The 57,671-nt window shown below is 61.7% G+C and carries 42 protein-coding genes and 1 riboswitch (2 of these 43 running past the window's edge); of the genes, 23 read left to right on the top strand and 19 right to left on the bottom strand.

Annotation, left to right across the window (positions count from 1 at the left end):
• The 3 genes in view from gcvP to gcvT are tightly spaced (at most 60 nt apart) and all read right to left on the bottom strand, a layout consistent with a single transcriptional unit that may run on beyond the window.
• On the bottom strand, window positions 1-744 hold the beginning of the coding sequence (gene gcvP / locus AB7783_RS13515) for an aminomethyl-transferring glycine dehydrogenase (RefSeq protein WP_441277911.1). Its footprint begins 2,121 nt before the window's first position; the window shows 744 of its 2,865 coding nt (coding positions 1-744); it begins with the start codon at window positions 742-744; the stop codon falls past the left edge of the window.
• Window positions 745-804: 60 nt separating this feature from the next.
• On the bottom strand, window positions 805-1,170 hold the full coding sequence (gene gcvH / locus AB7783_RS13510; protein ID WP_441277910.1) for a glycine cleavage system protein GcvH: 366 nt from the start codon (window positions 1,168-1,170) through the stop codon (window positions 805-807).
• 11 nt (window positions 1,171-1,181) lie between these two features.
• Window positions 1,182-2,330, bottom strand: coding sequence for a glycine cleavage system aminomethyltransferase GcvT (gene gcvT / locus AB7783_RS13505; protein WP_441279696.1), 1,149 nt, complete (start codon window positions 2,328-2,330; stop codon window positions 1,182-1,184).
• A gap of 155 nt (window positions 2,331-2,485) precedes the next feature.
• Window positions 2,486-2,579, bottom strand: a riboswitch (glycine riboswitch).
• Between the two features lie 272 nt (window positions 2,580-2,851).
• Here gcvT and alaS point away from each other — a divergent pair.
• Together alaS and ybaL are read left to right on the top strand one after the other, a co-directional pair.
• Entirely contained in the window at window positions 2,852-5,530 is a 2,679-nt protein-coding gene (alaS, locus tag AB7783_RS13500; RefSeq protein WP_441277909.1) for an alanine--tRNA ligase, read from the top strand.
• A gap of 258 nt (window positions 5,531-5,788) precedes the next feature.
• Window positions 5,789-7,480: a YbaL family putative K(+) efflux transporter gene (ybaL, locus tag AB7783_RS13495; protein WP_441277908.1), complete on the top strand. Its 1,692-nt coding sequence runs from the start codon at window positions 5,789-5,791 to the stop codon at window positions 7,478-7,480.
• Window positions 7,481-7,502: 22 nt separating this feature from the next.
• On the opposite strand, the gene AB7783_RS13490 is transcribed toward ybaL, so the two are convergent.
• The 5 genes from AB7783_RS13490 to AB7783_RS13470 all read right to left on the bottom strand — a co-directional run bounded on the left by AB7783_RS13490 (window position 7,503) and on the right by AB7783_RS13470 (window position 14,227).
• Window positions 7,503-8,207 (bottom strand): SDR family oxidoreductase, encoded by a 705-nt coding sequence (locus tag AB7783_RS13490; protein ID WP_441277907.1) that lies wholly within the window; start codon window positions 8,205-8,207, stop codon window positions 7,503-7,505.
• 140 nt (window positions 8,208-8,347) lie between these two features.
• Window positions 8,348-8,875 carry a DUF3455 domain-containing protein gene (locus AB7783_RS13485; protein WP_441277906.1) on the bottom strand — a complete coding sequence of 176 codons (528 nt, stop codon included), beginning with the start codon at window positions 8,873-8,875 and terminating at the stop codon, window positions 8,348-8,350.
• 45 nt (window positions 8,876-8,920) lie between these two features.
• Window positions 8,921-10,987 (bottom strand): prolyl oligopeptidase family serine peptidase, encoded by a 2,067-nt coding sequence (locus AB7783_RS13480; protein WP_441277905.1) that lies wholly within the window; start codon window positions 10,985-10,987, stop codon window positions 8,921-8,923.
• A 94-nt stretch (window positions 10,988-11,081) separates the two neighbouring features.
• Window positions 11,082-12,296, bottom strand: a complete 1,215-nt coding sequence (locus AB7783_RS13475; RefSeq protein ID WP_093756512.1) for an NADP-dependent isocitrate dehydrogenase — start codon at window positions 12,294-12,296, stop codon at window positions 11,082-11,084.
• A gap of 206 nt (window positions 12,297-12,502) precedes the next feature.
• A complete protein-coding gene (locus AB7783_RS13470) occupies window positions 12,503-14,227 on the bottom strand; it encodes a carbamoyltransferase C-terminal domain-containing protein (RefSeq protein ID WP_441277904.1) in 1,725 nt (574 codons plus the stop codon).
• Between the two features lie 312 nt (window positions 14,228-14,539).
• On the opposite strand from AB7783_RS13470, the gene AB7783_RS13465 reads away from it, so the two are divergent.
• Window positions 14,540-15,754 (top strand): TrmJ/YjtD family RNA methyltransferase, encoded by a 1,215-nt coding sequence (locus AB7783_RS13465; RefSeq protein ID WP_441277903.1) that lies wholly within the window; start codon window positions 14,540-14,542, stop codon window positions 15,752-15,754.
• Between the two features lie 218 nt (window positions 15,755-15,972).
• A complete protein-coding gene (locus AB7783_RS13460; protein WP_441277902.1) occupies window positions 15,973-16,791 on the top strand; it encodes an isocitrate lyase/PEP mutase family protein in 819 nt (272 codons plus the stop codon).
• Window positions 16,792-16,912: 121 nt separating this feature from the next.
• Here the strand turns inward: AB7783_RS13460 and AB7783_RS13455 are convergent, their stop codons facing one another.
• From AB7783_RS13455 to AB7783_RS13440, 4 genes are all read right to left on the bottom strand, one after another.
• On the bottom strand, window positions 16,913-21,241 hold the full coding sequence (locus AB7783_RS13455) for a hypothetical protein (protein WP_441277901.1): 4,329 nt from the start codon (window positions 21,239-21,241) through the stop codon (window positions 16,913-16,915).
• 119 nt (window positions 21,242-21,360) lie between these two features.
• Complete coding sequence (locus tag AB7783_RS13450) at window positions 21,361-22,062, bottom strand: hypothetical protein (RefSeq protein ID WP_441277900.1); 702 nt, start codon at window positions 22,060-22,062, stop codon at window positions 21,361-21,363.
• Window positions 22,063-22,227: 165 nt separating this feature from the next.
• Window positions 22,228-23,418, bottom strand: a complete 1,191-nt coding sequence (locus AB7783_RS13445; RefSeq protein WP_441277899.1) for a tetratricopeptide repeat protein — start codon at window positions 23,416-23,418, stop codon at window positions 22,228-22,230.
• A 291-nt stretch (window positions 23,419-23,709) separates the two neighbouring features.
• Window positions 23,710-25,611 carry a sigma 54-interacting transcriptional regulator gene (locus AB7783_RS13440; protein ID WP_441277898.1) on the bottom strand — a complete coding sequence of 634 codons (1,902 nt, stop codon included), beginning with the start codon at window positions 25,609-25,611 and terminating at the stop codon, window positions 23,710-23,712.
• Between the two features lie 166 nt (window positions 25,612-25,777).
• On the opposite strand from AB7783_RS13440, the gene AB7783_RS13435 reads away from it, so the two are divergent.
• The 6 genes from AB7783_RS13435 to AB7783_RS13410 all read left to right on the top strand — a co-directional run bounded on the left by AB7783_RS13435 (window position 25,778) and on the right by AB7783_RS13410 (window position 35,115).
• On the top strand, window positions 25,778-27,163 hold the full coding sequence (locus tag AB7783_RS13435; RefSeq protein ID WP_441277897.1) for a CmpA/NrtA family ABC transporter substrate-binding protein: 1,386 nt from the start codon (window positions 25,778-25,780) through the stop codon (window positions 27,161-27,163).
• A 155-nt stretch (window positions 27,164-27,318) separates the two neighbouring features.
• Window positions 27,319-28,158 (top strand): nitrate ABC transporter permease, encoded by an 840-nt coding sequence (gene ntrB, locus AB7783_RS13430; RefSeq protein WP_441277896.1) that lies wholly within the window; start codon window positions 27,319-27,321, stop codon window positions 28,156-28,158.
• A gap of 5 nt (window positions 28,159-28,163) precedes the next feature.
• Complete coding sequence (locus AB7783_RS13425; RefSeq protein WP_441277895.1) at window positions 28,164-29,054, top strand: ABC transporter ATP-binding protein; 891 nt, start codon at window positions 28,164-28,166, stop codon at window positions 29,052-29,054.
• Between the two features lie 39 nt (window positions 29,055-29,093).
• Window positions 29,094-29,582: a cyanase gene (gene cynS, locus AB7783_RS13420; protein WP_092146678.1), complete on the top strand. Its 489-nt coding sequence runs from the start codon at window positions 29,094-29,096 to the stop codon at window positions 29,580-29,582.
• A 606-nt stretch (window positions 29,583-30,188) separates the two neighbouring features.
• Entirely contained in the window at window positions 30,189-34,124 is a 3,936-nt protein-coding gene (locus tag AB7783_RS13415) for a tetratricopeptide repeat protein (protein WP_441277894.1), read from the top strand.
• Window positions 34,125-34,236: 112 nt separating this feature from the next.
• Entirely contained in the window at window positions 34,237-35,115 is an 879-nt protein-coding gene (locus tag AB7783_RS13410; protein ID WP_441277893.1) for a helix-turn-helix domain-containing protein, read from the top strand.
• A gap of 171 nt (window positions 35,116-35,286) precedes the next feature.
• Here the strand turns inward: AB7783_RS13410 and AB7783_RS13405 are convergent, their stop codons facing one another.
• Window positions 35,287-35,952: a hypothetical protein gene (locus AB7783_RS13405; RefSeq protein ID WP_441277892.1), complete on the bottom strand. Its 666-nt coding sequence runs from the start codon at window positions 35,950-35,952 to the stop codon at window positions 35,287-35,289.
• A 219-nt stretch (window positions 35,953-36,171) separates the two neighbouring features.
• Here AB7783_RS13405 and AB7783_RS13400 point away from each other — a divergent pair, with 219 nt between their 5' ends.
• Window positions 36,172-37,236: an alpha/beta fold hydrolase gene (locus AB7783_RS13400; protein WP_441277891.1), complete on the top strand. Its 1,065-nt coding sequence runs from the start codon at window positions 36,172-36,174 to the stop codon at window positions 37,234-37,236.
• A 33-nt stretch (window positions 37,237-37,269) separates the two neighbouring features.
• On the opposite strand, the gene AB7783_RS13395 is transcribed toward AB7783_RS13400, so the two are convergent.
• Window positions 37,270-39,288, bottom strand: coding sequence for a phospholipase D-like domain-containing protein (locus AB7783_RS13395; protein ID WP_441277890.1), 2,019 nt, complete (start codon window positions 39,286-39,288; stop codon window positions 37,270-37,272).
• A gap of 271 nt (window positions 39,289-39,559) precedes the next feature.
• On the opposite strand from AB7783_RS13395, the gene AB7783_RS13390 reads away from it, so the two are divergent.
• Entirely contained in the window at window positions 39,560-40,582 is a 1,023-nt protein-coding gene (locus tag AB7783_RS13390; RefSeq protein WP_441277889.1) for an LLM class flavin-dependent oxidoreductase, read from the top strand.
• A gap of 195 nt (window positions 40,583-40,777) precedes the next feature.
• Here AB7783_RS13390 and AB7783_RS13385 read toward each other — a convergent pair whose 3' ends face one another.
• From AB7783_RS13385 to AB7783_RS13375, 3 genes are all read right to left on the bottom strand, one after another.
• Window positions 40,778-41,737: an extracellular solute-binding protein gene (locus AB7783_RS13385; protein ID WP_441277888.1), complete on the bottom strand. Its 960-nt coding sequence runs from the start codon at window positions 41,735-41,737 to the stop codon at window positions 40,778-40,780.
• Window positions 41,738-41,824: 87 nt separating this feature from the next.
• Window positions 41,825-44,047 (bottom strand): TonB-dependent siderophore receptor, encoded by a 2,223-nt coding sequence (locus tag AB7783_RS13380; RefSeq protein ID WP_441279695.1) that lies wholly within the window; start codon window positions 44,045-44,047, stop codon window positions 41,825-41,827.
• A gap of 502 nt (window positions 44,048-44,549) precedes the next feature.
• Window positions 44,550-44,873: a DUF1476 domain-containing protein gene (locus AB7783_RS13375; RefSeq protein ID WP_093756490.1), complete on the bottom strand. Its 324-nt coding sequence runs from the start codon at window positions 44,871-44,873 to the stop codon at window positions 44,550-44,552.
• A 347-nt stretch (window positions 44,874-45,220) separates the two neighbouring features.
• On the opposite strand from AB7783_RS13375, the gene purC reads away from it, so the two are divergent.
• The 7 genes from purC (at window position 45,221) to AB7783_RS13340 (ending at window position 52,516) form a co-directional block, all read left to right on the top strand.
• Window positions 45,221-45,988 carry a phosphoribosylaminoimidazolesuccinocarboxamide synthase gene (gene purC / locus AB7783_RS13370; RefSeq protein ID WP_170849540.1) on the top strand — a complete coding sequence of 256 codons (768 nt, stop codon included), beginning with the start codon at window positions 45,221-45,223 and terminating at the stop codon, window positions 45,986-45,988.
• Between the two features lie 10 nt (window positions 45,989-45,998).
• Window positions 45,999-46,238 (top strand): phosphoribosylformylglycinamidine synthase subunit PurS, encoded by a 240-nt coding sequence (gene purS / locus AB7783_RS13365; RefSeq protein WP_089265033.1) that lies wholly within the window; start codon window positions 45,999-46,001, stop codon window positions 46,236-46,238.
• A gap of 14 nt (window positions 46,239-46,252) precedes the next feature.
• Complete coding sequence (gene purQ, locus AB7783_RS13360) at window positions 46,253-46,954, top strand: phosphoribosylformylglycinamidine synthase subunit PurQ (protein ID WP_309948809.1); 702 nt, start codon at window positions 46,253-46,255, stop codon at window positions 46,952-46,954.
• Between the two features lie 8 nt (window positions 46,955-46,962).
• Window positions 46,963-47,922 carry a tripartite tricarboxylate transporter substrate-binding protein gene (locus AB7783_RS13355; protein ID WP_441279694.1) on the top strand — a complete coding sequence of 320 codons (960 nt, stop codon included), beginning with the start codon at window positions 46,963-46,965 and terminating at the stop codon, window positions 47,920-47,922.
• A gap of 346 nt (window positions 47,923-48,268) precedes the next feature.
• A complete protein-coding gene (locus tag AB7783_RS13350; protein ID WP_441279693.1) occupies window positions 48,269-49,288 on the top strand; it encodes a patatin-like phospholipase family protein in 1,020 nt (339 codons plus the stop codon).
• Window positions 49,289-49,292: 4 nt separating this feature from the next.
• On the top strand, window positions 49,293-50,747 hold the full coding sequence (locus AB7783_RS13345; protein ID WP_441277887.1) for a GntP family permease: 1,455 nt from the start codon (window positions 49,293-49,295) through the stop codon (window positions 50,745-50,747).
• A gap of 224 nt (window positions 50,748-50,971) precedes the next feature.
• Window positions 50,972-52,516 (top strand): L,D-transpeptidase, encoded by a 1,545-nt coding sequence (locus tag AB7783_RS13340; RefSeq protein WP_441277886.1) that lies wholly within the window; start codon window positions 50,972-50,974, stop codon window positions 52,514-52,516.
• 110 nt (window positions 52,517-52,626) lie between these two features.
• Here AB7783_RS13340 and AB7783_RS13335 read toward each other — a convergent pair whose 3' ends face one another.
• The gene (locus tag AB7783_RS13335) at window positions 52,627-53,523 is read right to left on the bottom strand and encodes a LysR substrate-binding domain-containing protein (protein ID WP_320444895.1); all 897 of its coding nucleotides are present in this window, start codon (window positions 53,521-53,523) and stop codon (window positions 52,627-52,629) included.
• Window positions 53,524-53,668: 145 nt separating this feature from the next.
• On the opposite strand from AB7783_RS13335, the gene AB7783_RS13330 reads away from it, so the two are divergent.
• The 4 genes from AB7783_RS13330 to catC all read left to right on the top strand — a co-directional run bounded on the left by AB7783_RS13330 (window position 53,669) and on the right by catC (window position 57,525).
• Window positions 53,669-54,667: a Bug family tripartite tricarboxylate transporter substrate binding protein gene (locus AB7783_RS13330; RefSeq protein WP_441277885.1), complete on the top strand. Its 999-nt coding sequence runs from the start codon at window positions 53,669-53,671 to the stop codon at window positions 54,665-54,667.
• A 91-nt stretch (window positions 54,668-54,758) separates the two neighbouring features.
• On the top strand, window positions 54,759-55,964 hold the full coding sequence (locus tag AB7783_RS13325; protein WP_441277884.1) for an ABC transporter substrate-binding protein: 1,206 nt from the start codon (window positions 54,759-54,761) through the stop codon (window positions 55,962-55,964).
• A gap of 91 nt (window positions 55,965-56,055) precedes the next feature.
• Window positions 56,056-57,231 carry a muconate/chloromuconate family cycloisomerase gene (locus tag AB7783_RS13320; RefSeq protein ID WP_441277883.1) on the top strand — a complete coding sequence of 392 codons (1,176 nt, stop codon included), beginning with the start codon at window positions 56,056-56,058 and terminating at the stop codon, window positions 57,229-57,231.
• 3 nt (window positions 57,232-57,234) lie between these two features.
• Window positions 57,235-57,525: a muconolactone Delta-isomerase gene (gene catC / locus AB7783_RS13315; protein WP_093756482.1), complete on the top strand. Its 291-nt coding sequence runs from the start codon at window positions 57,235-57,237 to the stop codon at window positions 57,523-57,525.
• A 67-nt stretch (window positions 57,526-57,592) separates the two neighbouring features.
• Here the strand turns inward: catC and AB7783_RS13310 are convergent, their stop codons facing one another.
• Window positions 57,593-57,671: the 3' portion of a serine hydrolase domain-containing protein gene (locus AB7783_RS13310; protein ID WP_441277882.1), read on the bottom strand. Its footprint extends 1,118 nt past the window's final position; 79 of the gene's 1,197 nt are visible here — the last part of the coding sequence; its start codon lies beyond the right edge, outside the window; the stop codon is at window positions 57,593-57,595.

Genomic DNA, 57,671 nt, shown 5'->3' with positions numbered 1-57,671 from the left:
TAGGTCGGCGGCGACGACCGCGAGCGCGCCCTTCGCTTTGAGCGCGGCGATAGCCGGCTTGAAGTCGCGCACGGTGCCGGTCGTGCCGGGATATTGCAGGATCGCGCCGAACACATCGGCTTTGTCGAGGTCAGTGAGCGGATTGCCGATCTGAAGCTTCCAGCCGAGCGGCTCGGCGCGGGTGCGCAGCACCGCGAGGGTCTGCGGATGAACTTCATGATCGACGAAGAAGGTTTTGGTCTGAACGTTTGAGGCGCGCTCGGCCAGTGCCATGGCTTCCGCAGCGGCGGTCGCTTCATCGAGTAGCGACGCATTGGCGACGTCGAGGCCGGTGAGATCGCAGATCATGGTCTGGAAATTGAACAGCGCCTCGAGTCGGCCCTGACTGATCTCCGGCTGATACGGCGTATAGGCCGTGTACCAGGCCGGGTTCTCCAGAATGTTGCGCTGGATCACCGTCGGCAGAACCGTGCCGGAATAGCCCTGGCCGATCAGCGACCTGAATACCGCGTTCTTGGCCGCCATCTCGGTCATATGCGCCAGCGCTTCGGTTTCGCTGAGCGCGCGGCCGAGATCGAGCGGCGTCTTCTGGCGAATCGAGGCAGGGAGCGTTTCGCCCATCAGTGCGGACAGGCTTTTCGCGCCGACCGTTTCAAGCATCACACGAATATCGGCTTGCGAAGGGCCGATATGGCGGCGGACGAAATCGGTGGCGACGTCGCCGGAAGATTTGTTCAGGGTCATCTGTTGTTCCTCGAACGAATTTCAGAAGTCGTCATGCCCGGCATTCGCCGGGCATGACGACTAGGCGGTGTGGGCTTTGTAGGCGTCGGCATCCATCAGGCCTTCGAGCTCGCTCTTGTCGGCGAGTTTGAGCTTGAAGAACCACGCCTTGCTGTCGGCATCGGAATTCACCAGCGCGGGCTCGGCGGCGAGCGCGTCGTTGATCGCGACAACCTCGCCGGTGATCGGCGCATAGACGTCGGAGGCGGCCTTGACCGATTCGACCACGGCGGCGGCTTCGGCCTTCTTCAGCGCGCGGCCCACTTTGGGCAGTTCGACGAACACGACGTCGCCGAGCTGTGACTGCGCGTAGTCGGTGATGCCGACGGTGACGACGTCGCCGTCAATCTGCAGCCATTCGTGGTCTTCGGTGTACAGGGTAGTCATGGGTCAGTTCCTCAACGCTTGTAGCTGTGGGGGACGAAGGGCATGGGTGACACTTTCATCGGCATGCGCTGGCCGCGAAGCTCGGCATAGACGGTGGTGCCGTCGGCTGCCTGCGCGCTGGGCAGATAGCCCATTGCAATTGGCGCGCCGAGACTGGGGCCGAAACCGCCCGAGGTGACGCTGCCGATCGATTCGGTGGAGGTCGTGTCTGCAAACAGCAGCACACCTTCGCGCACCGGCGCGCGGCCTTCCGGCAGCAGACCGATGCGCTTGCGCGGCGCGCCGCCATCGAACTGCGCCAGGACCTGGTCGCTGCCGAGAAAACCGCCGGCGCGGGCGCCGCCGGTGCGGCGGCTCTTCTGGATCGACCAGTTCAGCCCGCCTTCGATGGGCGTGGTCGTCGTGTCGATGTCATGGCCGTAGAGGCACAGCCCAGCTTCAAGACGCAGGCTGTCGCGGGCGCCGAGGCCGATCGGCAGCACGTCGGGATGATCGAGCAAGGCGGAGGTAAGGGCTTCGGCCCGATCGTTCGGGATCGAGATCTCGTAGCCGTCTTCGCCCGTATAACCGGAGCGTGAGACGAAGCAGGCAATGCCGTTCACCTGATGCGGGCCCGCATCCATAAACTTCATCGCCGGTGCCTCAGGGCAGAACTTTGCCAGCACGTCCGCCGCCTTCGGTCCCTGCAGCGCGATCAGCGCACGGTCGGGCAGGGTCTCGATGATGCAGGCGTCCGACAGATGCGCGCGCAGATGCGCCTCGTCCTCGTCCTTGCAGGCAGCGTTGACGACGAGAAACAAATGATCGCCGAAATTCGCCACCATCAGGTCGTCGAGAATGCCACCGGCGTCATTGGTGAATTGGGCGTAGCGCTGGCGGCCAGGTGCCAGCGCCAGAATGTCCATAGGCACAAGCTTTTCGAGCGCCAAAGCGGCGTCTTCGAGTTTGCCGGACTTTGCCCGCAAGGTGAGCTGGCCCATATGGGAGACGTCGAATACGCCGGCCGCCGCGCGGGTGTGGAGATGTTCCTTCAGCACGCCGGTGGCGTATTGCACTGGCATGTCATAGCCGGCGAAGGGCACCATCTTGCCGCCACGGGCGACGTGGAGGGCGTGCAGCGGCGTTTGTTTCAAAATTGAGGGTTTATCGGTCGCTAGCATATCGACAGCAGACATGTGACGGGTCCTCGCGGTTCCCCGGGACCATTCCCGGAGTGCCTGTACGAGCCCCATCTGTCGCTGTGCCTGAGAGTATTATCCCGTCGGCGGACGCCATCGGCCCATTCGGGCTCAAAGGCATCTCTTTCCAGATGCTAACCTGTCACGCGGTCCTTTTGCCTGAGAGTTTCCGGGGCGGTTGCTCCTTCGGCGCCGGCCCAAACGGGGCCGGTCTCTCCCGACGTGACGTCTTTCAACGCCGGCACAAGAGCATGCGTTCCCTGAATCTGTCAACGCGGTTCCGGCACCTATCAACGGCCCTGTGCTGCTGCGGCAAGCCCCTGATCCGCTTGAATGATCCCTTGTCATCCCCTTGCACAGTTTCTGGACAGGCCTAGTGCCGCCGGTCTAAAAGCAACCGGTTGTGGCATTGGCCGGCGGCAAATCTTCAAACAATTTGGCCGTGGGCGATTTTTAGGCGCCAAGTCTTGAACGTAACAAGTCTTGGGCGCAATGGGACTGATATGAGCGGCGTTAACGAGATCAGGTCGGCATTTCTGAATTACTTCGCGACGAATGGTCACGACATCGTGTCGTCGTCGCCGCTGGTGCCGCGCAACGACCCCACGCTGATGTTCACCAATGCCGGCATGGTGCAGTTCAAGAACGTTTTTACCGGCGTGGAGAAGCGGCCTTACCAGCGCGCCACGACCTCGCAGAAATGCGTCCGCGCAGGCGGCAAGCATAACGACCTCGACAATGTCGGCTATACCGCGCGCCATCACACCTTCTTTGAGATGCTCGGCAACTTCTCGTTTGGCGACTATTTCAAGGAACGTGCGATCGAGCTCGCCTGGAACCTGATCACCAAGGAGTACGGCTTCGCCAAGGACCGCCTGCTGGTCACCGTCTATTCCGAGGACGATGAAGCCTTCGCGCTGTGGAAGAAGATCGGCCTGCCGGACTCCAAGATCATCCGCATCCCGACCTCGGACAATTTCTGGCAGATGGGCGATACGGGCCCCTGCGGTCCGTGCTCGGAAATCTTCTTCGACCATGGCGACAAGATTCCCGGCGGCCCTCCCGGCTCGCCCGATGAAGACGGCGACCGTTTCATCGAGATCTGGAATCTGGTGTTCATGCAGTTCGACCAGCTTGCGCCGGGCAACCGCATCTCGCTGCCGAAGCCGTCCATCGACACCGGCATGGGCCTCGAGCGCATCGCTGCGGTGCTGCAGGGCAAGCACGACAATTACGACATCGACCTGTTCGTCGCGCTGATCCGTGCCATCGCCGATTTGACGGGGGCCGATCCGCAGGGCCCGATGAAGGCCTCGCTCCGCGTTATCGCCGACCATCTGCGCGCATCCTCGTTCCTGATCGCCGATGGCGTGCTGCCGTCGAATGAAGGCCGCGGCTATGTGCTGCGCCGGATCATGCGCCGCGCCATGCGTCACGGCCAGTTGCTCGGCGCCAAGGAGCCGCTGATGTGGCGCCTGGTTTGGGCGCTGGTGCGCGAGATGGGCCAGGCCTATCCGGAGCTGGTGCGCGCCGAGAGCCTGATCGAGGAAACGCTGCGCCTCGAAGAGACGCGCTTCCGCAAAACGCTGGATCGTGGTCTCGGCATTCTCGATGACAAGAGCGCGTCGCTGAAGAAGGGCGACATGTTCGACGGCGAGACCGCCTTCACGCTGTACGACACCTATGGCTTCCCGCTCGATCTGACCCAGGACGCACTGCGCAACCGCGGCATCTCGGTCGATATCGCGTCCTTCACCGATGCGATGGAGAAGCAGAAACAGAAGGCCCGCGCGTCGCGCTTTTCCTCCGGCGAGACCGCGACCGAAGCGATCTGGTTCGAGTTGCGTGAAAAACTCGGTGCGACGGAATTTCTCGGCTACGAGACCGAGTCTGCGGAAGGCGTCGTACAGACGATAGTGCAGGGCGGCCCCGAGGTGACCGAGATAAAGCCCGGTAAGGGCGGCCAAGTGATCTTCAACCAGACGCCGTTCTATGCGGAGTCCGGCGGCCAAGTCGGTGATACCGGGTTACTCATGCGCGCATCAGACGGTGCCATCATTGGTGAAGTTCGTGAGACTCAAAAGAAGGCCGGCGATCTCTTCGTTCATCACGTCCATATAGAAAACTATGGCCTGAAGGTCGGCGACGCAGTTCGTCTGGTTGTGAATTCAACCAGACGGGGTGAAATCCGCCGCAATCATTCTGCGACCCATCTTCTGCATGAAGCGTTGCGTCAAGTGCTCGGCGATCACATCGCTCAGCGCGGCTCGCTGGTGGCGCCTGATCGTCTACGTTTCGACTTTGTGCATCAGAAGCCGATCACGGCGGAAGAGCTCCGCCGTGTCGAAGACATTGCTAATAAAGTCGTGCTCGAAAACGACGAAGTCACCACGCGCCTCATGGCGGTGGATGATGCCCGTGAGGCTGGTGCCCGTGCACTGTTCGGAGAAAAATATGGCGATGAAGTTCGGGTCGTCATAATGGGGCAGGGTGACGGTAACGCGCTCGGCTGGTCGGTCGAACTCTGCGGCGGCACTCATGTGAAGCGGACTGGCGATATCGGCATGATCTCGGTCACCGCAGAAAGTGCGGTGTCGTCCGGCGTGCGCCGTATCGAGGCGCTGACCGGCAATCATGCGCGTCATCACGCCAACGAGACGATGCAGCTCGCCAAGACCGCTGCGAACGAGCTCCGCACGACGCTCGACGACATGCCGGCGCGCATCGCTGCGCTGATGGACGAGCGCAAGAAGCTGGAGCGTGAGCTCTCCGAGGCGAAGAAGACCATCGCCATGGGCGGCGGTACTGCGGCTGGCGCATCGGCTGCGGCCGGCGCAGGCGCGGACGTCAAGACCGTCGGCGACGTCAAGCTGATGGCCAAGAGCGTCTCGGGCATCGAGATGAAGGATCTCAAGAGCCTCGCCGATGCCGGCAAGAAGCAGCTCGGCTCCGGCGTGGTCGCGATCATCAATGTCGGTGAAGACGGCAAGGCCGGCGTCGTGGTCGGTGTGACCGAGGATCTGACCAAGCGCTTCAGCGCCGTCGATCTGGTGAAGCTCGCCTCTGAAGCCTTGGGCGGTAAGGGCGGCGGTGGCCGTCCAGATATGGCGCAAGCCGGCGGTCCGGACGGCGCCAAGGCCGATGCGGCGCTGGCGGCGATCGAAGCGGCGATCGGCAACTAATCCCGTCATTCCGGTCTCGCGAACGCCGCCAGGCGGGCGCGAACCCGGAATCCCGTAGTGTTTTACTATGTCGAAATTCCCCGCCATTCCAACTGGAATGGCTGAGGTTCACGCTCTCAGCTTCGCTGAGATCGCGCTCCGGAATGGCAGTGTGGGTCACACAACCCCATCTCGCGATGACGTGACCGCTCGCGCCTGCGACCATGAGTAGCCCTCGTTAAGGGTGGCATCCCACGCGCCCATGCGGCAAAAAGCGGCATGGAGCATAACACCCCGCTGATTTCCACCGTCGTCGTTGGCCTCGTACTGGCATTCATCCTCGGCCTGATCGCACAGCGTATTCGCGTTTCGCCGTTGGTCGGCTATCTGCTCGCCGGCGTCTTCATGGGCCCATTTACGCCCGGCTATGTGGCGGACCAGAATATCGCCAATGAACTCGCGGAAATCGGCATCATCCTGCTGATGTTTGGCGTAGGCCTGCATTTCTCGCTGAAGGATTTGCTGTCGGTCAAGAATATCGCGATCCCCGGGGCCATCGTGCAGATCGCCGTGGCTACCCTGCTCGGCATCGGTCTCGGCGAGGCGCTCGGCTGGTCGTTCGGTGGCGGCCTTGTGTTCGGCCTCGCGCTGTCGGTGGCTTCGACGGTGGTGCTGCTTCGCGCGCTGCAGGAACGACGCCTGGTGGACAGCGAACGAGGCCGTATCGCCATCGGTTGGCTGATCGTCGAGGATCTCGTAATGGTGCTGACGCTGGTGCTGCTGCCAGCGATCGCAGGGCTGCTCAAGGGCGAGGGCAATGGTGCCAGCATGTCAGCGTTGGCGATGCCGGTGCTGATCACGCTCGGCAAGGTCGCGGGATTCGTCATTTTCATGCTGGTGGTCGGTCGCCGCGTCATTCCGATGCTGCTGCACTATGTGGCGCATACCGGCTCGCGCGAACTGTTTCGTCTCGCGGTGTTCGCGATCTCGCTTGGGGTCGCCTTCGGCGCAGCCCTCATATTCGACGTGTCATTCGCGCTCGGTGCGTTCTTTGCGGGCATGATCCTCAGCGAATCCGAACTCAGCCAGCGCGCTGCCAACGAGACGCTGCCGCTGCGCGACGCGTTTGCGGTGCTGTTCTTCGTCTCGGTCGGCATGCTGGTCGATCCGGCGATCATCCTGCGCGAGCCGCTGCCGCTGCTCGCCACCGTGTTCATCATCCTGTTCGGCAAGTCGGCGGCTGCCTTCGGCATCGTCCGGCTGTTCGGCTATCCGACCTCGACGGCGCTGACGATCTCCGCCTCGCTGGCGCAGATCGGCGAATTCTCCTTCATTCTCGTCAGCCTTGGCGTGGGCCTCGGCCTGCTGCCCGATCGCGGCCGCGATCTCGTGCTCGCCGGCGCGATTATCTCGATCATGCTCAACCCGCTGTTCTTCGCATTGCTCGATCGCCTACTGGCCGACAAGGACGCGAAAGCGGCGGCAGCGAGTGAAGCGGCCGCTGCGGACAGCAAGGAGAAGGCGGTCACGCGCGTCCCGTTGCCGGAGACGCAACTCAAGGATCACGTCGTGCTAGTCGGCCATGGTCGTGTCGGCAGCGTAGTCAGCAGGGCGCTGCGCTTGAACAACACGCCGCTGCTGGTGATCGAGGACACGCCGGGCGTTGTCGAGCGTCTGCAGAAGGAAGGTGTTGAGGTCGTCACCGGCAATGCCGCGGCGCCGGACATGTTGCAGGCTGCAAATGTGATGGGCGCCAGGGGATTGCTCGTCGCCATCCCGGACGCCTTCGAAGGCGGTCAGATCGTCGCCAAGGCCCGTGCGCTCAACCCTACGCTTCCAATCATCGCCCGCGCCCATTCCGAAGAAGAGATCGCGCATCTCAAGCATCACGGCGCCAATGTCGTGATCATGGGCGAGCAGGAAATCGCCAAGGCGATGCTGCTGCAGATCGGCGCGACGGCGGCCGTTTAGTCGCGCCGTTGCGATCAGGTCATCACACCGACCGCGTCATGCCGCCATCGACGCGAATGTTCTGGCCGGTGATATAGCCAGCGCCATCCGATGCGAGGAATGCGACCGTGGCTGCGATCTCGTCGCTCTTGCCATAGCGTTGCATCGGGACGCTCTGGCGCCGCTCTTCGGTGGCGGGCAGGCTGTCGATCCAGCCGGGCAGCACATTGTTCATCCGTACATTGTCGGCGGCAAAACTATCCGCGAACAATTTTGTGTAAGAGGCGAGACCGGCGCGGAACACGGCGGAAGTCGGAAACATCGCTGAGGGCTCGAATGCCCATGCGGTGGAGATATTGATGATCGCACCGGATTTCTGCTTCTGCATGATCGGCGTCACCAGTCGCGTTGGCCGGATCACGTTCATCAGGTAGACATCCATGCCGGTGTGCCACTGCTCGTCGGTGATATCGAGCAGCGGCGCACGCGGGCCATGACCGGCGCTGTTTACCAGTGCGTCGATCCGGCCCCATTTCTCCAGCGTGCCATCCACCAGCCGCTTCAGATCGTCGCTCGACTGGTTGGAGCCGGTGACGCCAATGCCGCCGAGCTCTTGCGCCAACGCTTCACCTTTCCCCGATGAAGACAGGATCGCGACCTTGAAGCCGTCGGCGGCAAGGCGGCGCGCGGATGCGGCGCCCATGCCGCTTCCACCCGCGGTGATGACGGCGACTTTGTTAGATGACATGAGGCGGTCTCCCTGACTGTTTTTCTGGTCGTCTTGCTCTAGCGGCAAATCGTTCGGCGTAAAAACGCAAATCCCGGAGCCTGGCTCTGTGCCTGCTTGGTATTGTCCACGGCGCCGGAGTGTCCACCGGCGAAATGTCCTTAGCCTTTGCGCAGGAACACGTAGTCGGCCGAATAGGGCTCGCTCTGTAAAGTGCCGGCGCCGCTGCAGGTGCCGCCGAGCGTGCCGCCAACGGTGTTGATGCGCTGTACCGTGGTCACGCCGCTCAACATGCCGCTGCCGCGATGCGAGGCGGCTTCGAGGCGAAGCCACGGAATGTCCTTGGCAGTGGTGCCTGGTGCGTTGCCGGTCACCTTACCGACCACCGCGCTGCCATCGCTGTATTCCCAGTTCGGTCCGACATAGTGCCGCCCCACGGTCTTGCCATCGGCCATCAGCGTGGCGATCGGCTCGCGGAACGTCCATGTCAACTTTCCTGAAGCGTCGACCTTGCACTCATAGACCTGCGCGCCTTCAGCATGCAGCTTGGCGATCTGCGTCTCGCCGGGGGCTGCAATCGCATCCGGCACCTGCGCCAAAGCAGAGAATGCGCCCGCGACACTGAGCGAGAGCGTGACAATCGTGGTCAGGGTCGGGCGTTTGAAAACATGTGGCGTATTGCAGGTCATGTGAACCCTCTCTTGCTCGGGTTGGTAGTTGCTCTGTCGTTCGTTTTACGCAGCTCCAATCGTCCGCCGTAGAAACGCAAATCCCAGAGCCTGGCTCTGTGCCTGCTTGGTATTGTCGACGGCGCCGGAGTGTCCGCCCGCCACCGTCTCGTTGAACCAGACGGGATAGCCGAGCTCTTCGAGCTTCGCGGCCATCTTGCGGGCGTGGCCGGGATGGACGCGGTCGTCGGTGCGGTTGGTAGTGATGAAGATCGGCGGATAATTCTGGCCTGCCGCGGCGAGATGATAGGGCGAGTATTTCTGCAGATAGGCCCACTCATCGGGAATTTCCGGATCACCATATTCGGCGATCCAGCTCGCGCCGGCGAGCAGCTTGGTATAGCGCGCCATATCGAGCAGCGGCACGCTGCACCAGATGGCGCCGAACAGTTCCGGATAGCGCGTCAGCATGTTGCCGACCAGCAGGCCACCATTGCTGCCGCCGTGGCACGCAAGCTTTTGCGCCGTCGTGATGCCAGACGCTGCGAGATCGCGCGCCACCGCAGCGAAGTCGTCATGCGCCACATGCTTGGTGATCTTGCGCGAAGCCAGATGCCACGCCGGGCCGAACTCACCACCACCGCGGATATTGGCGATGGCGTAGAGATGACCTTGTTCGAGCCATAGCTTGCCGGCGATGCCCATATAGGCGGGCGTCAGCGATATCTCGAAGCCGCCATAGCCATAGAGAATCGTCGGCCGGGGCGGGGCGCCGGCCGAGAGATTCTTGCCGATCAGGAAGTAGGGGATCCTGGTGCCGTCCGCCGCCACCGCATGGCGCTGCTGCACCTCGATGCCCTCGGGATCGAAATTGGGCGGCGAGTTCTTCAGCGGCTCGGGTGCGCCGTGGCCGGTCCACAGTGCCGTCGTTGTCGGCCGGTCGAAGCCCGTGACGGTGAAGAGCATGTCGGTGCCGAGATCGGGATCGTCCTCGCCGCCGAAATTCTGCGCCGAGATCGTGGCGTTATCGGGCAATCCCGGAAGTGCCGTCTCGCGCCACCCGGCCTCGCTTCGCTGCAGCAATGCGAGACGGCCGCGGACGTTATCGAGGATTTCGAGCACGATGCCGTGCCGGGTCTCCGACCATGACTGCAGCGCGCGGGTCGGTGTCGGCATGAAGACGATCTCGAAATCGCGTGCGCCAGACAGGAAGCGATCGAGGTCGATGACGGCGAGTGCGCCGGTCGGGATCGTCTGGTCGCCGACGGTCCAGTCCTGTTTCGGGCTGATCAGGAGATCGTCCGCTTCTGCCGAGACCGAGACTTCTTCCGGCAGTTCGAGGCGCAGGCGCTTTCCGGCATGCGGGCCATGCTTGCGCTCGACTGATATATGCGAGCGCGTGAAATCCAGCGCGCGCCAGTACATCACGCCTTCATGGCTCGGTCGGCGGTTGACGCCGAACCAGGCGGCCACGTCCTGCTTCTCGACCTCGAAGACGGTTTCAGCCGCAGCCAACGGTGTGCCGCGCGTCCATTTGCGTACGGTGCGGGTATAGCCGGCCTCGGTGCTGTCCTCGGGCGTCTGCGCGCTGCCGAGCAGCAGCGTGTCCTGATCGACCCAGCTCACCTGCGTCTTGGCTTTCGGGATGATGAAGCCGTCGGCAACGAAGCTCTTGCTGGGAATATCGAACTCACGCACTTCGATGGCGTCGGTGCCGTTGAACGACAGGCTGATCAACGCGCGGGTCTTGTCCGGCGAGCGCGCAGCACCTGCGAAGGCCCAGGAGATGCCTTCCGCTTGGTTCAGTGCATCGATGTCGAGCAGCACGTCCCATTCAGGCGTATCGGTCTTGTAGCTCTCCAGCGTCGTGCGGCGCCAAAGCCCGCGCGGGTGAGCGGCGTCTTTCCAGAAATTATAGAGATAGTCGCCAGACTTTCCGACGAAGGGAATGCGATCGTCGGCGTCGAGGATTTTCATGACTGCGTCGAAGTCGCGCTTGTAGCTATCGTGGCAGAGGAAGCCGTCGGTCCGCGCATTCTGTGCCTCGACCCATGCCACGGCTTTCTCGCCCTCGATTTCTTCGAGCCAGACATATGGATCATTGCTGCCGTCGGCGGGATTTGGCGCAGTCATGGGTCACCTCGAAAACGGAACGTCTCAAAAAGAAAGTCCGGGGTGCCTGAGGCAACCCGGACTTTCGGATGGTGCAGTCAGGAGAGGGCGGAAATCAGGCCGCCAGTTCCTTGGTCAGGTTTTCCGCGACCTTGTCGAGGAAGCCCGTGGTCGAGAGCCAGCGCTGATCGGCGCCGACCAGCAGCGCCAGATCCTTGGTCATGTAGCCGGCTTCGACGGTGTCGACGCAGACCTTTTCGAGGGTCTTGGCGAACTTCGCCAGCTCGGCATTGTTGTCGAGCTTGGCGCGGTGGGCGAGACCCTGGGTCCAGGCGAAGATCGACGCGATCGAGTTGGTCGAGGTTTCCTTGCCCTTCTGGTGCTCGCGGTAGTGACGGGTCACGGTGCCGTGGGCAGCTTCGGCTTCCACCACCGAACCGTCCGGCGTCAGCAGCACCGAGGTCATCAGGCCGAGCGAGCCGTAGCCCTGGGCCACGGTGTCGGACTGCACGTCGCCATCGTAGTTCTTACAGGCCCAGACATAGCCACCGGACCACTTCATGGCGGCAGCCACCATGTCGTCGATCAGGCGATGCTCGTAGGTGATCTTCGCGGCTTCGAACTTGGTCTTGAATTCGGCGTCGAAGATTTCCTGGAAGATGTCCTTGAAGCGACCGTCATAGACCTTGAGGATGGTGTTCTTGGTCGACAGATAGACCGGAACGCCGCGCGACAGGCCGTAGTTCAGCGATGCGCGTGCGAAGTCGCGGATCGAGTCGTCGAGGTTGTACATGCTCATGGCGACGCCGGCGCCCGGAGCCTGGAACACTTCGCGCTCGATCACGGTGCCGTCTTCACCGACGAACTTCATCGTCAGCGTGCCCTTGCCCGGGAACTTGATGTCGGTGGCGCGATACTGGTCGCCGAAGGCGTGGCGGCCGATGATGATCGGCTTGGTCCAGCCAGGAACGAGACGCGGCACGTTGTTGCAGATGATCGGCTCGCGGAAGATCACGCCGCCGAGGATGTTGCGGATGGTGCCGTTCGGCGACTTCCACATCTGCTTGAGGCCGAATTCCTTCACGCGCGCTTCATCAGGGGTGATGGTGGCGCATTTCACGCCGACGCCGTATTTCTTGATCGCGTGGGCGGCGTCGATGGTGACCTGATCGTCGGTCTTGTCGCGGTATTCCATCCCGAGGTCGAAATACATCAGGTTGACGTCAAGGAAGGGGTTGATCAGCTTGTCCTTGATGTACTGCCAGATGATCCGGGTCATCTCATCGCCGTCGAGTTCGACGACGGGGTTGGCTACCTTGATTTTTGCCATGGTGGTTCGGGCCTTTAGCGCGTTGCGGGAGGGATGATTTGTAGGGGGGCTATAGCACCGCGCAGGACCCGGCGAAAGCCGGGGCGTCATGCAGTTTCGGCGCAATTTTCAGCCCAAAACGCAGGCTGTTTTTGCTCAAAATGCAGCCTGCGCCGCGGTGCCCGCCGCGGCGTACCAGCTCACCGGCAGGCTGCCGTGCCGTGCCGTTACGCCGCGTCGCGCCGGTACAGGCCGCCGGTGGTCACCAGGAAGTCGATCCGCCGGTCGAGCAGCGCCCGCAGCGCTTCGTCCGGGCTGTTGACGATGGGCTCCTCGTGCACATTGAAGCTGGTATTGACCAGCACCGGCAATCCGCTGGCCCGGGCAAACCCCTCGACAATGTCATAATAGAGCGGGTTGTCCGGACGCGCGATCACCTGCGGCCGCGCCGACCCATCGACATGGACCACGGCGGGGATGCGGTCCCGCCATTCCGGCTTCACATCGCAGGCGATGGTCATGTAGCGGCAGGCGCGCGCATTGACGGGATTGACGTCGAACACGTCCGCGGCACGCTCAGTGGTGATCACGGGGGCGAACGGCATGAATTCGGAACGGCTCAGCCGTTCGTTCAAGAGGTCGTGGGTGCCGCGCCGGGCCGGATTGGCGAGGATGGTCCGGGCGCCGAGCGCGCGGGGGCCATATTCCATCCGGCCATTGTAGATCGCGCCGATCTCGCCCGCCACCAGCCGCGTCACCGCGCCATCGACCGGCACCTCATTGACGCGGTAAATCCCCGGCGTGGCTGCGATGCCGTCGTCCAGCCCGGCCTGAAAATCGCGGCCGAGATAGACATCCCCGAGATCGCGGCGGCGGCCCAGCCATGGCACGAGGCCGTCGCGCTGCATCAGGTAGGACAGCGCACCGCCGATCGGCAGGCCGTCGTCGCCCATCGCCGGGAAAATGAACAGTTCATCGATCGGCAACTGCTCGGCGAGCAGGCGGTTGAGCTTGACGTTGGCGAACACGCCGCCGGACAGGCCGAGATGTCGCGCCGGATGCCGCTGCAACAGGCGCTGCAGCGACAGCAGCATGGTGTCTTCCAGCACCTTCTGGATCGACGCCGCAAAATCCTCCCGGCCGGCCTGTTTGGCCAGCCGGCGCATCAAGGCGTTCATCTGGTGATAGCTGCGAAAGCTGGACTGGATACGTCCGTCCGGGGCGACCGAAAAATACCCGGCGATCGTATCGGCGGCTGTCGGTTTCCCCATGGCCGCGAGCCCGGTCAGCTTGCCCTCGTGCCGGTTGGGCCGAAATCCGAGCGACTTGGTCGCCGCGCTATAGGCGCGGCCCAGGCTGTCGACGGGATTTGGCAGGAACAGACAGGCGTCGTCGCCATAGAGCGTCGTCAGGCGGTGGTCGGCGAAGTGCCGGTAGCTGTAATTGACATTGTCGCCGCCGCCATCGGCCGTCACCAGCAGGGCATCTGGCCACGGGCTGTAGAACAAAGTGGGCAGCGCATGCGCTTCGTGGTGGTTGTAAAAATGGATCGCGGCGTCGTCGCGGAAACCGCCGTCGCGCCGCCACGCCGCGGCATCGAAGACGTCCTCTGCCCGCGGCGCGCGGTAGCGATGCTGCTCGGCTCCGAGCAGCAGGCGGTCCTTGCCGACCCGGCTGCGATACTGCTCGTGCAGCCAGCGGAGGCCACCGAGGCGCGGGAAGTAGGCCTTGGGAAACATCGCGCGGCTGGAGGCGACGACGTCGACATCGCGCCGGGTGGCGCCGGCGATCGACAGCACTTCGTCGATGGCCGCATCAGGATGAACGCTGCCATCGCTCTTGCGCCGGGTCAGTCGCTCCAGCGCGATGGCAGCCTTCAGATCGTAATCTTCGAAAATGGCGACGGCGGCGTCATGGACGCCGGAGTGAACGCTGAGGATAAGCTGAGGCATGAAGGCTGCAAGGTCGTTCCCGGGGGTCGCACATTACCCGCCCCCTGTTACGACCCGCAATTCACGAACGCTTGGCCGGGAACCCGCCTTCATCCGGATTGTCAGGCCGCGTCTGGCATCCGCCGGCAATTCGTCGTAGGGCTGCATCGCAGATAGCTCCGGAGGGCGGGTTATTCGCATCCAGATGCCCGGCTAAGCCCCTTGTATCGCTCGCCAATTGGCGATCTCCGAGGGGCCCCGGATGAGGTGTTGAATCAAAACCTTCACGGGTTGATTCAAGACCTTCAGAGATTGAATCAGAAAGTGAAGTGTATGTCCGGTTCAGGCACCGACTCTACCAAGGCGCATACCGACCTGGTCGGCCCCGTTGTCATCCTCGTCGAACCGCAGCTCGGCGAGAACATCGGCATGTGCGCGCGGGCCATGGGCAATTTCGGCCTGACCCGGCTGCGTATCGTCAACCCGCGTGATGGCTGGCCGAACGTCCATGCCCGCCGGGCAGCCTCCGGCGCCGACCACATCCTCGACAAGGTCGAGCTGTTCGACACCGTCGAGCAGGCGGTCGCCGACTGCACTTTGCTGTTCGCCACCACCGCCCGGGCGCATGACCAGGCCAAGCCGGTGGTCGCCCCCGAGGCCGCCGCCGCCGAGACCATCGCCCATGTGGCCACCGGCGCGACCGCCGGCATCCTGTTCGGCCGCGAGCGCTACGGGCTCCAGAACGAGGAGGTCGCGCTCGCCAACCGGATCATCACCTTCCCGGTCAACCCGGCCTTCGCCTCGCTCAACCTCGCCCAGGCGGTTCTGCTGTGCGGCTATGAATGGTTCAAGCAGGCGACCTCCAACGCGCTGCCCTACGCCATGCCCGAGCGGTCGGAGCCGGCCTCCCAACACCAGATGAGCGCCTTCTTCGACAACCTCGTCGGCGAGCTCGACAAGGTCGAATTCCTGCGCCCGCCGGAAAAGCGCGACACCATGCTGGTCAACCTGCGCAACATCTTCACCCGGATGGAGCCGACCAAGCAGGACATGCACACGCTGCACGGCGTGGTGATGGCCATCGCCGAGGGCCGCAAGGGCCCCGCCAAGGGCGGCGTGCTCGACGGCGAACAGGCGACCCGGCTGCGGGCGCTTTTGGCCGAACACGGGCAGGGCGCGCAGGCGCATGAGAGCGGCACGGTCCGCGGCTTGGCGCGCATGCTCCGCCGCAATCCGACCGATGCCGAGCGGCTGTTGTGGGATCAGCTCCGCGCCGACCGCCGCTTCGCCGGCCAGTTCAAGCGCCAGACCCCGGTGGGCCGCCACATCCCGGATTTCGTCTCCTTCCCGGAGCGGATCGCCATCGAGCTGGTCAATCCCGGCGAGACCGAAGTGATTGTCAGCGACCGCGCGTCCCGGCAGACCTGGCTGCAGGAGCGCGGCTATCGCGTGATCGCGATGCGGGCGGACGATGTCACGCGTGACATCGCGGCCGAGCTGGACCGGCTTGAGGCGTTGCTGGCGAGCGGCATGCCGGGGCAGGGGTGACAGACTGTCATTCCGGGGCGCGTGCCCCTTCGCACGCGAACCCGGAATCTCGATGTCGCCTGGCTCAGTCTGAGACGCCCATGTCGAGATTCCGGGTTCGGTCCCGCCGCCTGCGGCGTCGGTGCCGCCCCGGAATGACAGCGTGATGAAGCGCCGGTCCTGGGCTACGATGGCAGTGACCAGCCGCGATCAACGCGGCACTAAGACCGGGAGGCCCCATGACCATCTCCACCGCCGAGAAGCGCGCCAACTTCCGCAAGCTGCACGAGTCCGGCTGCTTCGTGCTGCCCAATCCCTGGGATGTCGGCAGCGCCCGCTATCTCGCGCATCTCGGCTTCAAGGCGCTGGCCTCGACGTCAGCCGGCTATGCCTGGTCCACCGGCCGTCCCGACAACAAAGTCACCGCAGACGACGTCATCGAACATCTCGCGCTGCTCTCCGCCGCCACCGATCTCCCCGTGAATGCCGATTTCGAGGCCGGCTTCGCCGATGACCCCGCAGGCGTCGCCGCCAATGTCGCCCGCGCGGTCAAAAGTGGAATCGCTGGCCTCTCCATCGAGAACTCCACCGGAAAGTCCGACAAGCCGCTCTATGACGACGCGCTCGCCGTCGAGCGCATCAAGGCCGCCCGCGCCGCCATCGACAGCGTCGATCCCGCGGTGATGCTGGTCGCGCGCTGCGAAGGTTTTCTGCATGGCGAGCGCGACCTCAAGAAGACCACGGCGCGGCTCATAGCCTTTGCGGAGGCCGGCGCCGATTGCCTCTACGCGCCGGGCGTCGCCACAGACGAGGAGATCACCACGCTGGTGAAGGCGATCGGCGGCAAGCCGCTCAATGTCCTGACCGTGCAGCCGACCATGACCGTGGCGCATCTCGCCAGCCTCGGCGTCCGCCGCATCAGCGTCGGCGGCGCGCTGGCGCGCGTGGCCTGGGCGGGATTCATGGGCGCGGCGCAGGAGATCGCCGGGCAGGGGACGTTCACGGCCTTTGCGCAGGGCGCGAAGGGCGGGGAGTTGAATAAGATGTTTGGTAGCTGAGCAAAACTCTCGTCATTTCGGGCGTGCGCGCCGAAATATGGGTATAACGAGGAGTGAGAGGCGGCGCGTAGTGCGCCAGCACAATGCCTCCAGCGAAACGTTTGTGTTGTTGGACCAGGCGTCAAGCGTTCTCTTTCTTGAGGCGAGGCCGAAGGTTAAGTCCTTTAGCCATGAGCTTAACCGTGCCGCCAAGCTCTAAGGAGAGACGTTGAGCCTCCTCGTCAATAACGGCTATTAGCTCCTCAAAGTCGATCATCTTTCCAGTCTTCGGGTGCTGCCATTCTCGTTCTCTTGCAATCGTTATGAGAAGGCAGCCCGCACGGCAGTCATCTGCTGCCATATATTTTGTCAGCAGTTGATCGTGAAGGGTATTGAATAGGTCATTTCCTGACCGTTGATCTCCAAGCTTCAATTCAATCGTTCCTTGCTGATTAGAACCGGTCGATCTGAATCTGATGTCCGTTTCCTTCTCGTCCGCGGTTACCGCCTCTTGGTCGATTGTATAGCTGTGGCTAGCGGTGTCTCGTAAAGCGCGCGCTATCTCTCGCCGCATGACGTGTTCATCGCTGATGCTGGCCCATAGCTCGCGCGGCGAAATATCTTGAAGCAGGAGGTCGTCTATATCACTGAGGCGATCTTTCATAAGCATGAACATCGCGTCGCGCGTCTTTGGAGGTGTCTCGCCGGTCCCATCTAAAGTAACAAACTCAGCTTCAGAGATAACCACGTTGTCTGCCTCTTCAGCGGCTGCTTCTTCGGCCAGAGCTATCGTTCGGCCCTTGATGTGCTCGAAGAGGGGGTCGTGAGCCATTTCGATCTTCGCTGACCATCCATCTGGACCCGTTGTGGCCAACAAGGTGCTGAGGATCGCGTTGCGAGCTTTCTCTGCATTATCTCGTGTGTCTGGTGAATAGGAGCCCTCGTGATGGGCGTCGTCGCCGACTCGAACGTGCTGATAGGAGAGCCGAAGCAGCTGAAGTAAGAGCGGTGGCGTAAAGCCGGGCGCTCGCAGATCGACGGCGACGCCGCCATAGTCACTGTCGAATAGCTTCGCGAACAATTTGACGCCCAACCCATCTTTTGATGCAGTGCTTTCTTTGAGGCCATTATCAAGAGCCTCAACACCGGCGGATGGATTAAGATAGAGCAGAGCTGGTAACCACACGTTTGCGAAAGGAGACGCGACGCCATTGGTCAAGTAATGCTGTGCCGTTCTCTCGATAAACAAGCGATCGTCATCGTTTCCATTTTTGATGAGAATTTCGATTGCCTGACGGAGATTGTGTTCTGGGCGGGATCGGCTCTGTTCCGTATCAGTCTGCGCAATTTCTAGTAGCCAGCTCCGAATTCGAGGAATGAACAGCGTTGATACGATTGCGGAAGCATGGCTCACGTTCTGCAAGAACATCGAATAGGCGTTGGCGCTCGTGAGCTCGTGCAGCGAAAGGCTCAGTTCTTTCCCAAGTACTCGATCAATTGCAGCCGGATGTTCGATGGCGAGGCTTTCAAGCCATGATGGAAAGCCGTTTAGCTCCATTGGAGCGTAGCGACATGCTAGCTCTGCTTCTTGGTCGGTTATTCGTTTAGCCCAGTTAGGATCCTCGGCCTCCGCTGCGATCCCCGCGAGGCCAAACTGCCATTTGACTAGAAAAGTGTCTTGCTCGCCTTCAGGGCGTTCGCTGCGCAGCGTGGGCGCATCCTTGCGCCACGCAGCCATCATCGTTTCACGAAGCCGGTCCGCAACTCCCTTTCCAAATTGCTCCTCGATGAAACGTCGGTTCCATCCTGCGGCACGGCTTTCATCGCCGGATCGCTCGACGGCGTTCCATAGGTTCCAAGCTGTGTGCTCCGCTCGGTTTGCAGCAAATACCGCATCGGGGTCTCTAGCAATTTCCCGCCAGAAGATCACCCAACTGGCATGGGCTTTCGCCGTGCGTCGTTCAATTTGCTTTGTGCGCTTATCGTTAGCCGCCTGCATTCTGCGAAGCTCAGCGCTACCCTCCTGCGGCTTCAAGCGGTCGTTGATGATCTTGGTAAGGGACGGTGCATCTGAGACAAGCGGTTTTAGAGATTCAAGAAGTGCTCGGGGATCTGTCGTGGCGTTGTTGAGTAGGAGCATTTCACTCCACAGCATCATCTCGCGATGTTCAAGCGGCTCGTCCTGTTTGGCTAGCCGCTTTTGAACCCAAGTCGAGTCCTTTTCGTCGCTCAACTGAATGCCGCCGTGGCGTGAAAGATTGTAGACTCGGTTCCACGAGTCACTGGATTGATGCAACTGTGCGAGAAATGCGTCTTCTCCCCAGAAAGCAGACTCGCGGGCATCAGCGGGAAGGTCTGCTAATGCTTGTCGCAGTCCTGCCAAGGATTTTCTCTCGCTGTAGTGGTCATCTGAGAGACGGACCGCTAGCATGCTTGACGTCGTCCATGCCTCGGTCTTGATACCAGCTGCTGCCTGCCGCTGGCAGGCGGCAACGAGCGCAGGAATCAGGTCGGGGCGGTTCGTTCGCAGGTGCGGAAACTTATCGGGTTTCCACGCAATACCTTCAAGAATTAAGTCTGTAATTCCTTGACGCAATTGATCAAGATATTCCGGTAGAAGCTCTGTGAGTTCAATCTCGCTCGGTAGTCTATAAGTTAAGTCCCCGACACCACGTGATTTTTCTTTCACTCGTCGAAGTATTTGCGACAGTCGCTCGACGGGCATATGTGTGGGAAAGAGGCTTGTTATTGCTTGGCGTGCCAAGGTGTCCGGCCATAGAACAGGATCTTTTTCGATCGTGCTCGCGAGTTGGTCGAGGCGCGGGTCCATCAGTTGCAACAGGGCCTCGATCGCGAGGCCACGCTCGCGGTGGGGGCGGTTGCTATCCATTGCGGCTGCGTAAGCAATATCAGAACATTCAATGAGTTTTCCCGCTGCGATAATCTGCAGCAAAAGGTCGCGGACTTCGGGATTTTCGATCCCTCGATCCCAGAGGTGCTTAATGCTGTCTGCAAGCTCTTGGGATGCAAAACGATGTACCTGGATGCGTGGCGTCCGCAAGCCACGCCACCCGCCGCCGCCGTAACGACTGACATACGCGTTCAAAGCCCTGACCCGTTGTGCTGGGCGCAGCGACTGCGGATCCCCATGATCCAGGACGACGGCGGGATCGATTGTAACAATGTCGTCAAAGATAGTGTCCTGTGAAAGCGCGAGCCACGCGGCGATCGGGCGCATTGACGGTCTCACGACTGGGGCACCCTGGGCAGTCTCAGCAAATAACAATCGCTTAATCGATTTGACCGAGACACCTCGCCCGAGCAGCGTATCTAATCGTTTCGCTGCGAGAACTTCGACTACGGATCGATGGTGAAAGCGAACCCGCCCGTAACTAGCAAAGCCGAATAACGGGCGTTCTAGCAACGTAGTCTGTGTTTCCGCGCTCCAATCCTGCAAGACTTTTGATACATCAAGCGCGGCCTCACTCGCCAGAACACTGTCGACGTCAGCGCTGTGTCGCAGTGTAAGTTTGCGGGTCAACATAGCTGCTAGCGCTAGTCGGCTGGCTCCTTCAGTTGCAGCTTCTTGCGAAAGTTCAGTTCTTTCTTTTCGTTCTGTACTTGGCTTCAGTTTCATCGCGATATTGGTCTCGACCTGCTCGCGATGCGATCGGATGCGGTGATGTTCGCGCCAATCGGAGCACAATTCGAGCAAATCTTGTGGTCGTTCAGCGAACTCTTCAGCGTCGCGTTGCCGAATATCGGCGAGAAGAGCTTCGGGATCTAGAACGCCTTGGAGCATCGCGAATGCGTGCATCTGCTCGCGTGACAACGGCATTAATCCAACGTTGCGCCACGCCGTAGGCCCAGCATTGCCTGTAGTCTTGCTCTTGCGGTCCATCAGAATGTCAGCAAAAGCTTCGGCCGTGGGTGCCGCTTCTTCCTTGGGAGGGATTGGTAGATTTCGGACTATTAGCTCTCGATCAATTGGGACTGGGCGAGTTGTGATTATGATTTTCGCCCTGCCGAGCTGGCCTGCGAGTGCCTTATTGAGACGCTTTAGGGCTTGATCAAACTTTCCAAGAGTGAGCTTCAGTTCATCGAAGGAGTCCAAAAAGAAGGTCGCAACCTCGGACTGAGATCGCAGCCATGCGTCGAAACGTTGCTCTTCTTCGCTCCCCAACATTTCGCGGACGGTGCTCAAAGCAAGGGTAGCGAGATCAAGAAAAAAGGCAGGTTCTCCATTGGCCCAGAGTCGCTTTTGCTGCTCTTGGCACTCGTAGGTTTTCCCTACGCCTGCCTCGGAGACAATGAGAATGCGCTCTGACTTAAGAACTTCATCCCAGCCGAAAGCGCCTCTCCAGCCAATTCGGGAGAGCACGCTGGCCTTTTCGATATCAGCGACCTCTTCGTCGGATAAGTCGCGGAATGTGCGATTGAGGGAAGATTGGGAGTGGGATGCGTCGATCATATATTTTGAGCCATCGCTGTAATGCAATAAAGAGTGGATACTCGCGGTAATTGTGTGTCGCAAGTATCTATCCTTTGACGCATATCAACTCGCCGGAGTCGTTTACCGCTCTCCGGTGCCTACCGCCTCCTTCTCGGCCCCCTCGACCGCAGCGCCGCATGGTCCCGCTCCAGCGGCGTATGCGCGTCCTCCAGCAAGGCCATCGCTTCATCGGGGATGCGGTCGATATTGACGCCGCCGCGGCGCATTTCCTTCAGCGCTTTGCGGATCGCGGTGTCGCGGTCGATCCAGTCCTGGCCGGTGCGCGCCGGCGCATCGGGGCGGCGGCGCGGGCGGCGGTTGCCCATGGCTTCCAGCCGCGCCATCTTCACCACCTGCATGGCCTGGATCAGCCGGTCGAGATCGACCGTGGGGCTGTTCCACAGCTCGGTGACACAGCGCTCGGCCAGCGCCTGCAGCTTCTCTCGCAGCACGCGCAGCTTCAGCCGGCGGCCGGCGCGGGCGCCCCGCAACGTATCGCTGGCCACAGGCGCAAACGGGTGACGCTGCCAGCCGCCCTCGCGGGCCCAGCGCCCGACGGTGCTGTGGGTCGCGCCGGTCCTCGCCGCGATCTGCTTGTAGGTCAGCGTCGTCTCCTCGATCAGGCGGCGCGCCGCGGCAACGGTGGCATTGGTGTGCAGCTTCTTGCATCCCTTCGGGCGGCCGCCCGGAACCGGCGGCGGTCCGGGATCGGCATCGACCCGAACGCGCGCCACCGTATCCGCGGAGGAGTCGATGACGCGGATGTTGGAGGGAAACAGAGGATAGGCAGGATAGCGCATGCTGACTCCCTTTAGACCGCGGCCAATCGAGAGTGGAATATATACCCATTGCAGAAGAGCGCAAGCGAGGCGTGGCTGGGTGCCGGACGGGTGCGGCTGGGCTTTGGTGTCATTCCGGGACGCAAAAGCTCCGCTCGGGCTGCGGACGACTGATCGGCACGCGGATCATTTCACGCCATTTTTCGCCATTTCGTCAGCTACACTTGGCTTGATGGCCAGCGCTGACGCCAGATCGGCCTCGCTGCCCGTAACGTCGCCCTTACGTCGTTTAGCGACGCCGCGGCCGTATAGGGACGGTGCCAATTTTGGCTCCTTGCGCAGCGCGGCATCATAGTCGGAGATTGCTGCGTCGAGCGACCCCATTTTCAGATAGGTGAAACCGCGGCTGTCGAGCATACGCGGATTGCCCGGCCCGAGACGCAGTGACTCGTTGCAGTTTTTCAGGGCGTTATCGAGATCGCCGACGACGGCTTGGTAGAAGCAAATGTTATTCGACCAAATGGCATTTTTCGGATTAAGCTTACGCGCCTGACTGAGGTCCTGCAGGGCGCGTTCGTACTGGCCTTTTTTGCCATAGGCGGTTGCGCGCACAGCAAAACTGAAGGCACCTGCCGGTTTTGGATTGAGTTCGATCACCCGATCATAGTCTGCCACCGCGCGGTCTTGGTGGCCCAAGGCTTCATAGGCCGCAGCCCGATTGAATAATACGGCAAAGCACCGTGGATCGAGTTTTTCCGCCTCGTTGAAATCCTCAAGGGCGCGGTGATATTGCTGCTTGCCGAGATAGGCTACGCCCCGGTACGTGAGCGCACGAGCGTTGCGAGGCAGGAGCTGAATAGCTTTATCGAGATCGGCGATCGCACTGGGATATTCCGACAGTCGGGCGTGCATCTCTCCCCGAGCTGTATAGGCAATCCAGGAATCAGGATGCAGCGCAGTCGCATGCTGGAAGTCTTCCAGGGCTCGAGTGAGCTCATTGTGCGCATAGTGAGCAGTGCCTCGCGTGAGGTATAAGGCAGCGTCGTTCGGATTGAGCTTGATAGCATTGTCCAGCAGCTCCAATGCACGCGCATAATTCTCGCCGTACATATGGCTAGCGATCGTTCTGGTGAATTCCCTTCTTTTTTCCGCTTCGGCACCGAGTTTCGAATCCTGGTCAAAAGGCGTCGGAGACGGCATGCCATGGCAGGCTGACACAACAAGGGTCGGCTGTGCATCGGCTGCGCGGGCAGGCTGCATGGACGCGCTTGCGATCATGATTTGCACGAAGAGCACCCACGCCCGCCATACCCGGGAATGCAGTAGATGATTGTTCGACCTGTTCGGGCTGATGTCGTTCTGTTGGCTGAAATTCACGGTATGCCCCAGCGAAAACGAAAAGTAGTATACTACCTGACTTGCTGCGGCACTCAACTGGCTGTGCGGCGGAGCGTGGAGAGTTGAGTAGGTTATTTGCGGGAATGTCGTCATTCCGGGGCGTGGGGGCGTCTTTTGCGCGCGAACCTCAGCCACTCCAATTGGAGTGGCGGGGAATTCCGGTGTGTTTGGCTCTACGGAGACTCCCATGTCGAGATTCCGGGTTCGGTCCCGCCGCCTGCGGCGTCGGTGCCGCCCCGGAATGACAGTTTGTGGAAACGCAGAGCTCTACTAACCAGCCCGCCCGCGCGCACCTTCGATCCCCAGCACCTTCATCCGCGAGGCCAGCGTGGTCGGCTTGATGTCGAGCAGCTCGGCCGCGCCGCCGGGGCCGAACACTTTTCCTGATGTCGCGGCAAGCGCTGCGAGGATGTTGCTGCGTTCGTGATCGCGCAGTTCGGCTGAGGTCATCACCGCCGGCCGGGCGTCGGACTTCACGCGATGGGCGCCTGCGGCATGGTGCGGGCCGGGCGCGTCGGGCAGGTCGATCCGCAAGCGGCCGTTCTGCGCCAGGATCACTGCGCGCTCGATGACGTTCTGCAATTCGCGGACATTGCCGGGCCAGTCGTAGCGCGACAGCCGCCGCGCATCGCCCTCGGACAGGCGCAGATCGGATTTCAGTTTCTCGCTGAGCAGGAAGTGCTGCGCCAGCAGGGGAATGTCCTCGCGGCGGTCGCGCAGCGGCACCGACTCCACGGGAAACACGTTGAGCCGGAAATACAGGTCCTCGCGAAACCGTCCGCGCGCCACTTCCTGTTTCAAATTGCGGTTGGTGGCGGCGATGACGCGGACATCGACGGAGCGGGTGCGCTCCTCGCCGACGCGTTCGAAATTGCCTTCCTGCAATACGCGCAGCAGCTTGCCCTGCAGCTCCAGCGGGATCTCGCCGACCTCGTCGAGAAACAGCGTGCCGCCATCGGCGAGCTCGAACCGTCCGATGCGATCACGCACCGCGCCGGTGAAGGCGCCGCGGACATGGCCGAAGAATTCGCTCTCGAACAATTCGCGCGGGATTGCCGCGCAATTGACGCGGATCAGCGGACGGTCGCGGCGGCCGGAGGCTTCGTGGATCGCGCGCGCGATCAGTTCCTTGCCGGTGCCGGACTCGCCGGTGATCATCACCGCGGCGGTGGTCGGCGCGACCAGCTTGACCTGCCGCAGCGTCTTCTGGATCGCCTCGCTCTGGCCGATGATGCCGCGCGGATTGGTCTCGATGCGGATTTCCTCCTGCAGATAGGCGTTTTCGAGTTCGAGGCGTTCGCGCAGCCGATCGACTTCGGCCAGCGCGGCATGGAGTTTTTCATCGGCCTCGCGGCGCTGGCTGACATCGCGAAACACGATCACCGCGCCAACCACCATGTGGCGGTCGCGGATCGGCGTGGATGTATATTCGACCCAGACCGGCGAGCCGTCCTTGCGCCAGAACACCTCATTGTCGACATTGTGCACGGCGCCGTCGCGAAACGCGGCATAGATCGGGCAGTCGTGATCCGGATAGTGGCTGCCGTCGTGATGGCTGTGATGCACGATCGGGTGGATTTCACGGCCGACGAGTTCATCGGCGGTCCAGCCCAGCATGCGCTCGGCAGCGGGATTGACGAAGGTGGTCTTGCCATCGGCATTGACGCCGTAAATGCCTTCGCCCGCGGCGCGCAGGATCAGCTGGTTCTCGCGCTCGATGTCCTGAAACACGCGCTCGACCCGCTGCCACGCGGCAATGCCGCCGCGCATGTGATCCTCGGCAGCGGCGTCGACATGACGGCGGCGGCGCTGCTCGAGATCGCTCATGGTGAGCAGCAGCAAGGTGCGCTCGCCCTGCGGCACCAGCGATCCCGCATATTCGAGCTGCAACGCTTCGCCGGTGGCGTGGCGCGGCGTCAGCGTGTTGGTCCAGTAGGAGCCCTTGGCCAGCACCGCCTGCGTGAACACGATCAGCGCCGGCAACTGGCCCGCATGCAGCGCGCTGATCTTGATCTGGCGCAGCAGCGCGCGGTCATAGCCGAGCAGGGTGCAGGCCGCCGGATTGGCGTCGATGATCTGGTCGGCATGGGGATCGAGCAGCAGCGTCGGCTCGACCGAATAATCGAAGGCGATGGTCCGCAAATCGGGTGGCTGGGCGGTTGCCAAATCCATCGGCGAAACTCCGAAAAATCGTAATCAGACTACGAATTTTCGTGTAGCACGAATTTTCGTAGTCGCCAAGAATGGGCCGAAATGCCTGCGGCGATTGGACATTCCGGCGCGCGCCGGGCTGGCACACTCCTTGCGTAAATGACCGGAGCGTCACCGAGGAGGTCACATGTCCACATTCGACAATCCGTTCGATCCCGCCCGCCGTTTGCGCGCCGGCGCCTGCAGCTGCGGCCAGCACGCCAGCCAGTCCGAGCATGAAGCCACGCTGCAGCTTCGCTGCGACATTCCCGAGACCGAGGACAAACGCTACGAGGGCGTCGTCGCCTCGGCGGTGATGCGCGCGGTGTTCCCGAAAGACGTCGCACGCCGCGCATTCCTGAAGTCGGTCGGTGCGTCCAGTGCACTGGCGGCGCTGTCGCAGTTCTTTCCGATCAAGACGGCGACCGAGGTGTTCGCGCAGGGCGCCGGCAAACTGGAAAAGACCGATCTCAAGGTCGGCTTCATCCCGATCACCTGCGCGACGCCGATCATCATGGCCGATCCGCTCGGCTTCTATAAGAAGCAGGGGCTCAATGTGGAAGTGGTGAAGACCGCCGGCTGGGCCGTCATTCGCGACAAGACCATCAACAAGGAATACGACGCCGCCCATATGCTGGCGCCGATGCCGATCGCGATCTCGCTGGGCCTCGGCTCGCAGCCGATCCCCTACACCGTGCCGGCGATCGAGAACATCAACGGCCAGGGCATCACGCTGGCCATGAAACACAAGGACAAGCGCGACCCGAAGGACTGGAAAGGCTTCAAGCTCGCCATCCCGTTCGACTATTCGATGCACAATTATCTCTTGCGCTACTATCTCGCCGAACACGGCATCGATCCCGATACCGACGTGCAGCTGCGCTCGGTGCCGCCGCCTGAAATGGTCGCGAACCTGCGCGCCGACAATATCGATGGCTTCCTGGCGCCCGACAATATCTGCCAGCGCGCGATCTATGACGGCGTCGGCTTCATGCATATCCTGTCCAAGGAAATCTGGGATGGGCACCCGTGCTGCAGCTTTGCGGCCTCGAAGGAGTTCATCACCACGTCGCCGAACTCATTCGCCGCGCTGACCCGTGCCATCGTCGACGCCACCGCCTATGCGTCGAAGGCGGAGAATCGCAAGTCGATCGCCGAGGCGATCGCGCCCGCGGCCTATCTCAACGCGCCGCCGGTGGTGTTGGAGCAGGTGCTGACCGGCACCTATGCCGACGGCCTCGGCGGCATCAAGACAGATGCGAAGCGCGTCGATTTCGATCCGTTCCCGTGGCAGTCCTTCGCGGTGTGGATGATGACCCAGATGCAGCGCTGGGGTCAGATCAAGGGCGATGTCGACTACAAGGGCGTCGCCGAACAGATCTACCTCGCCACCGACACCGCCAAGGTGATGAAGGAGATGGGCCTGACCCCGCCAGCGACGAGCTACAAGTCGTTCGCGGTGATGGGCAAGACCTTCGATCCGGAGAAGCCGAAGGAGTATCTGGCGAGTTTTAAGATCAGGAAGGCGACGTAAACAATGGCGCGCGCTGGATTCTTCACCTCCCCCTTGAGGGGGGAGGTCGACGATACGAAGTATCGTCGGGAGGGGGTGAGGGCCGCGCCGCTGTCACCCCACCCCGGCTGCTTCGCAGCCGACCCTCCCCCTCTAGGGGAGGGTGGAGACCACACATGACCTTCTCCCTTCGCTTCCGCGCTGCCGTCGTCTCCATCGCGATCTTCCTCGCCTTCATCGGCGTGTGGCACCTCGCCACGCGGCAGACAGCAACGGTCGGCACCATGTCGCCGGAATACGCCAAGCTGATGGGGCTCACGGCGACCTCAGGCAAATCCGCGATGCCCGGTCCGCTCGATGTCGGCGCCAAACTTTGGGAGCACCTGAAGCGGCCGTTCTATGACAACGGGCCGAACGACAAGGGTCTCGGCATCCAGCTCGCTTATTCGATCGGCCGCGTCGGGCTCGGCTATCTCATCGCGGTCATCGTCGCCATTCCGCTCGGCTTCCTGATCGGCATGTCGCCGCTGATGAACAAGGCGCTCGATCCGTTCATCCAGGTGCTGAAGCCGATCTCGCCGCTCGCCTGGATGCCGCTGGCGCTCTACACCATCAAGGATTCCAGCCTGTCGGCGATCTTCGTGATCTTCATTTGCTCGGTCTGGCCGATGCTGCTCAACACCGCCTTCGGCGTCGCCGCCGTGCGCAAGGAGTGGATCAATGTCGCGCGCACGCTGGAAGTCGGCACCTTCCGCCGCGCCTTCACCGTCATTCTTCCTGCGGCCGCACCGACCATCCTCACCGGCATGCGTATTTCCATCGGCATCGCGTGGCTGGTCATCGTCGCCGCCGAGATGTTGGTCGGCGGAACGGGCATCGGTTACTTCGTCTGGAACGAATGGAATAATTTATCGATCACAAATGTGATTATTGCGATCCTGCTGATCGGGATCGTCGGCATGTTGCTGGATCAGATATTGGCACGCTTCACCCGCATGGTCACGTTTCCGGAGTGAATGCGATGACCACCAAATTCATCTCCATCGAGGGCATCGCCAAGCGCTATCCGGCGTCATCAGGCAACGGCAGCACCACGATCTTCGAGGATCTCTGGCTGTCGATGCCATCTGGCGAATTCGGCTGCATCATCGGCCATTCCGGCTGCGGCAAGACCACGGTGCTGAACATCCTCGCCGGGCTCGATGAGCCCTCCGAAGGGACCGTGATCGTCGACGGCCAGGCGATCTCCGGCACCAGCCTCGACCGCGCGGTGATCTTCCAGAGCCACGCGCTGCTGCCGTGGCTGACGGTCATGGGCAACATCGCCTATGCGGTGTCGTCGAAATGGCGCAAGTGGGACAAAACAAAAGTCCGCGCCCATGCGCAGACCTATATCGACAAGGTCGGCCTCACGGGCAGCGAGCACAAGCGGCCGTCGGAACTATCCGGCGGCATGAAGCAGCGCGTCGGCATTGCGCGCGCGCTGTCGATCACGCCGAAGATCATGCTGATGGACGAGCCGTTCTCGGCGCTCGACGCGCTCACGCGCGGCACGCTGCAGGACGAGGTGCGGCGCGTCACGCTGGAGACCGGCCAGACCACCTTCATGATCACCCATGACGTCGACGAGGCGATGTATCTCGCCGACAAGATTTTCCTGATGACCAACGGCCCCGGCGCCGTGCTGGCGGAGATCGTCGAGAATCCGCTGCCGCGCGATCGCTCGCGCATCGATCTGCACAAGCACCCGCATTATTACGCGCTGCGCAACCACATCATCGATTTCCTGGTGACGCGCAGCAAGACCTTCACCGCCACCACGCCGCACCACGACCCACGCCATGTGCCGGTGGTGCGGCCCGCATTCCCCGAGGCGCCAACGATGCCGTCTCTTCACAGCGCGACGCGCTAGCCGCGTCAACCGAAGCCTCACGACCGAAGGAGAACCATCATGCTGCGATCCGACCTCACCGAAAAGCTGCTCGACATCAAGCGCGAGAAGGAATGGACCTGGAAATATATCTGCGAGCAGATCGGCGGCTATTCCGAAGTGCTGATCGTCGGCGCCATTCTCGGCAACATGAAGCTGACCAAGCCGCAGGCGGCCAATGCCGGCGAGCTGTTCGGCCTCTCGAAGAGCGAGACCGCGATGCTCAACGAGATCCCGATGCGCGCCGAAAACGTGCAGATGCCGCCGCAGGATCCGCTGATCTATCGCTTCTACGAGATGGTGATGGTGAACGGCCCGGCCTGGAAGGCGCTGATCGAGGAGGAATTCGGCGACGGCATCATGTCGGCGATCGATTTCGACATGGTGATGCAGCGCATCGCCAATCCCAAGGGCGACCGCGTGCAGATCACGATGTCCGGCAAGTTCCTGCCCTACAAGTATTACGGCGCGACGGGCAATGTGCCGGAATATGGGTTCAAGGAGGGGTGAGATCACATTCTGCGCGCCGCGCCTCAAACGCGGTGCGCACTTCAATCGCGCTCTCTCGCACGAGTGATCAGCAGGAGGTTGCGAATTCGATTTAGCTGCGCTGCAATCCAACTATCCGTATTGTCTTCGCCGTTCATAAAGAACCGAGTTCCGAACTTGCGGTGCCATTTAACGGCCTCAAGCTCTTCATGAATCCACTTTCGGTCTTCCGACGTGTCTCGAAGCCAATTCATTGGATTGCTCCTTAATCGGACCGACATCTGAGGAGTATGTGTGATTCGTCAGTTTGATATTCGGCAATCAAGCTGCGGTGTAAAAAAAGATGGTAACGTTTCGCCAACGACTTTTGAGTGGAAGGAATAATTGTTTAAATACAGCGTATTAATAAGATTTTGGGGCGGCTAGCCGGGCCGTAAATTGTGCCATCTGACGTTGATTGCAGGTGGGCCGGTGTAGGTTACGTGGGACAGCGCAAGATTGTACTCGTAAATCCACTTAACCTAACTAACCTCAGCGTGGGAATCGCTGGCCGCCTCTCTGTTCGTTGAAACGACAAGGCATGATGCTAGCTGACGGCTCTCATCATTCCACGTTACCGGCGAATAGATGTCCGATTTTACTTCGACCTCAATTCCAATCCCTAAGGATTGGCAGGCCTTCGAACGCGGAATCCGCGTGCTCTTTCAAGCTATCCTAAGTGACCCAAATACCCAAAACAACGGTCGTATCGGCCAACCCCAGCATGGCGTGGATGTCTACGGCAACCGCGGTGGCGGGGGCGGGCCCGCCGTCGGAGTGCAGTGCAAAGGTAAAGATTCGAATTTTGGCGGAGAAGTTACGAAAGCGGAGCTTGAGGAAGAAGTTCGAAAGACCCAAGGTTTCAGGCCCCAGCTAAAGGAGTTCATCCTTGTAACGACCGCGCAAACAGATGCAAAAATCCAAGAAGTCGCGCGCAATCTGGAACAAACGGTGCGTTCTTCGGGCCGCGACCTGTCCATAGCGGTTTGGGGATGGCAACAGCTAGAAAATGAAATTGGGCGCTATCCGGACGCGCTTCGCACCTTCCATCCGGATGCTACGCCTTTCACCGACGAGCTATTGAGAGGCCAAGCGGAAATCATTGACGGCCAAAAAGCGATTCTGAAGGAGCTTCGGCGTCACGTTCCAGAAATGATAAGATCTGCGGAGCAGGGGCAATCTCCTCTGCCCGCAACATCGAATACTAAAATTGCAGCTGACACGTACGTCGGGGGTGATGCGCTTGATAAGCATCTTCATGAGCAGATTAATATCTATCGCGACTATCTTCGGAATGGCCGACCTAACACTGCGCTGGAGTTATTGGAAAAGCTGAAGGAGGCAGCTTTCAACGGCGCCTCTCAGAAAATAAAGTTCAGGATTCTTGGCAATATTGGTGCTGCACTTCATCGACTAGAAAAATATGAAACCGCAGCGAACTATTTTATTGAGGCTTACAGCTACGCCCCCGAGGAGCCTGCTGCCGCCGCGAACAAAATTGCTGCCTTGCTTATTCAAGGTCACGCTGGAGAGGCGCACGATCTAGCAGTAAGCGCATTGGAGGCAGCGCCAACGAATGCCGATCTGAGCTTGCAGCGGCTGCAAGCTAGAGCTTCTGATGAAACGGTGGAGCAAGTCTGGCCGACGTTGCACGCGTCAGTCCGCGATGATCCAAATGTCTTGGCGTTCCGCATTGTGGCGATGCGCGATGCGGGTAATCCGGAATGGCGAAACATGGCTGCCAAAGCGTCGGTGGAGCATCCGAACGACGATCGCTTCGGAGCGTTGGTGGCTGATTCTGTTCTTGAACGTGCGTTGATATCGGATCGTAGCTTGCTTGGAGCAGCGCATGCCGAAATCCCAAGTCAGGTCGAATTGCTTGGCGCAGCTAATGCGCTTTCTGAAATTTGGGAGAAATCGCTCAAGCTAGAGTCACCGCCCGAAGTGTCCATCGCTCACAACGGTGCCCTGTTATGGAAGCTGCTGCGCGAGGGCGAGAAAGCTCGTGCGATGCTAGATTCGGGTTTCGAGGCAGGATTGTGCGCCGAGGAGGCAGTTAAGCTCCGCTTGTCGTTATTTGCGCGTCCAAAGGAGACTACGGCGGCTCTGAAATTTGCAGAACGGCTCTCTGATTCCCCACAATCAAGGATCATTCGCGCCGAACTCTATGTTGAAAAAGAACCGGCGAGGAGCCGCGAATTGCTCTCGGATCGAGAGAGCTATGCGGGGCGCGATGCAATCCCTGCAGCGCAGGTATTTGCGGAAAGTCTGGTTCGCGAACGAAAGTTCGACGAAGCATTGGCGGAGGCCGAGCGTATTCAGGCCGTGCTCCCCCTCGATCCGTACGGTCCGCTAATCGCTTACCGGATCAAGCGGGCTGCGGGCGAGCCGAACGCCGAGCGCGAACTTGATCGAGCTTTGACGAAGCTCGGGGATGACGCAGACTTTCCAACTCGGTTCCTCATATGCGAAGCGCTGGAGGACGCGGGCCGGTTCGATGACGTCGTTGGCGTTCTCGCTGGAAAAATATCGACCGCTTACGACTCTATGAGCTTGCGGTCGTTTGTTGCGGCTGCAGCGAACAGCGATCGCCGCAGTACCCTTCGTGATATTTTGGCAAACCTCCCTGCGGAGTTGCGCGTTGTTCCATTTTATAGAAGCGCACGTATCGCTCTTGCATTCCAGACGGGGGACATTGTAGCCGCGGAGCGAGAAATCCGAGGCTATCTCCGCGACCGTCCTCGAAATCTAAAGATGCAGCTGCAACTCATGCAAACCTTGTTCAGGCAGGAAAAGCTAGAAGCGTTGCGGACTGAGGTAGCTAAACCTGCCACCGAGTTCGACGGTAGTCCGTCCGATTTCATGAAGCTCGCCCAATTCAAGGAGCAATTTGGCGATTGGCGCGAAGCCTACTCACTAGCATATGCAATTCTAGTAAAGCACCCGAGTGACCCACATGTAAGCATGGGATACGTGGCGGTCTTCCTTCGCCCCGGTCATGCGGCTGAGTTGGACATATCGCCAAAGGTTGTGGCGGATAATCTGGCAGTTGCGCTAGAGGGGGAAGATCGCAAACTGCATGTCTTTGTGCTTGAAACCGACCCGGATCTTCGCCCGACCAATCAGTACATTCCGCTTAGCCACAAGCTTGTTTCTGCTGTCATCGGAAAGAGCGTTGACGACGAAGTGTTACTCCCCGATGGCGCCTCTACGAAGATCAAATGGATCAAGCCAAAGGAGCTGCACTCTCTTCACGAGGTGCTAGAGAGTTTTCAGAACACCTTCCCCGAGGCGGAAGGTCTTGAAAGAGTCTCTGTTGATCCGTCGGCCGAAAGTGGCATGAGTGAAATTTCGGCGCGCTTGCAAGCCAGACACGAGGCTGTGCAGACGGTAGTAGATCTGTATGAGCGTGATGTTCTTCCGCTTGCGTTGGCCGCTCGTTCCGTCGGAACGGATGCTGTCGAATTGATGTTAGGTCTTAGTTCTACCGGCAATAATATTCGCGTTTGCCAAGGATTGCATTCCGAACGCGGTGCCGCGATGGCGGCAATTAATATCAATGCAGCGAAAGGCTGCGTTCTCGACCCGGTTAGCTTTCATATTGCGCGCCGGTTAGGTCTATTGGAAGCGGTGCGATCCGTTTGCGGGCCGATCGGTCTCGTAGATCGTACGGTTCGCCGGTATCAGCGCAAGATCTTTGAACTTAACGATAGGATCGCAGAAAGCGATCTTTCTCTCTCGTGGAACGATGGAAAGATTTATAGAACGGAGACTTCAGTCGAACAAAAACGCGAGGCATTAACCGCTCTGAAGGCAGATGCTGATTGGATCCGAGACAACGCCGTTATTGTTCCGGCAGACGGTACTCGCGATCCAAGTGCGGAGTTTAGGCAGCTTATGCAACGATTTGGCAGTGGGTTCAGTGACGAACTCCGCGCAGCTCAGGGGAGAGGCTTGTTGCTCGTCTCGGAAGACTTAGGGCTACGAGCACTAGGCCAGGCAGAGTTTGCCGTGCCATCTACTTGGCTGCAGCCGGTCCTAATGAAGGCAAAGAACAACGGTGCTCTTAGTGAAAGCGAGTATCGCAAGGCCATTGTTGCTATGATTGATGCGCGCTTTACCTTTGTATCAGTGGATGCGGCACTCTTAGTAGGAGCGGTTAGCGGCCATATTGATATCAGTCTGCCAAGGGATTTTCTGAGTTTGGCCTCTCGCTTGGGCGGGGCTTCCGCTGATTTGCCGTCTCACGTTAGCGTTGCTCTGGGCGTTATTGCAGCAATGTGGGTAGATGAGCGTCTTCCCTATACCGCGCGGCTTGCGATCGTCGGGCAGCTCCTTTCTGAGGTAATCAAGAATCGGTCGCATGAAGAGCTGGTTCGAACTCTTATTGAGTTTGTATCTTTCGGGGATCGTCAACTAAATAATCGACACTTTCGGGAGTATATATTCGATTGGGTCCGTGGGCACTTTCTATCGGAAGTAATTCTTAAATCTTCTACTCGTGCGCCCGGCGCGCGTAGATAACAGTTGTGAGACGTTCCGCATCGGTCGGGGCCAAACTTTCTCTTGTCCGATCCACAGCTCTCACAGCAAGACCGATCAAGACACCCCCATTCGCCCATGCGATACCCGCCGCATGAACCAGCCTGTCCCGCATCGCACCCCTGATCTCGTCGCTATCCTTGCCTGGATCGAGCAGCATCTCGACGATCCCTTGAGCGTCGAGACGATCGCCGCGCACGCCAAGCTGTCGCCCTATCATTTCTCGCGGCTGTTCTCGGCGTGGATGGGGCGGGGCGTGATGGCGCATGTGCGCGGGCGCAGGCTGGTCCGCGCGGCGCAGCGGCTGGTGGCCGATCCCGATCTGCGCCTGGTCGATCTCGCATTCGAGTGCGGCTTCGACTCGCAGGAGGCGTTTACCCGCGCCTTTGCCCGCATGTTCGGCGTCGCGCCCGGGCGGTTTCGGCGCGGCTTCAGTGTCACTCCCATCGAAGGACAATATCCGATGACCATGCCCGATGACGTCGCCGTCGCTGTCACCCGCTTGCCCGATCTGGTGGCGCTGGACGCCTTCATCGTCGCAGGTCCTTCGGCGCGGTTCGATGAGGCGAACAAGGCCGAGATTCCGCAACTGTGGTCGAAGCTGATGGGCGCTTTGCCGTTCAAGGGGCAGGCGCCGAGCTGGACCACCTATGGCGTGGTCTGGAATGTCGACCGCGCCGAAGGCAGTTTCGATTACATGGCCGGCGTCGGCGTCAATGATGACGCGGCGCTGCCTTTGGGCTTTGCGGCGAAGCGCATCGCGGCTTCGCGTTATGCGGTGTTTCGCATCGTGCTGAACGGCGGGGCGGTGCATCCGCAGATCAAGCGCGCGATGGCGACCATCTGGGGCGAGCTGGTGCCGGCATCAAGGCTCACGGTCGCCGACCGGCCGGATTTCGAGCGCTATGACAGCGAGTTTGCGCCGACGAAGAAGGGGGCGGTGATCGATTTCTATTTGCCGGTGGAGGTGTGAGGGGCTCCGTCCTCTCCGCGTCATGGCCGGGCGGCGCGAAGCGAGCTTCGCTAGATGACCCGGCCATCCACGTTGCTTTCTGCGCTCGGCGCAAAGATGGATCCCCGGGTCAAGCCCGGGGATGACGTGGAGAGAGTGGTGGCATGACGGAGCCACGCGCATGATGGCGCGCTAATATCGCCTGCTTCCCCTTGGCCGCAGCGCCGGGTGATCCCGCTCCGGCGGCGTATGCGCCGCTTCCAGCAGCGCCATCGCGTCGTCCGGGATCTGTGTCACATCGACGCCGCCGCGGCGCATCTCCTTCAGCGCGGTGCGGATCGCAGCGTCGCGCTCCATCATCTCGCGGCCGGTGCGCGCGGGCATGTCGATGTGGCGACGCGGGCGCCGGCGGCCCATGGCCTCCAGCCGCGCCATCTTCAGCACCTGCAGCGCCTGCATCAGGCGGTCGATGTCGACATCGGGCTGCGCTTCCAGCGCGCGCACGGCGCGCTCCGCCAGCGCGTGGAGCCGCTCGGCAAGTTTGCGCAGCTTGAGCTTCTGCGAGGCGCGGGCGGAGGGCACCGTGTCGGTGGCGCGCGGCGCGAACAGCGGGCGCTGCCAGCCGCCGTCGCGCGTCCAGCGGCAGATCGAGGCGCGGCCGACGCCGGTTTGCTTCGCGATCTCGCCATAGGTCAGCACCGTCGTCTCGATCAGGCGGCGCACCTGCGCGCATTTGGCATCCCCATGCGGGCGCTTTGAGCCGCGCACCCGTGGGCCGCCCACAAAGGCATCCGGCGCCTCGGGCTCATCGGGCGTCACGCGAAGGCGGATGATGGGGCCGAAGAAGGGATGGGTCATGTTAAAGAATATATACCTATAAACAGGATTGCGCAAGCCGGGCGTGCGGCGTCCGATGCATCGCCATCCGTCGCGGCCGATATCGTGGGAGGCGCGCATCCGGTCACTTGGCTGCACCTGTGATTGCGCGATAGGCTGGCACACGTCGATCGTGCCTGGCTCACAAAGAGGGGTCGGCGCGATGCGGAGGAAACCCGGCGGGAACGGCAGGGGGATTTCATGGCAGGTGTCGATTATCTGATCACCGCGCGCGGCATCTCGGGCGCTGCCTTCAACGAGAATGTCGGCACCATCCGCTATCTGCGGGTGCCGACCAATGTGGCGATCCCGACGCCGGCGATGGCGACATCGAGCAAGACCGATCTCGCCAAATGGGTGAAGGAGGTGCGCGACATCGCCGACGGCGATCCCAACCAGAATTCGATCAGCGTGGCCGGCGACATCCTGGTCTTCATCCACGGCTACAACAACGATCTCGACATCATCATGAAGCGCCAGCGTCAGCTCGCGAAGGATCTCAAGGCCGAGGGCTGGAAGGGCCTCGTCATCGGCTTCGACTGGCCGAGCGACAACGAGACGCTGGCCTATTGGCAGGATCGCTCCAAGGGCGCCGAAGTGGCGGTGAAGCTGGTGAGCGATTGCATCACCGTGCTGGCGCAGGGACAGGAGAAGGACTGCGTCACCAATGTCCATCTGCTCGGCCATTCCACCGGCGCCTATGTGGCCATGGAAGCCTTCGTGCAGGCGGAGAAGGACGGCGCGCTGTTCAAGAGCAACTGGCGCGTCAGCCAGGTCGCCTTCATCGCCGGCGACGTGGCGTCGTCGAGCCTCTCGGTGAACGATTCCTGGTCGGGGCCGATGTTCAAGCGCATCCTGCGGCTGACCAACTATTCAAACCCCTATGACAGCGTGCTGGCGGCCTCCAATGCCAAGCGGCTCGGCGTCGCGCCGCGCGCGGGCCGCGTCGGCCTGCCGGCGGATGCGCATTCGAAAGCCACCAATGTCAATTGCGGGGACTATTTCGCCACGCTCGATCCGAAGAAGAGCACGTTCTTCGGCGACTTCACCCATTCCTGGCACATCGGCAACCGCGTCTTCGCGCGCGACCTCGCCATGACCCTCGAAGGCGCCATCGACCGCGACGCGATCCCGACACGCGCACTGGTCGGCGGCGCGCTGATGCTGCAGGACAGACCGCGGCCGAAATTCATGGCGGACTGGGGCATCAAGGCCGCCGCCACCCGCGGCGGCGCGCCGCGCGACGGCACAGGCGTGCTGAGCTAGCGCCGGGCGCGGGGCCCCGGCGTGTTGCCCCGCTCAGCGTTTCGACTTGGCCTTTGACTTTTTGGTCTTGGCTTTGCTGGTCTTGGCTTTCTTCGCCTTGGCCGTCTTGGTCTTTGCTTTTTTGACCTTTGCCTTCGCGACCTTCTTGGATTTGACGGTCTTTGCCTTCTTGGCTGACGCTGCCTTTGCCGTCTTCTTCGTTGTTTTCTTCTTGGCTGTCTTCGTCTTGGCCTTCTTCGCTACAGCCTTCGCTGCCTTTTTCTTCTTCGGCGGACGCACCGGTTCGTCATCGCTATGGGTTGCGGCATTGACGGTCCAGTTGGACGCCGGGATCGTGAAGAACATCTCGCGCCGCCGCGACTTGAAACCATCGGGCTTGAAGTAGCTCGCGGTCCAGCTGTCGTCCGGATCGAGGAACACTTTTTCCGGCTTCTCGCCTTTCTTGCGCTTGCTGGCCACGTCATTGGCGACATCGCGGAAATAGAAATGCCGAAACAGCCGGTCGAACTCGGTCATGTAGATGTCGGCCACGCGGGTCGAGCCGCGGATCAGGATCATGTTTTCGTCGTTGGTGGTCAGCGATCCCTCCGAGAAATTCGCCGAGCCGGTGCAGATCAGGGGATCGTCGCTCAGGGGATCGATGAGCAGATATTTCGTGTGAACGAAGAAGATATTGCCTTCGTCACGGGTGAGCTCTTCCTTCAGAAACCAGCGGTCGAGCGGAAATTCCTTCACCTTGCGCTTGGCGACCAGCTTGCCGTCGACCACCTTGAACTCGGCGCCCAGCACGGCGCCAAAGGAAATCTGCAGGTCGCGGTCGCCCTTGAGTGCCTTGCGCTCGTCGGCGGTGGGCGGCTTTTCCTTGAGCACGAAGCGCAGGAAGTCGCGGTCGCGCGCCAGCGGCTCGATGAAATCGGCGGCGACGTTGAAGGCGGCCGTGAACATGATCGACGAGGTGGCGTCGCTCATCCGGTCGGCATACCAGTTCAGCATCGACGCCGTCTGGCGCGGCGAGAAGATGCAGGTCTGCGATCCCTCCTTCACGAGGGCGGGCGGGTAGGGCGAAATCTCCGCGACGCCTTCCTTCGCCGGCTTGCCGGTCGGGTTGTCGCTCAGGATCGTCCAGTATTTCAGGTATTGTTCGGCGACGTCGCTGTCATGGACGAGGTGGCCGACATTCGACTGGCCGAGGAAACCGGACGGCGTGATGTTGGTCGAGCCGGTCCACACCTCTTGCGGCGCGTCGCCGTCGAGCTTGATGATGAACTTGTTGTGCGGGATCGGCGGCCGCGTGCGCCAGATCACGACCGGCTCGCCGTTATGCTTCGCCTTGACGTCGAGGCCGGCGGCCTTCATCGCCTTGCGGTTCTTGCCCTTCTTGTCGTCATGCACGATCAGCCGGACGTCGAAGCCGTCGTCGATCTTTGCCTTCAACGCCTCGATGATGGGCGCGTAGGTGAATTCGTAGATGCAGGCGCGCAGCGCCTCGCTCTTCTTCGTCGTGTCGATATAGTCCAGGCAGGCCTCCAGCAGGCCGCGCGAGAGCCAGACCGTGTGCTCGTCCTTCGGATTGTCCATCTCCGCTTCGGTCGGTTTGTGGTTCTTGAACTTGCGCGCATAGGCCTGGCTGGCGATGGCGCCGCGGTTGAACCAGATGCCGTGTTGACCGTCGTCCTCCTTCTCCGTCGTGACGGTGAAGGCGAGCTTCTCGGCGTCGCGCAGTTCAGGCGCGGTCGGGTCGCCAAATACGGGGATGACCTCGAAGTGATAGGTCGTGCCGGGTTCCGCGGTGTAGTCACTCCAGAGGAAACTCTGGATCGGAAACTTGTCGGTGAAATACTCTCCGTGCTCGGTGTCGGGCTCTGGCTCGACCTCTTCGAACACTTTCAGCGATCGCAGGAATTCCGGTCTGCCGGCGCCCCTGGCGCGCTGGAATGCAAATCCCAGCAGCCCCTTGCACGCTGCCTCGTCGCAATTGAGGGCGATCATGATGGCGCGCGTGCCCGCGATCGCGCTCGCTTCGAAAGCTCCGGCAGACGTCGTGACGCGCATGGCCCTGTCCCCCCGTTTTTCGATGTGACGCTGATGCTCGCCCAACGCCGTATTTTGGTCAACCTATAGAAGATTTGTGACAAGATGCACGCTTAAGGGGTGCGGGCGAGGGGGCTGTGTGACGTGGTGCCGGGGTGCGCGAAAGTGGACACGGATCTGCAGTCCAACATGGTCGCCTCATCGGAAACGATGCGTTTCCATCGTTTCCCTTTTCTTGCTCCCATTCAGGCCTAAATAGGTGGTCAGCAAACCCACCCCGAGTATCCGTCCCATGAAGAACATCGGCTTTCTCTCCTTCGGCCACTGGACCCCGTCGGCCTCGTCGCAGACCCGCTCGGCGGGCGATGCGCTGTTGCAATCCATCGATCTCGCCGTTGCTGCCGAGGAACTCGGCGCCGATGGCGCCTATTTCCGGGTGCATCATTTCGCGCGCCAGCTCGCCGCGCCTTTTCCGCTGCTGGCCGCGGTCGGCGCGCGCACCAAGAAGATCGAGATCGGCACGGCCGTGATCGACATGCGCTACGAGAACCCGCTCTATATGGCGGAGGACGCCGGCAGCGCCGATCTCATCGCAAGCGGGCGGCTGCAGCTCGGCATATCCCGCGGTTCGCCGGAGCAGGTGATCGACGGCTATCGCTATTTCGGCTACGCGCCCCCGGACGGCCAAACCGACGCCGACATGGCGCGGCGGCATACCGAGGTGTTTCTCGACGTCCTTCAAGGCAAGGGCTTTGCGCAGCCCAATCCCAATCCGATGTTTCCGAACCCGCCGGGCCTGCTGCGGCTCGAGCCGCATAGCGAAGGATTGCGCGAGCGCATCTGGTGGGGCGCCTCCACCAATGCGACGGCGGAATGGGCGGCCAAGCAGGGCATGAACCTGCAGTCATCGACGCTGAAGATCGACGAAAGCGGCAAGCCGTTTCATGTGCAGCAGGCCCAGCAGATCCGGCTCTATCGTGATGCCTGGAAGGCGGCAGGGCACACGCGTGACCCGCGCGTCTCGGTCAGTCGCAGCATCTTCGCGCTGGTGGACGACCGCGACCGCGCCTATTTCGGCCGGGGCAACGAGGGCGAGGACAAGGTCGGCTACCTGCACGGCACCGAGCGCGCCATCTTCGGCCGCAGCTTTGCAGCGGAGCCGGACGCACTGATCAAGCAGCTGAAGGGCGACGAGGCGATTGCCGAGGCCGACACGTTGTTGCTGACGGTGCCGAACCAGCTGGGCGTCGACTACAACGCTCATGTGATCGAGGCGATCCTGAAACACGTCGCGCCGGGCATGGGCTGGCGGTGATCTTTCTTACCCTCCCCCCGCGCGAAGCGAAGCTTCGCTAGGCGGGGAGGGTCGGCGAACGAAGTGAGCCGGGGTGGGGGGAGCCCCACACTAGGGCGGAGTTTGTGGCACCCCCACCCGACCGGCCCAATAAAAAAGAATTGGGCCGGCCACCCTCCCCGCAAGGGGGAGGGTAAAAGAGGGCGCCTGGCGCGCCTACTTCTCAAACCCAACCTTCCTGATCAGCGCAATCGCCGCCTTCTGGCTGGCAGCGATCGCATCGATATCAAGCGTATCGCTCGGAAACGTCCTCATCGCCGCCACCAGCGGCGCGCTCTCGGCACCTGCCGTGACCGGATATTCCAGCTCGGCCGCGGCATAGAGTTTCTGCGCGGCCGGTGTCACCAGAAATTCCAGGAACTTCACCGCGGCCGCGCGATGCGGCGCGTGTTTCGCCAGCGCTGCGCCGGTGACGTTCACATGCGTGCCTGATGTCGCGAATGTCGTCGGCACCGTCTTCACTTTATTCGCCCAGGCGGTCCAGTCCGCGCCTTCGCGGCCGTCGCGCAATTGTGCCAGCGCCACGGTATTGGCGATGCCGATACTGCAGCGACCTTCCGCAAGCTGACGAATGACGTCGTTGTCCTTGCCTTCCGGCGCATGCGCGAGATTGGCCTTGATGCCGCGCAGCCAGGCCTCGGTGGCGTCCGCGCCGTGATGCACGAGATAGGCCGATATCAGTGCGACATTGTTCTGATGCAAGGGCGAACGGATGCAGAGCTGGCCGCGAAAGCGGGGATCGGCGAGATCCTCATAGCGGATCGCGCCCTGTGGTGAGTCATTGCGTACGACGACCACGCGCGGACGCACCGACAGGCTGATCCATTCCCTGCCGCGCAGCTGCGGCGGGATCGCTCTGTCGAGCAGGGGAGAGGTGGTCGGTTGCGACAGATCATTCGCCGCGAATTGCGAGGTCTTGTCGAGGCCGATGGTCATCAGCACGTCGGCAGGGGAGGCGGCGCCCTCGGCCTTCATGCGCGTGACGAGATTGTCCTCGATGTAAGTGAGCCTGACCGTGATCCCGGTCGCCGCCGTGAAGGATGCGATGACCGGCTCGATCAGCTGCGGTTCGCGCGTCGAATAGAGATTGATCTCTTCGGCGTGGCTTGTGGCCATGCCGAAAAGGAGGAGCGACGACGCAAGCGTCAGAGCCAGCGGCAGTGCTCGAACGTTGCGTCGTCGCGATGGTCGCATTCTGTTGCCTTAGAACTTCACCGTCGCTGCCAGCGAGAATCGGCGTGCATCGCCGACCGCAATGTTGGGAGCGCTTACTGCCGAGGGATAGTAGACCTGGTTGAACAGGTTCTTGACGTTGAACTGATAGATCACCGGCAGATTCTGATACTTTGTTTCGTAGGTCGCGAACGTATCGGCGACGGTGTAGGACGGCAGCACGAAGGTGTTGAGCGCATCGCCCGGGCGGTCGCCGGCATAATGCGCGCCGGCGCCGACCCGCAGGCGGCCGGGCAGCAGCGTTCCGAAGTCGTAGACCAAGTACAGCGACGCGGTGTTCATCGCGACATTCTGCAACTGCTTACCGAAATAGACCGGGTCTTCGGTAACGCGTGCATCGGTGTAGCCATAGCTGCCGATCATGCTCCAGTTGTCGGACAGCCGACCGGTGACATCGAGCTCGATACCGCGCGAGCGGACCTTGCCCGCCGCCGTTGCTTCGGTGACATTGGTGGTGCTGTTGAGCTGCGCGACGAGGACGTTCTTCTTTTCGATATCGTAGAAAGCGAGCGTGCCGGAGATGCGCTTATTATCATATTTCAGGCCAGTTTCCCACTGCGTGCCTTCTTCGGGCTGCACGCCCCCCGTAATGACGTAGTCCGGATTCGTGGAAGAGAAGTTGGCGATGGTCGAGGTCGGCTTCAGCGACTGGGTATAGCTGACATAGGTCGAGAGTTCGTCGGTGATCTTGTAGATCACGCCGCCGAGCGGCAGCACCTTGTTGCCGCTGAGGTTGGTGTTGGTATCGAACGGCCGGCCTTTGCCAGCGATCTGCGCGTAGTCGATGTAGCGCACGCCGCCGACAATCGAGAACTGGTTGGTCAGGTGCAGCGTATCCTGGAAGAATAGGCCCTGGGTATCGAGCTTGTCAGTCTGATCGCTATCCGCGGCCACGATGGTCGTACCGGGCAGCATCGTGCCATAAACTGGATTGTAGACGTTGAACGTCCCGACTGCTTGCCTCTCCAGATCCTTACGGTAGATCACGCGATGCTGCGCATCGCCGCCGAACAGTACATCGTTCTTCAGGCCGCCGAGCCAGAAGCTACCGGAGACGTAGGCTGTTCCATAGCTGGCGTTCGTCAGTGCGCCGTAGGTGCCATCATTGCTGCGCGTCGCGACGCCGGTGACCGGATTGACGGCCGTGTTGCGGAGCTGCGCGGCGTTGTAGGTCTCGACGTTGTAGCTGTAGCCCGCATAGATCTTCCAGTTTTCGTTGATCTTGTGATCGACCGAAATCTGGGTGAGGTCGGAGGTTCCCCACATGCTATTGAAGGGCTCATCGATGCGGCGAGTCGCCGGGATCGCCAGCGGCTTCATTGTGCGGGTATCGAGCGCCGTGCCGCGGTCGAATGGCGAGTAAAAATCGCGGTGCTCGTAATTGAACTGCACCGTGGTGTTCTCACCATACCAGGCAAGCGACGGTGCGTAGAGCGTCTCCTTGCGGGTGCCAAAATTGCGCCAGTAATCCTCGTTGATGCCATAGCCGATGAAGCGATAGGCGAGGCCGTCCTTGCCAATCGGGCCGGTGATATCGATCGTTGCATTGCCGCCGCTGCGCGAGCCGTAGGTCGCGCCTTCCAGCGTCACTTCGCCGTGCTGGTAGAGTTCAGGCCGCTTGCTGATGGTGTTGACGATGCCGCCTGGATCGATGATGCCGTAGAGCAGCGAGGCCGGTCCCTTCAGGACCTCGACGCTTTCGACGGCGGCGGTGAGTGCGCGGCCCTGCACCAGCGGCATGCCGTTGCGCATGATCGAGCCGTCGCGGTTGTCGCCGAAGCCGCGGCGCATCACGGCATCCTGGGTGCCGGCGAGCGTATTGGTCTGGGTAATGCCTGATATATTGACCAGCGCGTCGTCCAGATTGCGCGGCCTCTGATCCTTGATCACCTGCTCCGGCACGACGTTGACAGTCTGCGATGTATTGAGTGCCGACGTGGCGCCGCGCAGCGTCGTCGCATTCGGCATCGCGCGATAGCCGAGGATCTGTTCGTATTTTGCGGCGGCTGCGGCGATCGCGCGCTCGGTCGGTGTCGGCGGGGCGGGCGGGGGCGTGGCATTGCGGCGTGCGGCGACAGTTCGCGCCCGGCTCGGCGTGGCGCTCGCAGCACGTGCGGGCCGGCGCGCCTGTGTCGGCGATTCGACGGTGACCGGCGGCAGTGCCGTGCTCGATTGTGCGTTGGCGACCGACATATCGGTGGAGAGATCACCCAACAGGAACGTCGCGCCGATCAACCAATACGCGCGGCGCAACTTGAAGATGCTGCGTGCGTTGCTGTTGAGATTGCAATGGTTGTCCGTCGTCACGTTGTGTCGCCTTCGCGTTTGAGAAACATGCGCAGGCGATCTAGCAGTAGCTTTGAATGAAAACTTCGAATGGGAGGTTGAATCGCTCTAAAGCGACGAGATTGGCGAGCCTGTGTGTCTTCGGTGATGCAGTCGCAAGGTGAGCCGCGACATGATTGAACAATCGACGTGCATTTTGAGCAATTTGTAGCACGCGCGTGTGAGCCGCCATCGGCACGCTGTGACTCCGTTTCAGAATTTGCACATCGCAATTCGGAATCTTGAGTCAGGCTCTGCGAGCCTGGAACGTTTCAAAAGACAAGAGCCGCGCCATCATACGATGCGCGGCTCTCTATGAAGCGTCGCGAGTTGCGGCGAGACGTTTCGTTGCAACTCGAAGCTGTGGAGATTAGGTTCCCGCCTTCACCTGCGCGACGGCCTCAGCGGTCAGCTGATCCATCTTCACGCGGAGCTGCGGCTCGGTGATCGCGATGCCCTTGGCGGTCAGATCGGCGAGCACCTTGCGCACCACGTCGCCGTCGCCGGCTTCCTCGAAATCGGCTGCGACGACTTCCTTGGCATAGGCGGCGGCCTCGTCGCCGGACTTGCCGAGCTGTTCGGCGACCCACAGGCCCAGCAGCTTGTTGCGGCGGGCCTCGGCCTTGAACTTCTGGCTTTCGTCGAGCGCATACTTGTTCTCGAAGGCTTCGCCGCGCTTGTCGAATGATGACATGGTTAAAGTTCCCGTCGGGGTTGTTGGGCGGTCAGGACGACGTTGTAAACGCCGGTTCGGAGCTTAAATAAGGTCGAGATACCGTTGGAACAATCGGCCGCAAGGTCGCAGGCAAGACGGTATCGGGCGAGGCTTATCGGACCAGGCTTGCGCGAGGTTGGGGTAAACCCCCACTGGGCGAGCCGGGTCGATTGTACTGGCAGGGCCGATCGGGTAGGTTGCCGCTAGGCCCGGTTCTCGTTCTGTTTCTTCCCGTTCCTGGCCTTCACGGCAGCTCCGTCGTGGGTCGATCCCGTTATTCGGAGCACACCACATCCATGGATTTCAACAACACCCGGTACATCCCCATGAGCCGTCGACGTCGCATTTATGAAGGCAAGGGCAAGGTCCTGTATGAAGGCCCGGAGCCCGGTACCCTGATTCAGCACTTCAAGGACGACGCGACCGCGTTCAATGCCAAGAAACACCAGGTGATCGAGGGCAAGGGCGTCCTCAACAACCGGATTTCGGAATACCTGTTCCAGCATCTGAACGACATCGGCGTGCCGACCCATTTCATCCGCCGACTCAACATGCGCGAGCAGCTGATTCGCGAAGTCGAGATCGTGCCGCTGGAAGTGGTGGTGCGTAACGTGGCGGCGGGCTCGCTGTCGCAGCGCCTCGGCATCGAGGAAGGCACCCAGCTGCCGCGCTCGATCATCGAGTTTTATTACAAGAACGACCAGCTCAACGACCCGATGGTCTCGGAAGAGCACATCACGGCCTTCGGCTGGGCCACCCCGCAGGAAATCGATGACATCATGGCGCTTGCCATCCGCGTCAACGACTTCCTCACGGGTCTCTTCCTGGGCATCGGCATCCGCCTCGTCGATTTCAAGATGGAATGCGGTCGCCTGTTCGAAAACGACATGATGCGCATCATCGTCGCCGACGAGATCTCGCCCGACTCATGCCGGCTGTGGGATATCAAGTCGAACGAGAAGCTGGACAAGGATCGTTTCCGCAGGGATCTCGGCGGCGTGCTGGAGGCCTATACCGAGGTCGCCAAGCGTCTCGGCATTCTCTCCGAAAACGAACGCCCGATGGGCACCGGCCCGGTACTGGTCAAGAGCTGAGGATCAAGACGTGAAAGCCCGCGTAACTGTTACCCTGAAGAACGGCATCCTTGACCCGCAGGGCAAGGCCATCGAAGGCGCGCTGAAATCGCTCGGCGTCGATGGCATTGCCTCTGTGCGGCAGGGCAAGGTGTTCGACATCGAACTGAATGGCGCCGACAAGGCGAAAGCCGAGGAAGCGCTGAAAGCCGCAGCCGACAAGCTGCTGGCGAATACGGTGATCGAAAACTATCGCGTCGAAGTGCTCTGAGCCAGGTTATCGCTATGAAATCCGCCGTTCTCGTCTTCCCCGGAATCAACCGCGAACGCGACATGGCGCGGGCGCTCAAGCTGGCATCGGGGCAGGAGTCCACGATGGTCTGGCACGCCGAGACCGCGCTGCCCAAGGGCACCGATCTCGTCGTCGTCCCCGGCGGCTTCTCCTATGGTGACTATCTGCGCTGCGGCGCTATTGCGGCGCGCTCGCCGGTGATGGATGCGGTGCGGGCGTTCGCGGCTGACGGCGGCCTCGTGATGGGCGTCTGCAACGGCTTCCAGATCCTGTGCGAGTCCGGCCTGCTGCCGGGCATCCTGATGCGCAATGCCAAACTGAAATTCCTGTGCCACGACGTGCATCTGCGCGTCGAACGGTCCGACACGGCGTTTACCCGTGGCTACAATGCCGGTCAGGTGATCCGCGTGCCGATCGCCCACGGCGAGGGCAACTACACAGCCGATGCCGAAACGCTGAAGCGCCTCGAAGGCGATGGCCGCGTGCTCTATCGCTATTGCTCGCCGACGGGCGAGGTTGGCGATCTGCACAATATCAATGGCGCCGCCGCATCGATTGCCGGCATCGTCAGCGAGAAGGGCAACGTGCTCGGCATGATGCCGCATCCGGAAAATCACGTCGAAGACATCATGGGCTGCACCGACGGCCGCGGTCTGTTTGCTGGTCTTGTCGAGCATCTGGAGCGCGCTGCGTGATCGCTGCTGTGGCGCGGCTGTCGAAGCTCGCCGCAACCCTTGCGCTCGTGCTGGCTACGAGCGTCTCGGCATCTGCCGATGATTATCCCAAACGCCCCATCACCATGATCGTGCCTTTCGCGGCCGGCGGTACGTCGGACGTCATCGCGCGTGCGGTGGCCGAGCAGATGGCGGCGACGCTGGGCCAGACCATCATCATCGAGAACGTCGTCGGCGCCGGCGGCTCCACGGCGCTGGCCCGTGCCGCGCGGTCTGCGCCCGATGGCTACACCATCGCCATCGGCAATGCCGGCACCAGTGCGGCGACCTACACGATCTACCCAAAACTGTCCTTCACGCCGGACTCCTTTGCCTCCATCGGCATGGTGGCCAAGACCTTCGGCGTCGTGGCGCTGCGCAAGGATTTCCCGGCTGACGATCTCAAGGGCTTCATCGCCTATGCCAAAGCCAATCCGGGCAAGGTCAATCTCGGCCATGCCGGGATCGGCTCGTCGAATTACCTGATCTGCAAGAGCTTCGTGCAGGCCGCCGGCATTGACGTCACACTGGTCGGCTATCGCGGCGCGGCCCCCGCATTGACGGATGCAATCGGCGGGCAGATCGACGGCGTTTGCGATTCCGCAGCCTCTGTCTCGCAGGCCATCGACGACAAGCTCGTGAAGGGCATCGTGGTCGGCTCCACCGTGCGGCTGGCGACGCTGCCTGATTTGCCGACCTCGGCAGAAGCAGGGCTGCCCGACTTCGAGGCGCAGGGCTGGAATGGCCTGTTCGCGCCGAAGGGCACTCCGCCTGAGATCATCGCCAAGCTGAATGCCGCAGCACGTGCGTCGGTTGAAAGCGATCTGGTGAAAAAGCGTTTCCAGGATCTGTCGACCGTGGCGCCCGACGCCAATGAGCATGCACCGGAGGTGCTGCAGCAGCTGGTGACGCGCGATGTGGCGAAGTACAACAAGCTCCTGACGCCGTAATCATCCTTTGCTCGAAGCTGTGCCATCTCGGTACGGCTCAAATTTTCAGCGCCGCCCATTGCCTCATTCACGGAGCGTCGGCCTGGTATTTGCCTCTGCCGAGGTCCTTCTGCAGGTCGCCGTGTGCGATTGTCGGGTCCAGCACGATGTTTCTGGCCAGGCCCCGGTAGGTTGCTTTTGGCGCGAGGTGGGCATCAAATAGCACGCAGAGGTCGCAGGGCTCGGTCGTAAGCGACCTGAAGCAGACTTTCCAAGTCTATGATGGCCACGCCTATTCGGCGCGTGGTTCTGAAGTGCTCGACGGTTGGCTACCAGCGTGTCTCTCGGCAGTTGGAGAAGCTGCATGATGAACCGAAGGCAGGTACTCGTGGATTTGGCGCTCCAGGGCGGAGGCTCCCATGGCGCATTCACGTGGGGTGTCCTCGATCGGCTGCTTGAGGAGCCGTGGTTGCAAATTGCCGGCATATCCGGAACGTCGGCAGGAGCGATGAATGCTGCCGTTCTGGCGGACGGTTGGACTGCCGGCGGTGCCGACGGAGCACGCGAGGCTCTGGACAAATACTGGCGACGCGTTTCGCGGGCGGCGGCCTTCAGTCCGTTTCAACGCTCCCCCCTCGACCGCCTCATGGGACGCTGGTCGCTCGACACTTCTCCGGCCTATCTCTTCGCCGATCTGATGTCGCGAGTCCTGTCGCCTTATGATCTCAATCCACTCGGTTACAATCCGTTGCGCGAGATACTGGCCGAGAGCATTGATTTCGAGCGTCTCGCCGGTGCGCCGATCAAACTCTTCATAACAGCCACGCGGGTACGGACAGGTCGCGGGCGAATTTTCCGTAACGCCGAGATCACCGCGGATGTCCTGCTTGCGTCGGCGTGCCTGCCAACGATGTTCCGCGCGATCGAGATTGAAGGCGAAGCCTATTGGGACGGGGGCTACGCGGGCAACCCCACGATCACGCCGCTTGTTCGCGAGACAGATGCGCAGGACACTATCGTCGTGCAGATCAATCCGACCGAGCGACTGGAGGAGCCGCGCACGGCTGCGGACATTCTCAATCGTCTCAATGAAATTTCATTCAACTCGCCGCTGGCAAAGGAGCTGCGGATGATTGCGCTGCTTCGTCAGGTGGCGGATCCCGGCACCGGGGAGGGCGCCCGCTGGGCTCAAATGAAGACGCACCGGATCAAGAGCGATCTGCTCGCGACTTTCGCTGCGTCATCCAAGCTCAACGCCGAATGGGCCTTCCTATCCAAGCTGCGCGACGAGGGGCGGCAAGCGGCCGGTGACTTTCTCGACGCGCATGGCGCCGATCTTGGCGAGCGTTCGACGGCCGATCTCGACATCCTGTTGGCGGAGTGCTGACGTCATGGGGCTTCTCGGCATTCTCGTCGGGCTTGGTCTTCTCATCTGGCTGGCTTTCCGGGGGTGGAGTGTTCTGCTGCTTGCTCCGCTCTCCGCACTGGTTGCGTCGGCTTTTGGCAGAGAGCCATTGCTTGCCAATTGGACGCAGATCTTCATGGGCAGCGCAGCCCAGTTTCTCGCTCAGTTCTTTCCCATCTTTCTGCTCGGCGCCGTATTCGGGAAACTGATGGACGACAGCGGCGCGGTCACTGCGGTCGCGAACTTCATCACCCGCCGCCTTGGCGAGCGCCGGGTCATCCTCGCCGTGGTGCTCTCGGGGGCATTGGTCACCTATGGTGGCGTCAGCCTTTTTGTCGCATTTTTTGTGATCGTTCCGATGGCCCAGTCGCTGTTTCGCGCGGCGGGGATTCCGCGCCGCCTCGTGCCCGCGACGGTCATTCTTGGAACGTCCACTTTCACCATGTCAGCCTTGCCGGGCACACCATCGATTCAGAATGCGATACCCATGCCCTTCTTTGGCACCACGCCCTTCGCGGCGCCGGGCCTCGGCATGATCGCGTCATTGATCATGCTGGGTATTGGACTGTGGTGGTTGCTTCGCGCCGAGAAGGCGGCACGACAAGCGAATGAGGGGTATGGCGAAGAATTGTCGATCGCGACCAGCGCCGCTGCCGATGACGAGCGCTTGCGCGGGCGTGCCACGACGGCGCGCGAATTCGACCCGGCCGAAATATCCCATGGGCATCGCAGCGAAGCGGAAGTGCCTGTCGTCAATGCCGTTCTTCCCCTGGTTGTCGTTGTCGTCGTCAATCTCGTGATGTCGCTCGTTGTCCTGCCCCGGCTTGATGTCTCCTTCCTGGCCGAGCAGCGCTGGGGCAGCACGTCTCTACCTGCCGTTGCCGGCGTGTGGTCCGTTGTCGTCGCGCTCGCAGGCGCGACCGCGACAGTCGTCATCTGCAACTGGACGCGATTGCCTGCACTGCGACAGACGATGGATGCCGGGGCCAACGCGTCCGTACTGCCAGCGCTGACTGTCGCGAGCCTCGTTGGCTTTGGCGCTGTCATCGCAGCGCTGCCTGCATTTGACATGGTGCGGGACTGGGCGCTGGGCATTAAGGGTGGGCCGCTGGTGTCGTTGGCCGTTTCCACGAACCTGCTCGCCGCGTTGACAGGTTCGGCATCCGGCGGACTCACAATCGCGCTGGATGCACTCGGTCAGACCTATATGGACGTTGCCACGCGGGAGGGGATCGATCCCGGGTTGCTGCACCGCGTAGCTGTGATCGGCTCCGGCACCCTGGACATTCTCCCTCACAATGGTGCGGTCGTCAGCCTGCTCGCGATCTGCGGCCTGACGCATCGCCAAAGTTATCTCGACATTGTGATGGTCGGCATCGTGAGCTCGGTTGTCGCTCTTGCCGCCGTGATTGCCATGGGCTCCGCACTGGGCTCATTTTGAACTCCGGCCCCAACCGCCGTTTTGTCCAGATTTCGCAGTCGACCACGTGCCGGGTGTGGCAGTGAGCCACCTTTGTCCGGCGCCGTTTCTCGGCTACGAATGAACTTTCGCCGTGCTCGCCGCGTCAACGAGACATCGGGCAAGCGAAGCGGCGGCGAATTGATACAATCGCAATCAAACGCCTGTACGATTCGCGATCGGAAGGCATTTGACCGAGGCACTGAATGGCAAATCGATTGGCGACGGCGCAACCCAACGTCGGGATGCGGCACTGGATATCTCCCGTCGTGGTGTTGGCAGCAATGATTGCGGTAGCCGGTCCGGCGGCCGGAGCCGCCGCAAAGCAGGCGCGTCCCGCCCGCGTCGTCGAGGCGACCGCCCCGCGCGAAGCAGGCGAGCCAATGATGGCGATCGTGTCGATCAAGAGCCAGCAGGTCACATTCTACGACGCCGATGGATGGATCACGCGCGCACCGGTCTCGACCGGGGTGTCCGGCCGCGAGACGCCGGCAGGCGTCTTTGCCGTTCTCGAGAAGAACAAGGACCATCGCTCCAACATGTATGACGATGCTGCCATGCCGAACATGCAGCGGATCACATGGAACGGCGTTGCATTGCATGGCGGGCCGCTGCCCGGCTATGCCGCATCGCATGGCTGCGTGCGGATGCCCTACGGCTTCGCGGACAGATTGTTCGACAAGACGCGGATCGGGATGCGGGTGATCATCTCGCCGAATGACGCGGCGCCCGTCGAGTTTTCCCATCCCGCGCTTCTGACGCCGAAGGCGGAAGCCATCGCCGCTGCTCCGGGCCGCGTCGAGGTGCTCGCCCGCGAGGCTGCTGAGGCGGCCGCGACCGCTGACGCGACGAAGAAAGTCGCAGCGACTTCGGCGCGCGAGACGAAGCCGCTGCCGGCAGCCCTGCGCAAGCTGCAATCGCTGAAGGCGCGGGCCGATGTCGAGCTTGCATCCGCCGACAAGGTAGTAGCTGCGGCAAAGACCGATGAGGCCAAGGCACGGGCCGAGGAATTGAAGCAGAAGGCTGCTGCCAGAGCCGCGGAACTCGGCGCGCAATTCGAAACCGCAAAGGCCGATACGGCGTCGAAGCTCGATGCCGCGGCCGCCGCAAAGGACGCCGCCAAGGCCGCGGAGACCAAAAAGGTCGCCACCGCCAAGGCAGCGAGCGATGCGAAACTCGCGCTTGAGCCGGTCTCGATCTATATCAGCCGCGAGACGCAGATGCTTTACGTTCGGCGCAATACGCACAAGCCGGCACCGGACGGCGGCGGCGAGGTGTTCGATTCAAGCATCGAAGTTCCCATCACCATCCGCGACCCCGGCAAGCCGATCGGCACGCATGTGTTTACGGCAATGGCGCGGAACGACGCAGGCCTGCGCTGGAGCGCCGTCACGATCGACGAAGGCGATAGCGCGAAGGCCGCCCTCGACCGCATCACCATTCCGCAGGAAGTGCTCGACCGGATCGGAGCGACCGCATTGCCACGCTCGTCGATCGTGATCTCCGACGAGCCGCTCAGCACCGAGACCAACTATCGCACCGAATTCGTCGCAGTGCTGAGTAATCAGCCCCAGGGTGGTTTCATTACGCGCAAGCCGACGCCACCTGCCGATCTCATGGCGAGCAGCGACGATGCGGATGGCGATGGCTTTGGCTCGTTCTTCCAGCGCTGGAATGCGGACCCCGCGCCCGTGCAGGCTCGCCGCAGGGTCGCGCCGTATCAGCGCCAGCCGCAAACCGGCTGGTGGTAGGTCGCGCCAGGCCATTGCTCGCCTGGGACGCTGAGCAGCCTGATCGCATCGACGCGCGCGGTGCCGTCAGCCAGTGCTCCTCTGGTAATACCGATGTCCACGATTGTGCGCTATGACGCGCGCGTGGTCTGTGCGCTTTTGGTCGTCTTGCGGGCAATCGCCATGAAAGCGCGCGCGGCCGCTGTCTGGTAGCGATGGGCATCCCACAGCAAGGCTCCGGAGCGGCGTATCCACGGAGGCCCGATCGGAATGATCGCGAGGTCCTTACGGGCGTTCAAGCTTCGGTCGGCAAGAACCGTCGGCAGACCTCCCGATTTGGCGAGTTCGATCAGGGCCTCGACCGAGTTCATCTCCACGCGAACATCGAGCTGTATATCGGGCGCTAGTGACTGGTCGAGAATGCGGCGGGTCGCAAAGGCGGGGGTCAAAAGTGCCAACGGACGTTGGGCGAGCGCCTGCAGCGTGATCGACTGTTGTCGTGATTGATTTTGCGACTTCGCAAGCACCAGGACGAGCCGCTCCTCGAACAACAGGTCGACGCCCAACTCCGCGTGCTGGGGCGGCGCGAAAGCAATCGCGAGATCGAGATCTCCGGACAGGATGCGTTGCTCGACATCGTTTGCGGAGCCGACCTCCACGCTGAGCCGAACCTCAGGATATTTCTCGCCGAAGCTGCCGATGATCTTCGGCAGGAATGTCGTGCTGTAGGTGTAGATGACGCCGACACGCAGCGTGCCGGCCATGCCGCCCTCCAGCTCGGCGATTGCCGTGCGCGCCGCTTCGGTCTGAACCATCAGACGTTGTGCATGCTCGCGCAGTGCATGTCCTGTCTCGGTCAGTTGCATGCCCTGGGGCGTCCGGTTGAACAGAACGGTGCCGAGGTCCTGCTCGAGGGCCCGTATCTGCTGCGACAGCGTTGGCTGGGCGACGCCGAGGGCTTCCGCAGCCTTCGCCATGCGCTTGTGGGTCGCGATTGCCAGAAAATAGCCGAGACGTCTGGGATCCATAGCCGATTACAATCTTCTATCGCATCTATAGTTTTGACTGTGTTGGCCTATCACGCGTCCCGTGCCAGTGTTTGTCAATATCGGACCTGGCCGGCACGCTTTTGTGCGGCCTTCGAAACATAAGAACCGACTGGGAGGCTCTTTCATGCTGTCACGACGCACCTTACTTGCCCGGGCGACCCACGCCGCGGTGGCGGCTTGCTGTATCGCCCTGGGCGCAAACCGTGCGACGGCGCAGGACTATCCGACCAAGCCGGTCCAGTTGATCGTTCCCTTCGCCGCCGGCGGTGCCGCCGACATCATCGGCCGCACGATTGCGGAAAAGCTGAGCCAGACCTGGGGCCAGCAAGTCGTCGTCGAAAACAGGGGCGGGGCCGGATCGAATATCGGAATCAATGCTGCCGCCAAGAGTGCCCCCGATGGCTATACGCTGGTGCTCGCGTCGATCGCCGTGGCCGTCAATCCGTGGCTTTTCAAGTCGATGCCGTACGATCCTATGAAGGATCTGACACCGCTGACGCTGGCGCTCGAGACGCCGAATGTGGTGCTTGTGCCGCCGTCGTCGCCGATCAAGAACGTCAAGGATCTGATCGCCTTCGCGAAAGAAAAAGCGGCATCGGGCGGCGCCACCTATGGCTCTGCCGGCGTCGGTTCCTCTCTGCATCTGGCGGCGGAAGTGTTCCGGCAGCAGGCCAAGGTCGAGATGACCCACGTTCCCTATCGTGGCTCGTCGCCGGCCCTGACAGATCTGATGGCCGGCCGGATCGACCTGATGTTCGACAACGCCTCGACGGCGCTTCCGCAGGTGCAGGGCGGCAGCCTCCGCGCCATTGCCGTCACCACGAGGGAGCGCATCGCCGCACTGCCTGACGTGCCGACGATCAGCGAATCCGGGCTGCCGGGCTTCGAGCTCGCCAACTGGTGGGCCATTTTTGGTCCGGGCCAGATGCCGCCGGCGCTGGCGGAGCGCATCAGCGGCGATATCCGCAAGGTTCTGGCGGATCCGGATGTGCAGAAGCGTTTCGCCGATGTCAGCGGGCGCGTCATCGCGTCGTCGCCCCAGGAACTTGCTGCGCATCTGGCGCAGGAAAGCGCCAAGTGGAAGCAGATTGTCGAGACGGCAGGCATTCGCGGCAGCCAGTGACGACAGACGCCTGACACATACGGCGATCAATCACTGACGAATATCAAGCAAGAGACGCGCGCTCAGGATGAGAGCGCTGATGGAGAATGATGTGAAGAAGCTACTTTCAGGCCTGACGGCATCCGTCATGCTCGTCGCCACCTCGGTTGCCATGGCGCAGAACACCGGGCCGCTGAAGCTGGGGGCCGTCCTCGATATGTCCGGCCTGTTTGCCGACATTACCGGGCCCGGCAGCGAGACTGCAGCCAAGATGGCCGTTGAGGATTTCGGCGGCGAGGTTCTCGGGCGCAAGGTCCAGATCGTGGTCGCCGACCATCTCAACAAGCCCGACCTGGCTGCGAACTTCACCCGTGAGATGTTCGACAACCAGGGTGTCGAGGCCATCGTCGATGTGGCTGGCTCCGCCACGGCGCTGGCTGCGGCGGAAATGGCCAGGACGCGCGGCAAGATCATCATGTTCAATGGTCCGGGCGCGGTCAGGCTGACCAACGAGGCGTGCGGTCCCTACATCGTCCACTACACCTATGACACCTACGCACTGGCCAGCGTCACCGGTCTCGCCACGGTGAAGCGCGGCCTCAATAGCTGGTTCTTCCTCACGGCCGACTACGCGTTCGGCCAGGAACTGGAGCGCGACACCTCGAACGTCGTCACCAAGGCAGGCGGCAAGGTTGTCGGCAGCGTGAAGCACCCGATCAACACCTCGGATTTTTCGTCGTTCTTGCTCCAGGCGCAGAGCACCAAGGCCAGCGTGATCGGTCTCGCCAATGCGGGCGGCGATACCATCAATGCGATCAAACAGGCCGCCGAGTTCGGCCTGACCCAGTCCGGGCAGAAGCTGTCGCCCTTGCTGGCCTTCATTTCCGACATCGACAGCGTCGGGCTTGAGACCGCGCAGGGCCTGTTGCTGGCCGAGGCGTTCTATTGGGATCTCAACGACGAAACGCGCGCATTCGCGAAGCGTTTCATGGAGCGGACCAAGCGCGCGCCGACGTCGGCGCAGGCGGGTGTCTATTCCTCCGTCACGACCTACCTGAACGCGGTGAAGAAGGCAGGTACCACCGATTCAGCGGCCGTGATGAAGGTCATGAAGGACACGCCGATCAACGACATGTTCGCGAAGAATGGCCGGATCCGCGAGGACGGCCGCATGGTGCACGACATGTACCTGTTCGAAGTGAAGAAGCCGTCGGAATCGAAGGCACGCTGGGACGACTACAAGCTGCTGGCGACTGTCTCCGGCGACGACGCGTTCCAGCCGCTGTCGGCGTCACGCTGCCCGCTCATCAAGAAGTAGCGCAGCGGCAGATGGCAAAGCGACGGGTCGCCGGGAAGGTAGCGGCGATCCGTTCAAGGCCCCATCCATGGACAACAGGAAGATGCCCCTCATGAGCACCAGCGTGGCAGTCCGCGTCGACGGGGTCGAGACCATCCTGGTCGATGTGCCGACAATCCGCCCCCATCGATTGTCGATGCATACGATGAACAGCCAGACCCTGGTTCTGGTCATCATCCGCTGCTCCGACGGAACGGTCGGCATCGGCGAGGGCACGACCATCGGCGGCCTCAGCTACGGCGAGGAGAGTCCCGAGGGCATCAAGCTGACCGTGGATACCTATATCGCTCCGGCCATCATCGGCATGGATGCGTCACGCGTCGCTGCGCTCATGGCCGACGTGAAGCGACGGGTGAAGGGCAACCGCTTCGCCAAATGCGCGGTGGAGACGGCGCTGCTGGACGCGCTTGGCAAGCGCCTGGACCTGCCGGTGTCGGAGCTGCTTGGCGGGCGTCAGCACGACACCTTGCCGGTCGCCTGGACATTGGCCAGCGGCGACACCACACGCGACATCGAGGAAGCCGAGCGGATGCTCGATGCGCGCCGCCACAATATCTTCAAGCTCAAGATCGGCCTGCGGTCCGTGGACGATGACGTGGCGCATGTGGCGGCCATCAAGCGTGCCCTCGGAGATCGCGCCAGCGTGCGGGTCGACGTGAACCAGGCCTGGAGTGAGCCCGAGGCACGGCGTGGCATTCCCGCCTTGGAGGCGGCCGGCGTGGACCTCATCGAGCAGCCTCTGTCGCGTGACAATCGCGGGGCACAGGCCCGGCTCAGCGGTCGCTTCGCCGTGCCCATCATGGCCGATGAGGCGCTGCACGGCACGACGGATGCCTTCGACATCGCGGCGCGCGGCGCCGCGGACGTGTTCGCCCTGAAGATCAATCAGGCCGGTGGTCTGTACGATGCGGTGAAGATGGCTGCGATCGGGGATGCTGCAGGCATCGGCCTGTATGGCGGCACCATGCTGGAAGGCGGTGTCGGCACCGCGGCATCGGCCCAGGTGTTCTCCGTGCTGCCAAAACTGGCGTGGGGCACCGAACTGTTCGGCCCACTGCTTCTGACCGAGGAGATTCTCGCGACGCCCCTGCGTTACGGCGACTTCGTGTTGCAGGTGCCGACGGCGCCCGGCATCGGGGTCGAACTGGACATGGACCGCGTCGCATTCTTCCGCCGCGATGGTTACGCGCCGCGCATTCAACCGGCCGGCACAACCACAGGAGTTTGATAGATGCTTTTTCAGGTGGAAATGGACGTGCAGATCCCGCCGGGTCTCGCCCCCGAGGTGGTCGAGCAACTGAAAAAGACCGAGCGTGAACGCGCGCAGGAGCTGCAAAAGACGGGCGAGTGGCGCCATCTCTGGCGGGTCGCCGGACGTTACGCCAATGTCAGTATTTTCGATGTGGCGAGCAATGAGGCGCTGCACGACATTCTGTCGACATTGCCGCTCTTCCCCTTCATGCGCGTCAGCGTGACACCCTTGTGCCGGCATCCGTCGTCCGTTCGCTCGGACGACAGCTAAGCGCGAAGCCGGTCTCCGCCAGCGACAAATCCCAACATTGCGGCGATGGACGGCTCACACGGCTTCATCAGCACAATCTCGCAAGCGTATCGAACAGTGCGAGGTTGAGCCGTTTCAAGTCGTTGTCCACCGGCTCCGGCTGGGAT

It is taken from the genome of Tardiphaga sp. 172_B4_N1_3 (genome assembly GCF_052076035.1).
In the GTDB taxonomy this organism is placed as follows: domain Bacteria; phylum Pseudomonadota; class Alphaproteobacteria; order Rhizobiales; family Xanthobacteraceae; genus Tardiphaga; species Tardiphaga robiniae.
This window is presented reverse-complemented; position numbering and strand designations above follow the sequence as displayed.

Bases quoted from the DNA above. Each gene is read 5' to 3' on its own strand.
- catC (WP_093756482.1), top strand. From the start codon at position 57,235: ATGCTTTTTCAGGTGGAAATGGACGTGCAGATCCCGCCGGGTCTCGCC.
- AB7783_RS13460 (WP_441277902.1), top strand. From the start codon at position 15,973: ATGACCATCTCCACCGCCGAGAAGCGCGCCAACTTCCGCAAGCTGCAC.
- AB7783_RS13425 (WP_441277895.1), top strand. From the start codon at position 28,164: ATGACCACCAAATTCATCTCCATCGAGGGCATCGCCAAGCGCTATCCG.
- AB7783_RS13480 (WP_441277905.1), bottom strand. From the start codon at position 10,987: ATGACTGCGCCAAATCCCGCCGACGGCAGCAATGATCCATATGTCTGG.
- AB7783_RS13485 (WP_441277906.1), bottom strand. From the start codon at position 8,875: ATGACCTGCAATACGCCACATGTTTTCAAACGCCCGACCCTGACCACG.
- AB7783_RS13330 (WP_441277885.1), top strand. From the start codon at position 53,669: ATGCTGTCACGACGCACCTTACTTGCCCGGGCGACCCACGCCGCGGTG.
- AB7783_RS13320 (WP_441277883.1), top strand. From the start codon at position 56,056: ATGAGCACCAGCGTGGCAGTCCGCGTCGACGGGGTCGAGACCATCCTG.
- gcvT (WP_441279696.1), bottom strand. From the start codon at position 2,330: ATGCTAGCGACCGATAAACCCTCAATTTTGAAACAAACGCCGCTGCAC.
- AB7783_RS13345 (WP_441277887.1), top strand. From the start codon at position 49,293: ATGGGGCTTCTCGGCATTCTCGTCGGGCTTGGTCTTCTCATCTGGCTG.
- AB7783_RS13435 (WP_441277897.1), top strand. From the start codon at position 25,778: ATGTCCACATTCGACAATCCGTTCGATCCCGCCCGCCGTTTGCGCGCC.
- AB7783_RS13340 (WP_441277886.1), top strand. From the start codon at position 50,972: ATGGCAAATCGATTGGCGACGGCGCAACCCAACGTCGGGATGCGGCAC.
- AB7783_RS13390 (WP_441277889.1), top strand. From the start codon at position 39,560: ATGAAGAACATCGGCTTTCTCTCCTTCGGCCACTGGACCCCGTCGGCC.
- alaS (WP_441277909.1), top strand. From the start codon at position 2,852: ATGAGCGGCGTTAACGAGATCAGGTCGGCATTTCTGAATTACTTCGCG.
- purQ (WP_309948809.1), top strand. From the start codon at position 46,253: ATGAAATCCGCCGTTCTCGTCTTCCCCGGAATCAACCGCGAACGCGAC.
- AB7783_RS13410 (WP_441277893.1), top strand. From the start codon at position 34,237: ATGAACCAGCCTGTCCCGCATCGCACCCCTGATCTCGTCGCTATCCTT.
- purC (WP_170849540.1), top strand. From the start codon at position 45,221: ATGAGCCGTCGACGTCGCATTTATGAAGGCAAGGGCAAGGTCCTGTAT.
- ntrB (WP_441277896.1), top strand. From the start codon at position 27,319: ATGACCTTCTCCCTTCGCTTCCGCGCTGCCGTCGTCTCCATCGCGATC.
- AB7783_RS13395 (WP_441277890.1), bottom strand. From the start codon at position 39,288: ATGCGCGTCACGACGTCTGCCGGAGCTTTCGAAGCGAGCGCGATCGCG.
- AB7783_RS13440 (WP_441277898.1), bottom strand. From the start codon at position 25,611: ATGGATTTGGCAACCGCCCAGCCACCCGATTTGCGGACCATCGCCTTC.
- AB7783_RS13335 (WP_320444895.1), bottom strand. From the start codon at position 53,523: ATGGATCCCAGACGTCTCGGCTATTTTCTGGCAATCGCGACCCACAAG.
- ybaL (WP_441277908.1), top strand. From the start codon at position 5,789: ATGGAGCATAACACCCCGCTGATTTCCACCGTCGTCGTTGGCCTCGTA.
- AB7783_RS13350 (WP_441279693.1), top strand. From the start codon at position 48,269: ATGAACCGAAGGCAGGTACTCGTGGATTTGGCGCTCCAGGGCGGAGGC.
- AB7783_RS13470 (WP_441277904.1), bottom strand. From the start codon at position 14,227: ATGCCTCAGCTTATCCTCAGCGTTCACTCCGGCGTCCATGACGCCGCC.
- AB7783_RS13405 (WP_441277892.1), bottom strand. From the start codon at position 35,952: ATGACCCATCCCTTCTTCGGCCCCATCATCCGCCTTCGCGTGACGCCC.
- AB7783_RS13380 (WP_441279695.1), bottom strand. From the start codon at position 44,047: ATGTCGGTCGCCAACGCACAATCGAGCACGGCACTGCCGCCGGTCACC.
- AB7783_RS13490 (WP_441277907.1), bottom strand. From the start codon at position 8,207: ATGTCATCTAACAAAGTCGCCGTCATCACCGCGGGTGGAAGCGGCATG.
- AB7783_RS13455 (WP_441277901.1), bottom strand. From the start codon at position 21,241: ATGATCGACGCATCCCACTCCCAATCTTCCCTCAATCGCACATTCCGC.
- gcvH (WP_441277910.1), bottom strand. From the start codon at position 1,170: ATGACTACCCTGTACACCGAAGACCACGAATGGCTGCAGATTGACGGC.
- AB7783_RS13450 (WP_441277900.1), bottom strand. From the start codon at position 22,062: ATGCGCTATCCTGCCTATCCTCTGTTTCCCTCCAACATCCGCGTCATC.
- AB7783_RS13385 (WP_441277888.1), bottom strand. From the start codon at position 41,737: ATGGCCACAAGCCACGCCGAAGAGATCAATCTCTATTCGACGCGCGAA.
- AB7783_RS13415 (WP_441277894.1), top strand. From the start codon at position 30,189: ATGTCCGATTTTACTTCGACCTCAATTCCAATCCCTAAGGATTGGCAG.
- cynS (WP_092146678.1), top strand. From the start codon at position 29,094: ATGCTGCGATCCGACCTCACCGAAAAGCTGCTCGACATCAAGCGCGAG.
- AB7783_RS13465 (WP_441277903.1), top strand. From the start codon at position 14,540: ATGTCCGGTTCAGGCACCGACTCTACCAAGGCGCATACCGACCTGGTC.
- AB7783_RS13475 (WP_093756512.1), bottom strand. From the start codon at position 12,296: ATGGCAAAAATCAAGGTAGCCAACCCCGTCGTCGAACTCGACGGCGAT.
- AB7783_RS13400 (WP_441277891.1), top strand. From the start codon at position 36,172: ATGGCAGGTGTCGATTATCTGATCACCGCGCGCGGCATCTCGGGCGCT.
- AB7783_RS13375 (WP_093756490.1), bottom strand. From the start codon at position 44,873: ATGTCATCATTCGACAAGCGCGGCGAAGCCTTCGAGAACAAGTATGCG.